Below are 57,452 nucleotides of genomic sequence, written 5' to 3' on the forward strand. Positions count from 1 at the left end.
GAAGATGCCGGCCTGCTTTGCGAGCGTCAGCGGCGCAAAGCCGGTCCATCCGCTGATGCCGATGGTGACCGATGTGGCAGCCTCGGCCGGCACGGATATTGCAGCCGCAAGCGCCAATACCGCGGCAGCGACGATGGTCTTGTTCATGTCGGTTCCCCTTGTTTTTTCGGATGCCGAATTGTGTCACAGACGCCCATGGGCTTGTCAATGAAACCGGCCCTTCACGGCAGCGTGATGATGCGCACGCTAACGCGCATCGAACATCCAGCTGCGGTCGCGCCACATCTTTTCGCCGACCTGGCAGTCGGTCGGCCGGTCCTGCGCCAGCACCACCGGCGGATGCCCGGCCTCCTCGCGCGCCCGTTGCGGCGAAGCGGCGCCGGCCAGCTCCAGCACCAGCTTGCGGCGGATGGCTTCGGGAAACTGCGTCCAGTCATTGACCGGGATCATGAAGGATCCGGGACCGCCGATGACGCAGTCGCTGTAGTAGCGGTCGAGATTGTTGACGTCATAGGCGCCGCCGAACCCGCCGCGCGTCATCAGCGGCAGGCCGTTGATGATGATGCCTTGCTTGACCACCGCGTCGCGGGTGATGTCGACGGGCGCGCCCTGGTTGTTGGGCCCGTCGCCGGAAATATCGATGACGCGCTTTGTCCCCTGAAAACCGCTTTCGGCGAACAGATCGCTGCCGAATTCCAGCGCGCCGGAAATCGAGGTGCGCCGGGCGCTGGCCGGCGGATGGGCGGAAAGCTGCGCGGCCACCCGCTCGGCATCGGCCCGGCTGGCGATCACCGTCCACGGCACGACGACCTGCTGCGTGGTCGCTCCGGCCCATTCGACATAGGTGACGGCGACCTTGCCATAGGCGCCGTCGGCGATGGCCTGCAGAACATTGTCGTGCGTCAGCGCAGCAGCATAGCCGTGACGCTGGATTTCAAGTTCGCCCGGCGACATCGACAGCGACACGTCGACGGCCAGCACCAGCTCGACGTCGACCGGCTCGGCGGCTTGAACCGGCGGCACAAGCCAGAGCCCCAGCGCCAGCGCGGCGCTGCCTGAAAGGAAATGTCGTGCGCAAGAAAAAGCAGACATACCCGAAGGTAAGCGAAAACCGGCTGCTGACAAAGCAAAAAGCCCGGCGAGGTGCCGGGCTTTTCGATGTGTTGGTTGGAACCTATGACGCTCAACTCCGCGGTTTCAAATTCTCCGGATCGTAGAGCGGCTTGTAGCCGACGGCAGCCACCTCGACCGGGTAGGTCTCGCCGAAATATTCGATGGCGAACTTGCGGCCTTCCTGGGCATGGGCCCAGGGCAGATAGGCGAGGCCGATGTTCTTGCCGATGGTCGGGCCATAGGCCATCGACGTGGTGAAAGACCGGCGGCCGAGTTCGTCGACCAGCGTCTCGCCGGTCTTCGGATCCATCACCGGCATGGTGCCGACGGGATAGCGGGCAACGCCTTTCGCATCGACGTTCTCGGTCATCACCAGCGTGCACAGGATCGCCGGCTGGTGCTCGCGGGCGCGGTATTCGACATGTTTGGCCTTGCCGCAGAAATCGTTCTCCTTGACCTTCGGTCGGGCAAGGTCGGCCTCAAGCAGATTGTACTCGGTCAGAAGGTCGGCGTTCTGCAGGCGCAGGCTCTTTTCCATGCGCCGCGTGTTGGCATAGGTCTCGACGCCGAACGGCATGACGCCGGTCGAGCGCAGCGCGTCCCAAACGGCCAGGCCGTCCTCGTAGCGCATGTGCAGTTCCCAGCCCTGCTCGCCGACATAAGAGATGCGGAAGGCGGTGACGTCCTTGCCGCCGATCCTGACCGGCTTGATCGCCGCGAACGGGAAGTTCTCGAGCGAGAGACCATCCGGATTTTCGACCACTTTCTGCAGCGTCGCCCGCGCGTTCGGTCCCCAGATGCCGATGGTGACGTATTTTTCCGTCACGTCGGTGATGGTGACGTCAAAGCCTTTGTCCTGCGCGGTGCGCTGCATGTAGCGGAAGTCGCGCGGACCGGCGTCGGCGCCGTCGATCAGACGGCAGCGGTCGGCCATGCGGATGACGGTGAAGTCGGCGCGCACCATGCCTTCCTCGTCGAGGAAGTGGGTGTAGATACCCTTGCCGATATTGTTGTCGCCACCAATCTTGGCCGCGCACAGCCACTCCAGCAGCGCGACATGGTCCGGCCCTTCGATGTCGTACATCGAGAAATGCGAGAGGTTGACGATGCCGCAATCCTCGCTCATCGCCAGGTGCTCGGCATTGGACACCCGCCAGAAATGGCGATTGTCCCACTCGTTCTCACGTATGGGAACCCGGTTGCCATACTTCTCCAGCAGATGCTCGTTGGCGGCATAGCCATGCGCGCGCTCCCAACCGCCCAGCTCCATGAAGTAACCGCCAAGCTCCTTCTCGCGCTCCCAGAATGGCGAGCGGCGGATGTTGCGGCCTTTGGAGAACGGCTCGCGCGGATGCACCGCCGGATTGTAGACCTTCATCGCCGTCTCGGTGCAGCGATCCCAGATGAACTGCTCTTTCGTCTGGTGCGGATAGAAGCGCGCATAGTCGATGGCGTGATGGTCGATTTCCGTGCGGCCGTCCGTCATCCAGTCGGCGATCAGCTTGCCCATGCCGGGGCCGTCCTTGACCCAGATGGCGACGGCGTACCAGAGGCCCCTCACCTTCTGGCTCTCGCCCATGGACGGGCCGCCATCGGCGGTCACCTGCAACAGGCCGTTGAAGGAATGGCTTTCGTTGTAGCCGAGTTCGCCCAGGATCGGCGTCAGTTCCATGGCGCGCTCCAGCGGCGCCAGGATCTGCTCCATGTCGAGATCGCGCTGCGACGGCGACAGCCGCGCCTGATCCTTTTCCAGCAAATCGCGCGGATGGCAAAGACGCGGATTGGTCTCTTCGTAGTAACCCCATTCGATCTGGCCGCCTTCGGCGGTCCTGGGGTCGCCGGTGTCGCGCATATAGGCCGAATTACCCTGGTCGCGCAGCAGCGGCCAGCCGATCTCATTGCCCGTGCCGGCAAACTCATTGTAGGGACCGAAGAACGTCAGCGGATGATCGATCGGCATGACCGGCAGGTCTTCGCCGACCATCTCGGCGATCAGCCGGCCCCAGATGCCGGCGCAGACGATGACATAATCGGCCATGATCGTGCCGCGGTCGGTGACGACGCCCTTGATGCGGCCCTCCTCGACGATGAGAGATTTGGCCGGCGTGTTGGCGAAGGACTTCAACTTGCCCGACGCTTCCGCCTGGTCGACCAGCTTGCCGGCGACAGTCTGCGAGCGCGGGATGACCAGGCCGGCGTCCGGATCCCACAGGCCGCCCTGCACCATGGACTCTTCGATCAGCGGGAATTTTTCCTTGATCTCGGCCGGTTCGATCAGCCGGGCGCGGGTGCCGAAGGATTTGGCCGAGGCGATCTTGCGCTTGATCTCGTCCATGCGGCTGTCGTCGCCGACGCGCGCCACTTCGAGACCGCCGATGCGGGCGTAATGGCCCATCTTTTCGTAGAAATCGATCGAGTAGAGCGTCGTCCAGCACGACAGGAAATCATGGCTCGTGGTGTAGCAGAAGTCCGAGGCATGCGCGGTCGAGCCGATATCGGTCGGGATGCCCGACTTGTCGATGCCGACAATGTCGGTCCAGCCGCGCTCGATCAGATGATGCGCGATCGACGCGCCGACAATGCCACCCAGGCCGACGATGACGACCTTCGCCTGTTTCGGAAACTCTGCCATTGCCCGCGACTCCAAGGGGATAAAGCGGGCGCGTCCGCGCCCGTTCGAATGGCGCACAATATGCAGAGGACGTGGATGCAGCTACCGCCTGTTTGCGACACGTCGCGGATGCGACGCGACCCGGCGCGCCGGCGTGCCGCCAGTGGCGATCTATCTCAGGCGAAGGCCCAGATGTCCTCGGCCTGGAAGCCGACCTGATAGCCTGATGTCTTCAGCTTGACCACGACCTGGCCGATTTCGGCGGCCGGCAGCGCGCCGACCTCGACCTTGATCATGCCCGGACGATAGCGCTTGAGATCGAGCTGTTCGAAGACGATCCAGTCGGCGCCTTCGCAATCGACCAGGAAGGCGTCGATATGCGTGATGCCGTTGCGGTCGAGCAGCGTCTGCAGCGTGTCCGACGGCACCTCGATATCCCTCAGGTGCGGCGCGAACTTGTTGAAATTTACGTCGGCCTCGCCCCAGGCATTCTTGCCCGACATCAGATTGGTGTCGGTGACCGACGAGCAGCCGATGAACTCGATCGGCAGCGTGCCGGCCTCGAGTGCCGCGGCATCGAAAGTGTGGACGGTGATCGTGCCTTTGATTTTTGTCACCGCGACCGGCTCGATGACGAAGCGTTCCGTGTCGGGATAGTTGGCGCGCAACCGCTTCTGATTGTGCGGGATCGGCTCGACCAGCACGGCCCGCGCCCGCGGAATGCGGTGCAGCCACGGCGTGACGTCGTCGAACAGCGCGCCGTCGCAAGCGCCGACATTGACCATCTGGAAGGGTTGCCCGCTGCTGAACCGCGCCTTCAGTGCAGCCTTGGCCAGGAATTTCGTGCCGCGCAACGCCGGCCCGCGATCCAGCAGACCAGCGGGCAGGCCGAGCGAAAGGGCGATGCGCGCCAGGCCGGAAATGGAACTCATGGCTTATCTCCAGGTATGGCCTGCAAGGCGATGGGCCGCCTTCCATTCAGGCTTGCCGACGCCCACAGCGCCATGATCGGGCCGACGAGCAAAAGGTAGGGCGGCAGAAGGTTCGGGAAGTAGATGCGGGTGTCGTGGATCGGAAAGACGGTGAATTTCGCCAGCACGCCGAGCACCAGTGCTGCAAGCAGGATGCCGGCGCGGCGATCGAGCCGGAAGCCGGCGCGGCCGAGCGCAAACCACGCGGCCAGCGCCAGAACCGAGACCCCGACCCAGCTGTTGATGCTGATAGCGCGAATGAAGGATGCGGCAAACGCCTTGAGATAGGCGCCAACCGAGAACGGCGGCTCGAAGCCATCCATATTGTAGTGCTGCTCGATGCTGGAGAACCACAGATGCGGCCACCAGCCGGGATGCTGGGCCCAGTGCGAAATCGCGAAATAGGCGACGAAGGACGCGGCAAAGCCGGCCAGCGCGCCCCACGCCCGCTGCCGGAAGACCAGCAGCAGCACGGCGAAAATGGCCAGGAACACGATGTTGTCCGGCCGCGCCATGAAGGCCAGGAAAAGCAGGACAGCGGTCGCTGCCTCGCGGCCGCGCACATAGGCAAGCAGCCCGCCGAGGAACAGCGCCGAGCACAACAGATCCGGGGTCGAGGCGCGTGCGGCATCGCCGAAATCGGCCATGATCAGCACCGCGCCGACCACAGGCGCCAGCGCCAACGCGCCTTCGGTTCGCAGCCACAGCAGCGTGATCATCCCGAACAGCAGCACCGAGACCACCTGCAGCACCCGCATCGCCTCGACAGGCGACATCACCGAACTCATCGTCGAAAGAATCTCGGCGTAGAGGAACTTGATCCGGTACATGCCAAGCAGCGAGTGAAAGTCGGCGGCATTTTGCGCCATATGGCTGCGGAAACCGCCACCATCGTCGGTCAGCGTCTTGTAGTCGCCGGCCGACACGCCGGCCTGGACCGTGCTGTAGGCATAGTCATGCAATGCCTGCGCATCGGGATAAGCGCCCTCCTCGGCGATGGCGAGATAGGGCAGCATGTCCCAATTGGCGTCGGGCATCGTCAAGGCCATGAACGCCGTCAGCAGGATATAGAGCGAAAACGCGATCGCGCCGACCGGAGCCGCCCATCGCGCATAAGTCCCCTCGCCCCACGCGAGAGCGGCCGCAGTCAGCCGGTCGAGTGTGTTTTGCGGGGCGGGAGACTTGCTCAGCATTGTCGGACTCAGGACTTCGCTCAACGGACTTCTTTTAACGGACTTGGCTTTTGACGAAATCCTTGACGATTCCCACGATGCCGCGCGACAGCAGGCTGTCGAAAGCATCGACGAAACGGTCGACATGCTCGCGCTGGCAGATCAGCGGTGGCTCGAGACGGATGACGTTGCGGTTGTATTCGGTGAAGGCGACGAGCACGTCATAGTCGCGCAACAACAGCGCGCCGACGAAGCCCGACAGCGAGCCCTTCAGCTTGTCGTCGAGGACGCTGACGATCGGACGTAGCACCATCGGCAAGGTCTGCGAGAAGTCGTGGAACTCGAGCCCGATCATAAAGCCTTTGCCGCGCACGTCCTTGATGATCTTAGGGTACTTCTCCTTCAGCGCCTGCAGGCGCTGCAGCAGATAGTCGCCGGCAGTGGCGGCGTTGTCGATCAGCCCCTCATCATAGAGCACGTTGATGCCCTCGATCGCGGTGACGCAGGCCTCGCCCATGCCGCCAAAGGTGGCCATGGCATGGATCATCGCCGTCTTCGGCGTGCCATAGGCCTTCATATAGACCTCGCGCCGGGCGACCATCGCGCCGACCGCCGCCTTGCCTGCGCCGAGCGACTTGGCCAGCGCCGTCACATCGGGCACGACGCCATAATGTTCGAAGGCGTAGAAGCGGCCGGACCGGCCATAGCCGCACTGCACTTCATCCGCCACCCACAGCACCCCATAGTGGTCGCAGAGCGCGCGCAATTTCTGCCAGTATTGCGCCTCTGCCTGGATGATGCCGCCGCCGCCCTGGATGGTCTCGAGTACGATGACGCCGACCTCCGGGTCGGAGCGGAACAGCCGCTCGACCGCTTCGATATCGGCGAACGGAATGCGCACGGTGTTCTCAGCCATCTTGAAGTCCGCGCGGTAGAGCTGGCCGTCGGTGATGCCGAGCACGCCCTTGGTCTTGCCGTGGAAGGAATTCTCGGCATAGACGACCTTCGGCCGCTTCGGCCCGGCGGCGCGCTCGGCGAGCTTGACCGCCGCTTCCATCGCTTCCGAACCCGACGAGCCCAGAAATACCATGTCGAGATCGCCGGGCGAGCATTTGGCGATGTTGTGCGCCAGCGCCGATGCATATTGCGACATGAAGGCGATGGCGATTTCCTGGCGCTTCTCCTCCTGGAATTTGCGCCTGGCCTCCAGGATGCGCGGATGGTTGTGGCCGAAGGCCAGCGAACCGAAGCCGCCGAAGAAGTCGAGAATCTTGCGGCCGTTCTGGTCGATGTAGAACATGCCTTCGGCACGCTCGATCTTGATCTTGTGGAAGCCGAGCAGCTTCATGAAATGCAGCTGGCCCGGATTGAGATGCGCCTTGAACAGGTCGGTCATGCGCGCGACATCCATCGCCTTCGCCTGCTCGACGCTGATCAGGTCGGGCTTGGCGATGGCGGTAGGCGACAACGCCGGCGCGCCGACCATGGTGCGCGCGTTCGTCTGCTCAGGCTTGGCCATGACGGTCATTTCGGAGTTCTCCTGGTCGTCCCACTTATTCGGCGGGGACATGATTGGCGGTGACGGCAAGCCCGTCTTTCTTGGCGCGGTATTCGCTGTAGGCGGCGATCAGCATGTCCTCGTCGCGATATTGCGGCACCCAGCCGAGCTGGCGCTCGGCCTTGGATACGTCGAGCACGCACTCCTCATCGGCGATCAGATATTGTTCGGGATCCATGATCGGCATGTTCATGAGATCGAGCAGGTCGAGGGTGCGCTTGACCGCCCAGCCCGGCGTCGGGATCAGCAGCGATTTCGAGCCGGCATGCTTGATCAGGTCGCCCAGCAATTTCTTCACCGGCGGCGGATTGAGGGAGCCCAGATTATAAGCCTGGTTGGGCACGCCTGCCTTCCAGGCCGAGCGGGCAGCTTCCGCGCAATCGAACACCGAGATGAACTGATAGGGGTTCTTGCCCGAGCCGATCATCGGCACAGGAAAATTCCAGTCGATCAGTTTGAACAGCTTTTCCAGGATCCCGAGCCGGCCGGGACCGATGATCAGACGCGGGCGAAACAGCGAGATCGACATGCCGCGCTTGCGCCATTGCGCGGCGAGTTCCTCGGTCTTCTGCTTCGACCATCCATATTCGCCGAGCGGCGCGACCGGATGTTCCTCGGTCATCGGCTGGGTGACCGTATGGCCGTAGATCATGTCGGTGGTGTAGTGGACGAGCTTGGACGCGCCGGCCTTGTCCATCGCCTGCATGATGTGTTCGGTGCCATGGAAATTCACCGGAAAGAAGAAGTCGTGACGCTTGGCCCGCACCTGGATCGGCGACAGCATTTTGGCCGACAGGTTGTAGATCATGTCGTCGGCCTTCAATCCGATGTTGGCCACCGAGGCCGTATCCGTGACATCGCAGGTGACGAAGCGAACGTTGCGATAGTGCGTCAGGTCGCTCTTGACGATGTCGGCAACGACAACCTCTTCACCATCGGCCACAAGCTTCGGGGCAAGATGACGGCCGACGAAGCCGTCGCCGCCGAAAATAACATGTCTCATCGAACGATCTCGTTTGTCTGGATCTTGTCGGGGATGATGGAAGCGGTTTGGTCGTCATGCCCGCGCCCGCCCAAGTCTCGACCGCTTTGCGCGATCAGCACGGTGCCGACGCAGATGAAGGCGATGCCGGCAATGCGCCAGGCATTGAGGTCCTCGCGGAAGATGAAATAGGCGAAGATCGCAACCGCGACATAGGCAAGGCTGAGGAACGGATACGCAAAGCTGAGCTCGACCTTGGACAGCACATAGAGATGCGAAGCCATCGAGATGACGAAGGTGCACAGGCCGAGAAACACCCATGGGCTGAAAACGACCTGCAACAGCCTCAACAGCGGATTGGTGCCTTCGAACGAAATCGGCCCGAGCGACATCATGCCTTGCTTCAGCATCAGCTGCGCGGCGGCATTGGTCATGGCCGTGAACAGAATGAAGACGATATATTTCATATTTTGCACCCGCCACTCGCAACGGTCCTATTACGAACCTGCAAACATTTCGTGAAGTCACGACAATGCTTTGAGTAAACCACGAAACTTACGATCTATTCACTATGACCTATTCGGATTGTACCTATTCAGCTGCCTCGACACGCCCTGGCCGGACGTTGAGCTTTTTCGCCGTCCGCAGCCAGAAACTGGACACGAACGCCGGGTCGCGCAGCGCTTCAAGCCGCTGCCAATTCGGGAAGGAGGCCGCGAAAGTATCAGCGCCCATGCGCGCATCCTTGTACGGGTTGACCGCGCCGCCGGCCGCGACCGTGATGCGGTCGAGTTCGCTGAGCAGGGCCAGCGTCCTGTCGCCGCGATTGGGGAAATCCAGCGTCAACGTGAAGCCTGGCCGCGGAAAGGACAGCAGCCCCGGCGAGCGGATCGAGCCGAAGCGCTTCAACACGGTGAGGAAAGAGCCCTGCCCGGCCCGTCGCGCCGCCTCGAGCAGCGCCGGCACGGTCTGACGCGCGACATTTTCCGGCACCACGCTCTGGTGCTGGTAGAGACCTTTCGGGCCATACAGCCGATTCCAGTCGCCGACACCATCAAGCGGAAAGAAAAAGCCCTGGTAGCCGGTTTGGCTCGGCCCCGGCGAGCGCCCCTTCTTCCACCGATAGGCGGCGTTGAAGGCGGTGAGGAACGGCCGGTTGAGCACATTGAACGGCGGCTGGAACGGCACTGAAAAACGGGAGCCGGCGCGAGACGCCGCATGCGAACCGTACTCGGCATGATTGCCGGTCAACAACAGGCCGCGCCCGCGGCCATGGCCACCGGCAAGCTGGTCGATCCAGGCGACGGCATATTCATTGGCCTGGTCGGCGGCCTCGGCCAGTTCGAAGAATTCGCCAAGATCGGCAAACCGCGTTACCTTCTCGGCGATGTCGAGCGAATGCACCCGCATCAGCCGGATCGAGGCCGACAGGATCAGGCCGGTCAGCCCCATGCCGCCGATCGTCGCCGCGAACAGCCTTGCATTGTCGGTTGCCGAGCAGGTGTAGGTCCGCCCGTCCGAGCGCAACAGGGTGAGAGACTCGACATGGCAGCCGAAAGTGCCGCGCCGGTGATGGTTCTTGCCATGGACGTCATTGGCGATCGCGCCGCCAAGGGTGACGAACTGGGTGCCTGGGACCACAGTCGGAAAGAAGCCGTAAGGTGCAGTGTGCGCAATGATATCGGAGAGGAACACGCCGGCCTCCGCCTCGAGCAGGCCGGTCTCGGCATTGAAGGCGCCGATGCGGTTCAGCGGCCGCATGTCCACGACCGCACCTGGCTCGTTCTGGCAGGAATCACCGTAGGAGCGGCCATTGCCATAGGCGAGCAGAGCGTTCTTTGTCGCCTTGCCGCTTCGCATCAGCGCGATGGCATCGTCGGCCGCGATGGCTCGCTTTGCGGCCGGCGTGGCGAGGCCAAAACTCCGGTACCGTTCGCCGGCCATGCCCTACCAGCCTCCCGCGACCAGAAGGGCGGCGCCGATCACCACGACGATCTGGCTTCGCCAGTCGCGAATGATGAAGATGACCGGATCATCATTCATCTCGTTGCGGCGCGCCAGGATCCAGACCCGCATGGTCAAATACAGCACGATCGGCGCCAGCGGCCAGACCAGCCAGGGATGCGGATAGAGTTCGCGCACGGAGACGCTGTCCATGTAGAGCGCCAGCACCAGCGCCGAGGAGAAGGCCGACGCCATGCCCGCCTGGGCGACGATCTCCTGATCTTCGATGCGGTAGCCGCGACCGGCAATGCGCTCGCCCACCGGAATGGCTGTGGTGCGCAGTTCGACATAGCGCTTCACCAGCGCCAGCGACAGGAAGAAGAAAATCGAGAAGGCGAGCAGCCAGAACGAGACTTCGACCCCGGTCGCCGCAGCACCTGCCAGCACACGCACTGTGTAGAGCCCGGCCAGCGTCAGTACGTCGGCCAGGAGCATGCGCTTGAACGACAGCGAATAGGCTGTGGTCACCACCAGATAGCCGGCGAGCACGCCCAGGAACTCGATCGGCAACAGAAGCCCGGCGGCAATGCCGATCGCCAGCAGCACCGCCATCGCGCCGAGACCGAACGGGATCGACAAAGCGCCGCTGGCGAAAGGCCGGTTGCGTTTGGTCGGATGCTTGCGGTCGAGCGCAAGGTCGAAGAAATCGTTGAGAATGTAGATGGCGGAAGCCACGGCGCTGAAGGAGACGAACGCCAGCAGGCATTGCCAGATCATGTTGATGTTGAAGTATTCATGCGACAGCACCATCGGCACCGCGATCAGCGAATTCTTCAGCCACTGATGCACCCGCAGCATCTTGACGAATGTCTTCAATGTCCTTTTCGGCGCCGGCATCCTTTCGGCGCTATGCGCGGCCTGCCAGCGCTTCGCATGGCGGTCGGGCGCCACGACGATGGCGTTGCGTGCGGCTCCGAAAACCTTGAGGTCGTGCCGGCTGTTGCCGGCATAGTCGAAACCGCCGTCGCCATAGGCGGCGATGAGCGCGTCGCGCTTGCGGCCCGAGGTCATGTTGTGGGGACCGTCGGTCGCCAGCACATAGTCGAAGACGCCCAGATGCGCGGCGATCGTCTCGGCGAACTTGCGTGGCGTACCGGTCGCCAGCACGATCTTGCGTCCGTCGCTATGGTCGGCGCGCAGCCGCTGCAGCAGCGCTTCGCGATAGGGCAGCGAGGCCGGATCGATGTCGATGCGGTCGGCAATCGCTTGTTTCAGCCGCGCCGGGCCGGCGGCCAGCCAGAACGGAACCAGGAAAACATAGAGCGGATTCTTCTTGAGCAGGATGAACAGGCCTTCCCAAAGAAGATCGGTCGCAATCAGCGTGCCGTCGAGGTCGACCGCAAGCGGGATTGCGTTCTTGTCCGACCGCGCATCCATATCTTTCCTGCCCAGCTCAAAAACCCGTCGCGCCACGTTTCGGCGGCTTGGTATCCGGCATAGCGAGCAACGGCGCAACGAACGTTAAAACGTCTGGTTGCAACGGATATGCGCCGGGGTATTTCCCTCGTCATCGTTAAGCAACCGTTGCCGTAGACGAGAAAAGGCCGGGCATTGCCCGGCCTCTGCAAGAGCTGCTTGCCGACTTTACTTGATGCGGGCAACGCCACCCGAGATTTCCACCGTTTCCGAGCCGGTCAGGGCCTCGAGGTCACCATTGGGCAAGGTGACGAAACAGCCGTTCGGGCAGAATTCCACGGTTTCGCCGGCGGCCAACGCCAGCTCCGTCTTGCCGCCGCCTTCCGTCACGATCAGCGTACGGGTCTCAGCATCCTTGTTGACCGCGCTGGCGGCAAAGGCCGAGCCACTCGCTGCGGTAAGAGCGATGGCGACGACGAGCGACTTCCACATTTTGCAATATCGGTGTTTCCACACCGCCTCTGTTGCATTTCGCAAGGCATTCTCGCCTTTGCATGTGAGCTTATAGGAGATGCAAGCTGAACCGCAACTGAATGCCGCATTCATGCCGCAATTGGTTTGGGAGGAGCTTGGGGCCCTAGCTAGGATCGGGTTTGCGCGCCTTGCGACCAGTTTTGGCCAGCCGCTTCGCGTCGGCGGCGGCTTGCGCCTCCGCCTGCTCCTTCTCGGCGAACTCGACTTCGATCTTGTCGTCGTCGATCGGCCATGCGTCGGGCTGCTTGACCTTGACCTCGGCGCGCGGCGTCGAGGGGATTTCTATGTGCTCGGCGTCAAAAGCATCGAGCACGGCAAAGCGGATATCGTTCTGAACGATGGCGCCGTTCAGCACATCGGCCAGGAACACGCGGATTTCGAACTCGAGTGCTGCCGGCCCGAAATTGGTGAACAGCACGAAGGGTTCCGGGTTCTTCAGCACCAGCGCATGGCCGCGCGCAATCTCAAGCAGAACCGCGTGTACCCGCTTGACGTCGCTGCCATAGGCGACCCCGACCTTGATCTCCACACGTCCGAGCTTGTTGCGGTGCGTCCAGTTGCCGACGGCGTTGTTGATGAGGTTCGAATTGGGCAGGATCACCGATTGCCGCTGGAAGGTCTCGATTTCGGTGGCGCGCACGCTGATCTTCTTGACCGTGCCTGATGTGTCGCCGGCGACGATCCAGTCGCCGACCTTGAACGGCCGCTCGGCGAGAAGGATCAGGCCGGACACGAAGTTGGACACGACATTCTGCAGGCCAAAGCCGATACCCAGCGAAAGTGCGCCGGCAACAAGCGCCAGGTTGGAGAGATCGATGCCCGCCGCCGAGATGCCGACGAGGCCGGCGAGCGCGACGCCGGCATAGCCGACCGCCAGCCGGATCGAGTTGCGCACGCCGGTATCGACCTTGCCGCGCGCCATTACCGAGCCGTCGAGCCAGCCCTGGAACCAGCGGGTCAGGAAATAGCCGATGATGAAGACGACGATGCCGGTGAGGATGCCGGTGACCGAAATCGTCACCGAACCGACGGTGACGCCTGTCGCCAATTTATAGCCCCAGGCCTGGATATCGCCGGGCTGGAAGCCCCACATCAACAGGATCAGCGGCAGGAACACCAGCACGATCATCAGGTTGATGGCGACGCTGACGACGAGGCCGAGCTGGTCGAGCGCGGTGTCCTCATAGCTGGAATTGGTCTTCAGCCAGCGCCCGATGGACGTGCCGGCGAAACCACCCTCCTCGCCGATCTCGCGCGCCGACAGGAAGCCGATATAGGCGGTGAGCAGGATGGTGCCGGTGACCACGACCTGCAACGAGACGAAGATGGCAAGACCGATATAGCCGAACAGCGCCGCCGCAATCGTGAACAGGCCGAGCGCGACACAGGTGTAGCGCAGCCAGGCCGGCCAGGGGCGCCAGCGCCCGTCGGCGTCCTTGTAAGGCTTCAGCAGCGCCATAAGGATCAGGATGACGCCCACGATGACCGTGGCGACAAAACTCCTGGCCACCGTCAGCGACAGAGGCGAGCCCATCTTGTCGTTGACGATCGACAGGAAATTGTTGATGCCGATGACGACTGCCATGGCCGTCGTCAGCCGCACCAGCCAACGCGCCGGGCCGGTCTCGACCTGGATCAGGCGCCAGTTCGGCATGCTAGGCGACAGCGCCGCATTGGTCAGGCGGTTGACACAGAACACTATGGCGATGACGGCTGCCAGAGCGTTGAGGAAAACGCCTATGTCGCCGCGCAGCACATTGTAATAATTGTACAGGAACACCGTCGAGGCGAGGAAGGCGCTGACCGCCAGCGTCGGCAGCAAAGTCGACCAGAACGCCACCGACAGGCGACTGAGATACGTCGGATCTTCAACCGACGCGTCGGCCTCGAAGATGCGCCCAAACAGGCGGCGCCCACCGACCAGAAGCACCACGGCCAACGCGAGCGCCATGAGGGTCGCCGCGAGCATCGCCTGGAACTTGAACTTGAAGGCAAAGCTCAGCCAGGACGACACCGCCCTGTAAAAATTGGCGTATTCGTCCCTGGCGTCGGAAAACACCTGCGGGCTCAGTGCATCGGACAGCACATAGCGCTTGGTCAGCCCGCTGCGAAACAGCTCGCTGCGCATATTGCCGATCTTCTCGATCAGCGCATTGATGCGGATCGACAGGTTCTGCGCGCCGGCGATGACGGCGTTGATCTCCGCCTTTTCCGACGCCAGCGCCTGGCGCTCGCCGGTAACGATATCCGGTTCAGGGGGCTGTCCGGCAGCCGGGGGCGCACCAAGCTGCTCGAGCCTCGAATTGATCTCCCCCAGCCGGGACCGGAACGCCAGCGCGCTGTTCAGCGCACCGCGCGACAGCTCTTCCAGCTGCAGGCGGATCTCGACGAGGGTGGTGTCGTCGACGCCGTCCTCCTGGACTTTCTTCTCCAGAGCGTCGGTTTTCGTCGTCAAACCCTGCAGGATTTTCTGCTGGTCGGCGACCAGCCCGGCAGGCGCCTGGCCCAGCCCCTGCGCCATCGCGCCGAACGAATGCGGCGCCAAGGCAACGAGCGCGAGGACCAGGATCAGGCGAAAGAAGCGAAAAAACATAATGGTGGCGACTCAAAGGGCGGCAAGGCCGCTTCTAAAGCGGTCCTTGATAGAGACGCTCATCCCGTGGGGCAAGTCGTGGCGAAGTCATGACAGTTGGGCGCCTTGCGGGAGTCGGCCAGTCGAAAAGCCATGGCGCAATCTTGGCTTTGCGCCCGCCGCCTGCTCTATAGTCTGCCGCATCGCAGCCGAGCCGGATGGTTTCAGGTCTGTTCGACCTGAAATCATCCGGCTCTAAAAATCAAAGATATAGAGCATGATGTCGTTCGAAAACCGCTTCACACTTTTCGGCATCATGCTCTAGGGATGACATGAAGAATGGCGGAATATTCAGCCCTTTCGCTTCTCACGAACGCGCTCAAGGGAAACAAGGACTGGAAGCCGGCCTGGCGCAAGCCCGACCCCAAGGCTTCCTATGACGTCATCATCATCGGTGGCGGCGGTCATGGCCTGTCGACGGCGTACTATCTGGCCAAGGAGCACGGCATCACCAATGTCGCGGTGCTGGAAAAGGGCTGGCTGGGTTCCGGCAATGTCGGCCGTAACACCACGGCGGTGCGCTCCAACTACCTTTTGCCGTCCAACACCCGCTTCTACGAACATTCGATGAAGATGTGGGAGAACCTTTCGCACGACCTCAACTACAACGTCATGTTCTCGCAGCGCGGCTGCCTGAATCTGGCTCACACGCCGGGCCAGTTCGACGACTTGGCAAGGCGCGGCAACGCCATGCGCCATCTCGGCGTCGATGCCGAGCTGATGAGCACCGCCGAGATCGCGCGCCTGGTCCCGGCGCTGGACATGTCGGCCTCCGCGCGCTTTCCCATCGTCGGCGGCCTGATGCAGCCGCGCGCCGGCACCGCCCGTCACGATGCGGTTGCCTGGGGCTATGCCCGCGGCGCCGACCGACGCGGCGTCGACATCGTCGAGAATTGCGAGGTCACCGGCTTCCTGCGCGACGGCGACCGCATCACCGGCGTGCAGACGACGCGCGGAGAGATCCGCGGCAAGAAAGTCGCCGTGGCCGTTGCCGGCAGCACCGGACGGGTGATGCAGCTTGCCGGCATCGACAGGATGCCGATCGAGAGCCATGTGCTGCAGGCCTTCGTCACCGAATCGCTGAAACCTTTCGTCGACACGGTGCTGACCTTCGGCATGGGTCATTTCTACATGTCGCAGTCCGACAAGGGCGGCCTCGTCTACGGCGGTGACATCGACGGCTACAACAGCTACGCCCAGCGCGGCAACCTGCCCATCGTCGATGAGGTGATGAGCGAGATGCTGGCGCTGTTTCCCGGCCTTGCGCGTGTACGCATGCTGCGCTCCTGGGGCGGCGTCTGCGACATGTCGATGGACGGTTCGCCGATCATCACCACCGGCCCGCTGCCCGGCATGTATCTCAATTGCGGCTGGTGCTATGGCGGCTTCAAGGCCACGCCGGCCTCGGGCTGGTGCTTCGCATACACCATCGCCAAGGACGAGCCGCACGCGCTCAACGCGCCGTTCACGCTCGACCGTTTTTATCGCGGCCTGGTGATTGACGACAAGGGCCAGGGCGCAACGCCCCGGCTGCATTAGGGTTCAAACAAATGCTTATCACTTGTCCCTATTGCGGCCCGCGCGACGTCATCGAGTTCACCTATCAAGGCGACGGCAACCGCGAGCGCCCGCAGCCCAACTCGCAGGACCTCGACGCCTGGAACGCCTATGTCTACGACCGGCTGAACCCGGCCGGCGACCACAATGAGATCTGGCAGCATTCGGGCGGCTGCCGCACCCATCTGAGGATGGTGCGCAACACGGTCACGCATGAGATTTCCAGCACCGGTTTCGCCCGCGGCGACCACAATGCCGCCGCCCGGCACAAAGCCGGAGGCAAGTCGTGAGCCCGCGCCGCACCGAGACCGGCGGCCGCGTCGACCGGCTGCGCACCATCCGCTTCACCTTCGACGGCACGCCCTACACCGGCCATGCCGGCGACACGCTGGCCTCGGCGCTGCTTGCTAACGGCGTCACGCTTTTCGGCCGCTCATTCAAATACCACCGCCCGCGCGGCCTGCTCTCGGCCGGCGTCGAGGAACCGAACGCGCTGGTGACGGTGCTGCGCGGCGAAGTGCGCGAGCCCAACATCGCCGCAACCATGGTCGAGATCTATGACGGGCTGGTGGCCGTCAGCCAGAACCGCTTTCCCTCGCTCGCCTGGGACATCAACGCCGTCAACCAGCTCGGCGGCAAGATCCTGGCCGCCGGCTTCTACTACAAGACCTTCATGGGCCCTGTCTTCGGCCCCCTGAAAGGCACCCGCTTCTGGATGTTCTGCGAGCATTTCATCCGCCGCGCCGCCGGCCTGGGCCGCGCCGGTATTGCCGCCGACACCTCGCGCTACGAGCGCATGAACGCGTTTTGCGACGTGCTGGTGGTCGGCTCCGGCCCGGCCGGCCTGTCAGCCGCCAAGGCCGCTGCCGACCAGGGCGCGCGCGTCATCCTGGCCGAACTCGAGCCGCGTTTCGGCGGCTCGGCCAACTGGTCCGGCGAGGCCATCGACGGCGCGCCGGCCGCCGACTGGGCGGCGCGCGCCGTCAGCCAGCTCGAAGGACATGACACGGTCCGCCTGCTGCCGCGCACCACGGTGTGGGGCTATTACGACGGCAACACGCTAGCCGCGCTCGAGCGCGTCACCGACCACAAGGAAACGCCCGGCAAGGGCGAGCCGCGCCATCGCTACTGGGCGATCCGCGCCAAGACGGTGGTGCTGGCCACCGGCTCTTTCGAGCGGCCGCTTGTGTTCCCCGGCAATGACCGGCCGGGCGTCATGCTGGCGCATGCCGCCGAGCGCTATGCTAACGATTATGGCGTGCTGCCCGGCGACAGGATCGCGCTGTTCACCAACAATGACAGCGCCTATCGCTCGGCGCTGGCGCTGAGGAAGGCCGGGGCGGCTATTGTCGCCATCGTCGATGTGCGCCCCGAGCTTTCGGCCGAAATGCGCAGCCTCGCCACCGAGGCCGAAGCCGAAATCCTCTCCGGCCATGCCGTGGTCGCCACCGAAGGCGGCAAGGCGCTCTCCGGCCTCAAGGTGCAGCGCTTCGACATGACCTCGGGCGCGCTCAGCGGTGACGCCCGCAGCATCCACGCCGATAGCCTGCTGATGTCGGGCGGCTGGTCGCCGACCATCCACCTCGCCAGCCAGGCTGGCGCGAGAGCCGAGTGGAATCCTGCGCGCCAGGCCTTCCTGCCGCCAAAGCAAACGCAACAGCGCTGGCCAAATCAGCAATGGATTGGTGCGGGTGCTTTCAACGGAAGCTTCTCGACCATCGAAGCAATCACTGAGGGCCGCGCAGCCGGCTTGTCCGCAGCGGGCGGAGCGGCTGCGCCGGCAGCCTTGCCGGATGTCGAAGCAGCCCCGGGAAACCCAGATCCGGCTCCGGTGTTCGAGATCAAGGTGAAAGGCAAAAGCTTCGTCGACTTCCAGCATGATGTCACCGCCGAAGACGTGCGGCTGGCGCATCGCGAAGGCTTCGTCTCGGTCGAGCACCTGAAGCGCTACACCACGCTCGGCATGGCGACCGACCAGGGCAAGAACTCCAACGTTCCGGGTCTCGCCATCATGGCCGAGGCGTTGGGCAAGCCGATCCCCGAAGTCGGCACGACCCGCTTCCGCCCGCCCTACTCCGCGGTGTCGATTGGCTCGCTCGCTGCCGAGCGTTTCGGCGATCTGAAGCCGGAGCGGCTGACGCCGATGCATGACTGGCACCTCGCCAATGGCGCGACGATGTATTCCGCTGGCCTCTGGTATCGACCAATGATCTACGGCCTTGCCGGGGAGACGGTCGAGCAGGCTTATGTCCGTGAAGCCAGGGCGACGCGCGAAAGCGCCGGCATCGTCGACGTCTCGACGCTGGGCAAGATCGCCGTTCAGGGGCCGGATGCGGGCGAATTCCTCGACCGCGTCTACACCAACATGTTTTCCACCCTCCCCGTCGGCAAGGCCCGCTACGGCCTGATGCTGCGTGAGGACGGGCTGGCCTTCGACGACGGCACCACCTGGCGGCTTGGCGAACAGGATTTCCTGATGACGACCACCACGGCCAACGCCAGCAAGGTGATGCAGCATCTGGAATATTTCCTCGACGTCATCTGGCCGGAACTCAAAGTGCATGTCACCTCGGTAACCGACGAATGGGCGGGCGCGGCCATCGGCGGGCCGAAGGCGCGGGCCATCCTCGCCGCCTGCGTCACCGGCACCGCCGTCGACAACACAGCCCTGCCCTTCATGGGCATCGTGCGCGGCGAGATATCAGGCGTGCCGGTGATGATTTGCCGGCTGTCCTTCTCCGGAGAAATGGCCTTCGAGGTCTATTGCGGCGCCGGCTACGGCACCCATGTCTGGGAAACGCTTGTCGAAGCCGGCAAGCCGTTCGGCCTGGTCACCTACGGGCTGGAGGCGTTGGGCACGATGCGCATCGAAAAGGGCCATGTCACCGGCGCGGAGATCGACGGGCGCACTACGGCGCGCGACCTGCATCTCGACTGGATGCTGTCGAAGAAGAAGCCGTTCATCGGCTCGGCGATGATGGACCGCGAAGGCCTGATCGCGCCCGAGCGGCTGCAGCTGGTCGGCCTAGTCTCGCTCGACAATCGGCCGTTCAATGGCGGAGCCCACCTCGTCGAGGAACTGGACGAAGCCAATCCGCACGACTCCATCGGCCATATCACCGCCTGCTGCTACTCGCCGGCGCTGGGCAAGCACATCGCGCTGGCTTTGGTCGAGGGCGGCAAGGCGCGCCATGGCACCCGGGCATTCGTCTCCGATCCGCTGCGCAAGCGGTTCGGGCCGGTCGAGATCGTCTCCAACCATTTCTACGACCCGGACGGGAGCCGCATGCATGGCTGAGCGCCAATCACCCGAACGCCAATCACCCGAGCGCCTCTCGCCGCTCGAGCCGGTGTCCCATCCGGGTTCGCACGGCAATTTCGAGCATGGCGTCGATGTCATCCTGACCGAGACCCGGCCGGGCTCGATCCTGCAGCTGGCCGCGTGGCCGGGCGCGGAAAAGCAACTGATCGACGTGATCGGCAAGGTCACCGGCCTCGATTTGCCCGATGGCGCCGGCGGCGGTCTCGCCAAGGACGGCAAGGCCGTGTTCGGTTTCGCGCCTGGAAAATTCACAGTCGTCGACGAGGCCGAGGGCCTGGCGGCGAGTTTTGCTGGGGACGTAACCCCGGCAATCGGCACGATCACCGACCTGTCGCATGGCCGCACCGCTATCCGCATCGCCGGCCCTAAGGCCGAATGGGTGCTGGCGAAATTCTTCGCCATCGACTTCGCCCTGCCCGCCTTCCCCACAGGCTCCGGCCGTTCGACCACCCATCACGACGTCTTTGCGCAGATCCAGCGCACCGGCGCCGACCAGTTCGACATCTATGTCTTCCGCTCCTTCGCCCGATCGTTCTGGAAGGCGCTCTGCCATGCCAGCGAGGAGGTCGGCTACGAGGTTCAGTAGGGCCAAAAGCCGTTCTGGCCTCAAGGCCAGCCGGTTCTGCCGCTAGAGAATGCTCCAATGGAAGCCCATGGTGGGGAACGTGGCCCAACCGGCCCAGGGGATTAAAAAGATCCCGTCTCAGAGTCGGCATCGTCGTTTGGTTCGAACATCCCCATGACCGCAGAACTATCCGCCGGCGCCACGGATTGCGCCGATGTGTCGGCCAGAGCCTTGCTCCTGCTGCCGCTCACGGTCGCCTGCGGCGTGTTCATGACCAGCCTCGACCAGAATGTCGTGGTCACCGCCCTGCCCGGCATCAGCGACAGCCTCGGCCGGCCGCCGAGCCAGCTCGGCCTGTTGATCACCGTCTATGTCGCCAGCCTGATCATCTCGATGCCGCTCGGCGGCTGGGCCGCCGACCGCTTCGGCCTGCGCAACGTTTACTGCTTCGCCTTGCTGGTGTTCGCCGCGTCATCGGCGCTGTGCGGATTGTCCAACGACATCTGGACGCTGGTCGGCGCCCGCGCGCTGCAAGGCTTCGGCGGCGCCTTGATGGGGACGCTCGGCCAGGTCGTCATCCTGTCGACCTTCCCGCGCAGCCGCACGCTGAAGATCAACATGTATATTTCGCTGGCCGGCCAGTCCGGACCGCTGGTCGGCCCGCTGGTCGGCGGCGCGCTGACAACTTATATCTCCTGGCGCTGGATCTTCTTCATCAACGTGCCGTTCGCGCTGGCGGCGGCCGTTCTTGCCGCCTCGCTGTTTCCGACTGTTACCAAACCGGTGCGCACGCCGTTCGATTTCCCGGGCTTCCTGCTGGTCGGCGGCGGCATGGTCCTGCTGGTCTTCGGCATGGATTCGCTTGCGGCGAAAGACGCCGCCGGCAGCATGATCGCGGCCGAGCTGGCGCTGGCGATCGTCATCCTGACGCTTGCTTCCTTCTACTGCCTGCGCGCCCGCAACCCCTTGCTGGACCTGAAACTCCTGCGCATCCGCACCTTTCGCATCTCCTTCCTCACCGGTGGTGGGCTGGACACGATCGGCCTGAGCTCGGTCGTTTTTCTTTTGCCGCTGATGTTCCAGCTCGGCTTCGGCATGAGCGCGGTGCAGGCGGGATCGCTGACTTTCGTTGCCGCAATCGGCTCGCTGATCATGCGTGTCTTCATGCCGCGCCTGCTCAACCGCTTCGGCTTTCGCCGCGTGCTGGTCGTCAACACGCCGATCGTTGCTGCCATGGTAGCGGGCTTCGCCTTGATAGAGGCAACCACGCCGGTCTGGATCGTGCTTGCCTATATCTTTGCCTTCGGTGTCCTGCGCTCGGCGCAGTGGGCGTCGACCGGCAATCTCGCCTATTCCGACATCGCGCCCGACCAGCTCGCCCGCTTCAGCGCGCTCTACTACATACTGTGGCAGCTAGGGGTGGCGATCAGCGTCGGCCTGGCGGCGGCGCTGCTGTCGTTCCTGGCCGGCGGCGGGCCGGCGGTGACCAACGATTTCCGCATCCTGTTCGTGGTCGAGGGCGTCATCACGCTCTGCGCGCTGATCGCCTATCTCAGACTGACACCGCAGGACGGCGCCCATGTCAGCGGCCATGGCGCGCAGATGAACGTGGAATAAGGCGCCGTTAGCCGAGCCCTATTCGCTGAACGTCACCCACTCTTCCAGCGGCACGCGGTCGGTGCGGAAGTCGTTTTCGGGCTTGGAGGTGTCCTCGAGGCCTAGCGCCATGCCGCAGACGACGATCTCCTCGTCGGGAATGTTGAGCACCGGCCGGATCTGCCGGTGATAGGGCGCGAAGGCGGCCTGCGGGCAGGTGTGCAGGCCCCTGCCTCGCGCCGCCACCATGATGTTCTGCAGGAACATTCCGTAGTCGATCCACGAGCCTTGGTTCAGCCGCCGGTCTATGGTGAAGATCATGCCGACCGGCGCGTCGAAGAAGACGAAGTTGCGGTCGTGCTGGGCGCGCATCTTGTCGACCTCGCGGCGACCGATGCCGAGTGCCCCGTAGAGCCCGAAACCGTTGGCGCGGCGGCGGGTGAGATACGGCTCGAAGAACTGGGTGGGGTAATAGCGATACTCGTCCCAATCGGCCTTTTCGGCGCGGATACCGGAATTCAGGATGGCATCGGTGATCTGCTGCTTGACCTCGCCCTTGACGACATAGACCCGCCAGGGCTGCATATTGGTGCCCGAAGGCGCGCGCGCGGCGACGCCAAGAATGGCTCGGATCGTCTCGTCATCGACCATGTCGGGCAGGAAGGCGCGCACTGAACGGCGCGAGATGATCGCCTCGTCGACAACAGCCGCGTTATGCGCTGCCAGGCCGTTTTTTTCCAGCATGGGCCGTCCCTTTGCGCACACTTCGAAAGCCGAACCGGCTATCGGAGAAGACCTTGCGCAGATTTCAATCCTTGGTCGCCGACCCGCATTCCCACACCCGCCGCTCGTGCCAGAGCCTTTGCATGAACCGCCAAAATGGCGCAAGCAAATCTTGTGTGCCCATGAAAATCCGCTTGATTTTTTCACGGACATGAGCTCTCATGAAATTCATTTCCAGATTTTCATCAAGTGAGCGTTTTGGCCCCAGCTATTCCCAAAACATTGCAGGGACCTGACGAGCGCCTGCTGGCGAGCGACATCCGTGCGCTGCGCAAGGCGCGCGGGCTGACGCTGGCTGAGATCGCGCTGAAGCTTGGCCGCTCTGTCGGCTGGGTCAGCCAGGTCGAGCGCGGCCTGTCTATCCCTTCACTTGGCGACCTCAGGGCTTTCGCAGACCTGTTCGGCGTGCCGCTCAGCCTGTTCTTCAGCCACGACGTGCCGATCGAAAAGGAGCGCGGCTTTGTCGTGCGCGCCGGCAGCCGGCGCACGCTTGGCACAAGCGAATCTGGCCTGGTGGAGGAGCTTCTGTCGCCCGATCTCGGCGGTAGTTTCGAGATGGTGCGTTCGATCTTCGCGCCGGGCGCCGAGATGAAGAGCGAGCAGCTGCGGCCGACCGAGGAAGCCGGCTACATCGCCTCTGGCATTTTCGAGATCGAGATCGCCGGCGTCTGGCACCGTCTTGTCGAAGGCGATTCCTTCCGCTTCGAGCGCAAGCCATACCGCTGGCGCAATCCCGGCAGCGAGCCGGCCGTGGTCATCTGGGTGGTTTCGCCGCCTGTTTATTGAATGCATCTCGCCCAAAGTGTGCAGCGGTTTTGGGACAACGACATGCATCAAGCAAAAAATAGAAGCGCAGCGCGCTTCAGGTTTGGGAGAAGAATATGGCCGGTTTGCCGACGACGGCACGCGTGGTGATCATCGGAGGCGGTGTCGTCGGCACCTCCTCGCTCTACCACCTTTGCAAGGCGGGCTGGACCGATTGCGTGCTGCTCGAAAAGAACGAGCTGACATCGGGCTCGACCTGGCATGCCGCCGGCAATGTGCCGACCTTCTCGTCGTCCTGGTCGCTGATGAACATGCAGCGCTATTCGACCGAGCTCTATCGCGGCTTGGCTGATGCCGTCGACTATCCCATGAACTACCACATTACCGGCTCGCTGCGGCTCGCCCACACCAAGGAGCGCATGCAGGAGTTCCAGCGCGCCAAGGGCATGGGCCGCTACCAGGGCATGGACATCGACATTGTCGGCCCTGATGAGATCAAGCGCCGCTATCCCTTCATCGAGACGCATGAATTGAAAGGCGCGCTCTACGATCCGAACGACGGCGACATCGACCCCGCGCAGCTGACGCAGGCACTTGCCAAGGGTGCGCGCGACATGGGGGCAAAGATCATCCGCTTCTGCCCAACCACGGGCGTGCGCCGCGAGAACGACGAATGGGTTGTCGAGACGCCGCAAGGCGAGATCCGTTGCGAGATCGTCGTCAACGCCGCCGGCTACCGAGCCGCGGAAGTCGGCAAAATGTTCGGCCGCGACGTCCCGATGATGGTGATGAGCCATCAGTACATCTTGTTCGAGGAAATCCCCGAACTGGTGGCCTGGTCGAAGGAGCAGGGCAAGAAACTGCCGCTGCTGCGCGACGTCGACACCTCCTACTATCTGCGCCAGGAAAAGAACGGCATGAATCTCGGCCCCTATGAGCGCAATTGCCGCGCGCATTGGGCGACCCACAACGACCCGATGCCGGAGGATTTTTCCTTCCAGCTATTCCCCGACGATCTCGACCGTCTCGAGCACTACCTTGCCGATGCCGTCGCCCGCGTGCCGATCCTGGGCACTGCCGGCCTGTCCAAGGTGATCAACGGGCCGATCCCTTACGCGCCGGACGGCAATCCGCTGATCGGTCCGATGCCCGGCGTTCCCAACGCGTTCGAGGCCTGTGTCTTCACCTTCGGCATCGCCCAGGGCGGCGGCGCCGGCAAGGTGCTGGCCGAATGGGTTACGCAGGGCCAGACCGAATGGGACATGTGGTCTTGCGATCCGCGCCGTTTCACCAGCTTTGCGGCCGCCCCCGACTATAGCGTCGCCAAGGGCATGGAGATCTACGGCAACGAATACGCCATCCAGTTCCCGCGCCATGCCTGGCCGGCCGGGCGCGACCGCAAGCTGTCGCCGATTCACGATCGCATCAAGGCGCTCGGCGCCCAGTTCGACGCCTATAATGGCTGGGAGCGTGCCACCTGGTATGCGCAACCCGGTGACGACACGTCGGAAGAAGCAACACTCACCTTCCGCCGCGACGGGCCGTGGCAGCACCGCGTGCGCGAAGAATGCCTGGCGGTGCGCGACGCCGCCGGCATTCTGGACCTGCCCGGCTTCTCGCGCTTCAACCTCGAAGGTCCTGGCGCAGCCGAATGGCTGGCGCTGCAGGTCACCGGCCTGGTGCCCAAGCCCGGCCGCATCGGCCTCGCCTATTTCGCCGACGACAAGGGCCGCATCGTCACCGAGATGTCGGTGGTGCGCCATGGCGAAGAGCAGATGACGCTGATCACCGCGGCGGTAGCGCAGTGGCACGATTTCGAATGGCTGAAGTCGCGCCTGCCGAAGGACGCGGCTTTCACCCTCACTGACAGAACCGAAGACTATTCGACGCAAATCCTCGCCGGCCCCAGTTCGCGCAAGATCCTGGCCGAGGTCTGTGGCGCGGATCTCTCGCTGCCCTGGCTGACGCATCAGGAAACCACCATCGCCGGCCGCTGGGCGAAGCTGGTGCGGGTATCCTTCGCCGGCGAACTCGGCTGGGAAATCCACACCAAGGTGGGAGACACCGCCGCCATCTTCGACGACGTCTGGACGGCGGGACAAAAACACGGTCTGAAACCGTTCGGCATGTACGCGCTGGATTCGCTGCGCCTCGAAAAGGGCTACCGGACCTGGAAGGGCGACCTGTCGACCGACTATACGGTCCTGCAGGGCGGGCTCGAGCGCTTCGTCAAATGGGACAAGCCCGACTTCCGCGGCAAGGCAGCCCTGCAGAACGAAAAGCAGCAAGGCGTGAAGAAGCGCTTCGTCACGCTGGTGGTCGAAAACCCAGGCGATTGCGACGCGCCGTCCGTGTCGACGCTCTGGCATGACGGCAAGATCGTCGGCGAGACGACGTCCGGCGGATGGGGGCATCGCATCGACAAATCGATCGCGCTCGGCATGCTGCGCGCCGACCTGGCTGAACCCGATACCGCGATCGAGATTGAAATTTTTGGCGATCGTTTCAGGGCGGTCGTGCAGAAAGACGAGCCGCTGTGGGATCCGAAAAACGAAAGACTGAGAGCATGAAGAAAGTCATTCTCACCGATGGCGGCATGGGCCAGGAACTGGTCCGCCGCAGCAGCTCCGAGCCGACGCCGCTCTGGTCGGCCAGGGTGCTGATCGACGAGCCGGATCTGGTGCGTGGCCTGCATGCCGAATTCATCCGGGCCGGCGCTCGCGTCATCACCATCAACACCTATTCGGCAACGCCGGAGCGGCTCGCGCGGGAAGGAGCAGAAGATCTCTTCAAGCCCTTGCAGAAGCGCGGCATCGAATTGGCAAGACAGGCACGCGACGAGGCAGGCGATGCAGCGATCGCCGGCTGCCTGTCACCGCTGTTCGGCAGCTATGCGCCGGCGCTGGCCATATCGTTCCAGGAGACGCTGGACATCTATCGCCGCATCGTCGCCGAGCAGGCCGATGGCGTCGACCTGTTCCTGTGCGAGACCATGGCCTCAGCCGAGGAAGGCCGTGCGGCCGTTACCGCTGCGTCGGAAAGCGGCAAACCTGTCTGGGTGTCTTGGACTCTCGCCGATCACGGCGCGCCGCGGCTGCGCAGCGGCGAAACAATAGCGGCAGCGGCGGACGCCCTCGACGGCCTGACGGTTGCAGCGCGCCTGGTGAATTGCTGCCGGCCAGAAGCTATCGCCGCGGCACTGCCCGAATTGATTGCTCTCGGCGGCCCGGTCGGCGCCTATGCCAATGGCTTCACCTCTGTCGAAGCGCTCAAGCATGGCGGAACGGTCGAAGTGCTGCACGCACGCCACGACCTTGATCCGGATGCCTATGCCGACCAGGCGCTCGGCTGGGTCGCCGCTGGCGCCACCATCGTCGGCGGCTGCTGCGAAGTCGGCCCTGCCCACATCGCCGCCTTGCGCGACTGGCTCGAACAGGCCGGCCACGAAATCTCGGGAGTATCCTGATGCCCAGACCGTCATCGCGCATTTCCGGCATCGTGCCTTCGGGCAAGGATGGCTGGGAGGTCCACACCGAGGCATGGGCCCGCAAGGAGGCGGGCCAGGACATCATCATGCTGTCGGTCGGCGACCATGATTTCGATACGCCGAGCCAGACCATCGAAGCCTGCGTGACGGCGGTTCGCGGCAGCAACCACCACTACACCCCGCTTCCCGGCGTTCCGCGCCTGCGCAGGGCGATGGCGGCGGCCTCGACCGCCTGCACCGGGGTCGAGACGAGCCCCGACCAGGTGATCGCCACGCCGGGCGGTCAGGCCGCCCTTTACGCGGCGGTCCAGGCCGTTCTCGACCAGGGCGACCACGCTATCGTGGTGGCGCCCTACTACGCGACTTATCCCAACACCTTCAGCGCCGCCGGCGCCAGCTTCACCGTCGTCGAGACGCCGGCCGGAGACGGTTTCCAGCCGCACGCCGAGATGATCCGCGCGGCGCTCAAGCCCAACACGCGCGCCATTTTGATCAACACGCCGAACAACCCGACCGGCGCCGTCTATTCGCGTGAGCGTCTGGAAGAGCTGGCCGAGATCTGCCGCGAGCACGATCTCTGGCTGCTGTCGGACGAGGTCTACTGGACGCTCGGCGGCGGCGAGCACATCTCGCCGCGCGGCCTGCCCGGCATGGCGGAGCGCACGCTGGTCATCAATTCGATGTCCAAGAGCCATGGCATGACCGGCTGGCGCATGGGCTGGCTGACCGGCCCAGCGCAGATGATCACGCTGTTGACCAATCTCAATCTGGTGACGACCTACGGCCTGCCGGCCTTCATCTCGATCGCCTGCGCCGAGGCGCTGGAGAACCGCTTTGGCGTCAGGGAGATCGCCGAACGCTATGCGGCGCGCCGCACCGTCCTGCTCGACGCCGTGCGCGGCATGAACAATATCAGCGTGCACGGCTCCGAGGGCGGCATGTATGTCATGCTCGACATCTCCGCAGTCGAGCCCGACGACGAGAAATTCGCCTGGGCCTTTCTCGACCAGGAGAGTGTCGGCGTCATGCCGGGTTCCAGCTTCGGCAAGGCCGCTGCCGGCCACATCCGCATCAGCCTCTGCCAACCGGAGCCGGTGCTTCAGGAAGCCGCAAAACGCCTGCGCCGCTTCGCATCCGGCTATCGCCGCGAGGCCGCATGACCAGAAGCATTCCCACCAAGGCCCGCGCGGTTATTATCGGCGGCGGTGTCTCCGGCTGTTCGGTCGCCTACCACCTGGCCAAGCTCGGCTGGACCGACATCGTGCTGCTCGAACGCAAGCAGCTGACCTCGGGTACGACCTGGCACGCCGCCGGCCTGATCGGCCAGCTGCGCGGCTCGCAGAACATGACGCGGCTGGCCAAATATTCGGCCGACCTCTACGTCAAGCTGGAAGCCGAAACGGAAGTCGGCACCGGCATGCGCCAGGTCGGCTCGATCACCGTGGCGCTGACTGAGGAGCGCAAGCACGAGATTTATCGGCAGGCCTCGCTCGCCCGCGCCTTCGATGTCGATGTGCGCGAGATTTCGCCTGGTGAAGTCAAGGAGATGTACCCGCATCTCAACGTGTCCGATGTGGTCGGCGCCGTGCATCTGCCGCTCGACGGCCAGTGCGATCCGGCCAACATCGCCATGGCGCTGGCCAAGGGCGCCCGCCAGCGTGGCGCCGCCATCGTCGAGAATGTGAAGGTCACCAAGGTCCATACCAAGGCCGGTCGCGTCACCGGTGTGTCGTGGGCGCAAGGCGACGACCAGGGCACGATCGAGGCCGACATCGTCGTCAACTGCGCCGGCATGTGGGCGCGCGAGCTCGGCGCCCAGAACGGCGTCACCATCCCGCTGCATGCCTGCGAACATTTTTATCTCGTCACCGAGCCGATCCCCGGGCTCGGTCGTCTACCGGTGCTGCGCGTTCCCGATGAATGCGCCTACTACAAGGAAGACGCCGGCAAGATGATGCTCGGCGCCTTCGAGCCGGTGGCCAAGCCCTGGGGCATGGACGGCATAAGCGAGGATTTCTGCTTCGACCAGTTGCCGGAGGACATGGAGCATTTCGAGCCGATCCTCGAAATGGGCGTCAATCGCATGCCGATGCTGGCAACCGCCGGCATTCACACCTTCTTCAACGGCCCCGAAAGCTTTACCCCCGACGACCGCTACTATCTCGGCGAAGCGCCGGAGCTGTCGGGCTACTGGATGGCGACCGGCTACAATTCCATCGGCATCGTCTCGTCCGGCGGCGCCGGCATGGCGCTGGCGCAGTGGATCAATGACGGCGAAGCGCCCTTCGACCTCTGGGAAGTCGACATCCGCCGCGCCCAGCCATTCCAGAAGAACCGTAGGTATCTCAAGGAGCGGGTCTCCGAGACGCTCGGCCTGCTCTATGCCGACCATTTCCCCTACCGGCAGATGGCAACGTCCAGGAATGTCAGGCGATCGCCCCTGCATGAACACCTGAGGGCGCGCGGCGCGGTCTTCGGCGAAGTCGCCGGCTGGGAGCGCGCCAACTGGTTCGCCCGCGAAGGGCAAGAGCGCGAATACCGCTATTCCTGGAAGCGGCAGAACTGGTTCGACAACCAGCGCGAGGAACACCTGGCGGTCCGCAACAAGGTCGGCCTGTTCGACATGACCTCGTTCGGCAAGATCCGTGTCGAGGGCCGCGATGCCTGCGCGTTCCTGCAAAGGCTCTGCGCCAACGACATGGACGTGGCGCCGGGCAAGATCGTCTACACTCAGATGCTCAACCAGCGCGGCGGCATCGAGAGCGATCTTACCGTGTCGCGGCTGTCGGACACGGCCTATTTCCTCGTCGTACCGGGCGCGACGTTGCAACGCGATCTCGCCTGGCTGCGGCGGCATGTCGGCGAGGAATTCGTTGTCATCACCGATGTGACGGCGGCAGAAAGCGTGCTCTGCCTGATGGGTCCGGATGCGCGAAAGCTGATCCAGAAAGTCAGCCCCAACGATTTCTCCAACGACAACAATCCATTCGGCACCTTCCAGGAGATCGAGATCGGCATGGGCCTCGCCCGCGCCCACCGCGTCACCTATGTCGGCGAACTCGGCTGGGAGCTTTATGTCTCTACCGACCAGGCTGCCCATGTTTTCGAGGCGATCGATGAGGCGGGGGCGGATGTCGGCCTGAAACTTTGCGGCCTGCATACGCTCGATTCCTGTCGCATCGAAAAGGCGTTTCGGCATTTCGGCCACGACATCACCGACGAGGACAATGTGCTGGAGGCCGGCCTCGGCTTTGCGGTCAAAACCGCCAAGGGCGAGTTCATCGGCCGCGATGCGGTGCTGAAGAAAAAAGAAGCCGGCCTGTCGCGCCGGCTGGTGCAGTTCCGGCTGAAGGACCCGCAGCCTCTGCTCTTCCACAACGAGGCGATCCTGCGCGACGGCAAGATCGTCGGCCCGATCACATCGGGGAATTACGGCCACCATCTCGGCGGCGCGATCGGACTGGGCTATGTGCCCTGCCAGGGCGAGAGCGAGGCGGATGTGCTGGCCTCGTCCTACGAGATAGAGATCGCCGGCGAGCGTTTTGCGGCGGAAGCATCGCTGAAGCCGATGTACGATCCCAAGGCGGAACGGACGAGGATGTAGCACCTTTTTACCCTCCCCCTTGTGGGGAGGGTCGGCTCGCAGTCGGAGCGAAGCGGCGATTGCGAGACGGGGTGGGGGTGCGCCCTACGAGACCCCCCACCCCGCTTCGCAAAAGCCGCCTTGCGGCATTTGCTGCGCGACCCTCCCCACAAGGGGGAGGGTGAAGAAGCTCAAAACCGCTCCAGCTTCGCCCGCACCTTCACCAGAAACGCCGCCCTCGTCCTTGGCGTCGAGGCGTCCATCAGGTAGTGCGCCAGGAAAAACGTCCGGCAGCGGCGGGCGCACAGCGCGCGCATACCGCGCAGCAAGGTCTTGCGGCCGGGCTGGCCGACGACGACGCTCCACCAGGTCGGCGCGCCGCAGGGGGTGATGACGCCGACCCTGGTGACATGTGTCATCAGCGACATGATGCGCCCCTTGCCCAGCTTGAAGGCGACATCGGTCGCCCAGACCCGGTCGAGCCAGCCCTTCAGCATGGCCGGCAGCCCGTACCACCAGGTCGGATAGATGAACAGGATCGCCTCAGCCCAGGCGAGATGCTCGAAATGCGGTTTTAGGGCCGGATCCTCCGGCGCCCGCTCATTGTAGGCGCGCCGCTCCTCGCTACCCATCACCGGGTCGAATTTTTCGGCATAGAGGTCGAGCAGCCGTACCTCCCAACCCCGCGCCTTCAGCACGTCGACGGCGGTATCTCTGATCGCGGCGCAAAAACTTTCGGGCACCGGATGGCAATAGACCACCAGCACGCGCATCAGAAGGTATCCATCCCGGCCGCGACCTTGGCCATGAAGGCTGCCCGCGTCTCGTCGGTCGACAGGTTCATCGAATAATGAGCGAGGTAGGACACCGAGGCGCCGGGCCTGATCGTCGCGCGCAGCATCCGCTTGACCAGCCGGCGCGGCGGATCGCCCATCAGCATGGCGCGGAACCGGCTGCCGCCATAGGTGGTGACGGCGGTCAGCTTGCGGATGTTGTGGAGCGAAGGCTGCGCCTTGCCGTCGACCAATTTGAACGACACGCCGGGCAGAAACACGCGGTCGAAAAAGCCTTTCAGGATAGCCGGAAAGCCGTAGTTCCAGACGGGATATGACAGCACCAGCGCCTCGGCCTTGAGCAGCCGCTCGACATAGGGCGCGGCCGGGTCCGCAGGGCTGCGTTGGTTGTGATAATCCAGCCTCTCCCCGCGCGTCAGCCTGGGGTCGAAATCCTCGGCATAGAGATCGCAATCGTCGACCTCATGGCCGGCCGCCGTCAGCCGCTCGACGATCGTGCGGTGCAGGCTGGCATTGAAGCTGGTCTCCACCGGGTGTGCGTAAAGGACGAGGACTTTCATGGGAAATTGCTGGGGTCGGCGCGAGGCACCCCCCTCTGCCCTGCCGGGCATCTCCCCCTCAAGGGGGGAGATCGGACTGCCGCATCGCTTTCACTAATTGTCAGCGTGTCAGATTGGCTGCGGCGTTCAGGCTGCCAATCTCCCCCCTTGCGGGGGGTGAGAAGTGGTCGGCGAAGCCGATGGGAAGCCAATTGCTTGGCTTTCCAAACAACGAACGCCCGAAGCGGCAGCGTAGGGCCTGTGCCGGCAGGACAGAGGGGGGTGCTCAAGCTCAAACCTCTGCTCATTCTGCTTTCTGCAAACCCTTGAACAAAAAAGTCCGGTCGGAGCGATAGTCGTAATCCGGATTTTCCCAGGCGATCATCTTGCCGGGATTGAGCAGGCCTTGCGGATCGGTCTCGCGCTTGAAGGCGAGCTGGATTTCATCCGTCTGCTTCATGCCGCCCTCTTCCAGCGTGTAGCGGTGCGGGTTGAAGATCGGGCAGCCATTCTCCTCATGCAGCCGGATGATTTCGTTGAGCCGCGCCTCGGTGGTGAATTTCACCAGCGGCAGGCCGAAGCAGGTGATGTTGCCGTCGAGGCGCACGAATTCGAGATGCGAAAAGACCTCGTTCGGAAACATCGCGTCCATCTTCTCCACCAGCGCCAGCTGGTTGGGAAACGGATAGAGCGATTGCAGATAGGTGATCGCGGGATCGACCCGCAGTGCCCTGAGCGTGGTGTGGTTCCACGCCAGCTCGAAGCCCGGCGGCAGGCCCTTCTTCTCTTCGTCCGTTGCCGTCGCGGCATTGAAGATGACCTCGCCGCCGGCGCGGCGGGTGAAGGCGAGGAATGCGTCTAGCCCATGCCGGGCAACCATGACGACGCAGATGCTTTGCCCGTCCCGGAAGAACTTCTGGTGTCGCTTGAAATAGAGCTGCGGCACCGGCGCGGCGATCGGCGTGATCAGCTTGGTCAGGATGCCGTCCTGGCGTGCCAGCGCGTTGCCGTAGCGGGCTGCCGGCATGAAAGCGTCGAAGCCGACGATCACGTCGATCCATTCATAGGCTGCAGTCAGCGGCATCTCGACCTCGGTGATGATGCCGTTGGTGCCATAGGCGTGCGTGACTTTGTGCAAATCCTCGCCGGTGAGTTCGAGCGCCTTCGGTTCGGTTTCCATGGTGACGACGCGCAGCCGCAGCACATTGCCGAAATCACGCAGACCGCCGAAATTGATCGAGCCGACGCCGCCCGAGCCGCCAGCGATGAAGCCGCCGATCGAGGCGGTGTTGTAGGTCGACGGCGACAGCCGCAGTTCCTGCCCGGAATGCGCGCGCGTCGCTCTGTCGATGTCGGCGAGGATCGCGCCCGGCCCGGTGACGACGCGGCCCGGCGCTATGGCCTTGATCTCGTTCATCTCGGCAAGGTTCAAAACCACGCCGCCCGATAGCGGCATCGCCTGACCGTAATTGCCGGTGCCGCTGCCGCGCGGCGTCACCGGAACGCCATGACGGTGGCAAGCGGCAAGCACGCGGATCAGTTCGGCCTCGTTCCTGGGCGTCACGATCAGGTCGCCGGTGACGTGGTCGAGCTGCTGCTTCAGCACCGGGCTGTACCAGTAGAAGTCGCGGCTCTTCTGCTGGATGATGGCCGGATTGTCGTCGAGCTTTATCCCGTCGAGATCGCGTTTGAGCGCCGAAACATCCATCATTCCACCATCAGTCCGTCGAGCTCGGCGTAATCGGGCAATTGTCTGTCGATCGCTCGTCCCGCGCGCACGACGATGCGATCCGATTCGGGCCGCGAGAGCAATTCCGTCCAGCTCCGCCCTTTGAAGACGATGAAATCGGCGCTGCCACCGGCTGCCAGTGTCCCGACACCGTCGAGCCGCATCACCTTGGCCGGCGTCGCCGCCACCGTCTGCGGCCAGTCGCCGACCGGATGGTCGAAATGCAGGATGCGCGTCGCCATGCGGTAGACCTCCAGCATGTCGAGATCGCCATAGGCATAGAACGGATCGCGGGTGTTGTCGGAGGCGACCGCGACCGGGATGCCCCTCGCCTTCATCTCGTGCAGCAGCGTCACGCCGCGCCAGCGAGGCGTGGTCTGGTCGGCGCGCCGGTCCTGCAGATAGAGATTGCACATCGGCAGCGACACCACGGCAAGCTTGGCCTTGGCGACCTTGTCCAGCGTGTCGAGCACGTCGAGATCCGGCTGGCGCGCCAGCGAGCAGCAATGTCCCACCAGCATGTTGCCCTCAAAACCGTTCCACAGTGCCGCCTCGGCGATCTTCTTCAGCGATATCGCCGCGATGTCGTCGGTCTCGTCGGCGTGGAAATCGAGATCGAGCCCGTGCCTGTTCGCCTCGGCGAACACCTTGTCGAGAAGCTCTTCGAGATCCGGCACCATATAGGTGACGACGCCGAGCACGCCCTTGGCCGCAGCCACGCGCTTGGCCAGCCTCTCGAACCACTTTCTGTCGCGCACGCCTTCGATGCCGAGCAGGCAGGCTGCCTGCAATTCGATGCGGCCGCGCCATTTCTCCCGCATCGCCTCGAACACCGGCCAGGAGATTTCCTCCTGTGGCGGCACGCTGTCGAGATGCGTGCGCAGCGCCTTGGTGCCGTGCGCGTAGGCCGAGCGCAGCGAGAAATCCATGCGCCGCGCCACGTCCTCGGCGCTCCAGCGCGCTGCACGGTCGGCGCCGGTGGCATTGAGCGCGCCCATGAAACTGCCGTCGGGATTGGGTTTGCGCGGCCAGATATGGCCCTTGTCGATGTGGGTGTGGCAGTCGACGAAGCACGGCAGCACGATGCGGCCGGCAAGGTCGATGGCGGTGGCTGGCGCTTTTGATTTCTTGTGCGCGGCGATGGCTGAGGTCTTGCCATCGGCGACCGTTATGTCGGCCAGGGCGAAGCCGTCGCTGTCGTAAGTGGCGGCAAGGCCTGATGTCAGCGACCGGTGAAGGCGGACGTTTGTGAGATGGTACGAGCCAGAGGTCGGTATCAAGGACCGCCCCCCTCTGCCCTGCCGGGCATCTCCCCCTCAAGGGGGGAGATTGGCAGCTTTTCCGACAGCACCCGTCTTCCAACGTCGATAATTGGCGAAATCCCGGATGACGTCCAATCTCCCCCCTTGAGGGGGAGATGGCCGGCAGGCCAGAGGGGGGTGTTTCGCGCCAGCATCTCAATCACGTCACCCAACCCCCTACCGCTCCTGCTTCAGCGCGCTCTCGTGCCAGCGGCGCAGGATGAGATGCGATATCAGCGACAGCACCAGGAAGATCAATATGCCGGTGAGCGAGATCAGGATCAGCGCCGCGAACAGCCTTGGCGCGTTGAGGCGGTAGCCGGCCTCGATGATGCGCGACGCCAGCCCCGACGACTGCCCCTGCGCGCCCGCGACGAACTCGGCCACCACGGCGCCGATCAGCGACAGGCCGCCGGCTATCTTCAAGCCTCCTAGAAAATACGGCATGGCCGCCGGCAGTCTGAGATAGCGCAATTGCTGCCAGCGCGTCGCGCCGTTGAGCTTGAACATGTCGCGCAGATTGCGGTCGACCGAATTGAGGCCGAGCGTGGTGTTGGACAGGATCGGGAAGAACGCGACGATCCAGGCGCAAAGCAAAAGCTTCACCGTCTGGTTGTCCACATAGATGTTGATGAGCGGGAAGACCGCCACGATCGGTGTTACCTGCAGCACGATGGCGAAGGGAAAGAACGACATCTCCACCCATTTCGATTGCGCAAACAGCACCGCCAGTCCGACGCCGCCGACGACCGCGAGCAGCAGGCTGAGAAAGGTTATGCGCAACGTGACCAGCAGCGCGGAGAACAGGAGCCCCGCATCGCTATAGAGCGTCCACAGCACCACGCCGGGGCGCGGCAGGATATATTGCGGGATCGCGTTCCACACGCAAATGCGGTCCCACAGCCAGATCGCCAGGATCATGATCGCCAAAGGCAAGACCCACCGGCCGATCCGCTCCAGCCGCTCCTGGCGTACGCGGCCCGCCTCTTCCGCGTCGAGCGTTGCGGCATTCTGGTCAATGGCCGTCATGGTGCGGTCCGGCTGATGTGTTGATGGCGTCGACCAGGATGTCCGAGGCCTGGCGGCAGAGCGCGGCATAGTCGGGCGAAGTGCGGAAAACCTCGTCTCGCGGATAGGAGGCGTCGATGGCAAGCTCGGCATGGACGCGGCCCGGCCGCGCCGCCATGACGACGACGCGGTTGGACAGGAACACGCTTTCGAAGACGCTGTGCGTGACGAAGACGACGGTGAAGCGCTCGTCCTGCCACAGCTCCAGAAGGTCGTTGTTGAGCTTGAAGCGGGTGATCTCGTCGAGTGCGGCGAACGGCTCGTCCATCAGCAGAATGCGCGGCTTCGTCACCATCGCGCGTGCGATCGAGACGCGCATCTTCATCCCGCCGGAAAGCTCGCGCGGCACGGCGTTCTCGAAGCCGGTCAGGTGCACCCGCTCCAGCATCTCCGTCACCGCCGGCGCCGCCTTGGCGCGCGACACGCCTTTCAGCCTGAGCGGCAGCCAGACATTGTCGAATACATTGGCCCAGGGCAGCAGCGTCGGTTCTTGGAAGACGAAGCCGATATTGGCGCGGTCGATCGAACCGCCCCAGTCGAGCTGACCGGATGTCGGCGTCGACAGGCCCGCGATCAGCCTCAACGCCGTTGACTTGCCGCAGCCGGACGGCCCGAGAAGGCTGACAAAATCGCCCTCGCGGATGGCGAGATCGACGTCGCTCAATGCAGTCACGCCATTGGAAAACACCTTGCCGACATGGCGCAGCGTCAGCAGCATCGGGCCTTCACCCGATGCCGTCATGGGCGCCTGCGCCATCTTTTCCAGCTTCACGACTACTTCTTCAGCTCGATCCCGACACCTTTGTTGATGAAGGCCAGCGTGTAGGCCTTCTTGATATCGATGCCCTCGGGCGTGACCTTGGCCTTGACCATCTTGTCATAGAAGCTCTTGATCCGGTCTTCGTTCATGGCGCCGATGCCGAGCTTTTCGGTGTCGCCGGAATCGGCCAGGCCGAACTTCTTCATCTGCTCGATCGAGAAGGCAATCTGCTCGTCGCTCATGTCGGGGTTGTCTTTCTTGATCATCTCGTTGGCGGCCTTGTTGTCGCCGTAGAGGTAGTTGTACCAGCCCTTGGCCGAGCCATCGACGAAGCACTGGACCACCTCCGGCCGCTTGTCGATCGTGTCCTGCATCACCTCGATCGTCGTCGAATAGGTGTCCCAGCCATAGTCGGCGAGCAGGAACTGGTTGGGCACGAAGCCGCCTTCCTTCTTGACCGCAAAAGGCTCCGAGGTGACGTAACCCTGCTGGATCGACTTCTTGTTGGCCAGGAATGGAGCGGTGTTGTAGGTGTAGGGCACGCGCTTGGCGGCATCGAAACCGAGTTCGATGACCATCCACTGGAAGAAGGTCTGGACGCCCTCGTCGCCGAGAATGTACTGGTCGGCGTTCTTCAAATCCTCCCACTTGTCCAGCCCCTGCCCCGGGTGGGACATGATGACTTGAGGGTCCTTCTGGAAATCGGCGGCGACGACGCGCATCGGGATGCCCTGCTGGACGGCGTCGAAGGCCGACAGCAGATTGCCGCCCATGTAGAAATCGAGCTTGCCGGCCAGCAGCAGCGGCCGCCCGCTGACCTGCGGACCTCCCTGCGAAATCGTCACGTCGAGGCCACATGCAGCGTAGGTGCCGTCGGCGACGGCCTGGTAGTAGCCGCCATGCTCGGGCTCGGCCAGCCAGTTGGTGCCGAAGGTGACCTTCTCGTTTGCTGCCGCGCCGAACGTGCCGGCTCCAAGCAGCGCGACCGCAAGCGCTGAAATCTTCTGTTTTCCGTACATCGACACCACCCTTTGTTGGCTCCGGAGCGTCACGCGCCGGGCTCGACACCATTGATCCAAGAAGCAAGACACATGCCACCGCCCGGGCCGCCTGCTTGCGCGGCAGTCACTGCCAACACCGGACGGGTCATGCTGTGCGGGAGGCATCGTGCCTATTTTTTGGACGCCTGTCCACAATCGCCCTTGTGCCATGCACCACATCTTGAACGTACTATCGGTCACGTCTTAGGCTGGTCTCGCAGACAGGAGATTGCCATGTTCAGATACCTCGCGCCGAAGTCGATCAAGCCGCCTTTCGCCCGCTATAGCCACGGCGTCGAGGTGCCGCCAGGCAAGCGGCTGGTTCTGTGCTCCGGTCAGGTCGCCATCACGGCGGACGACCAGATCCCCGAGGATGCCGGCGCGCAGGCCGAGCTCTGCTTTCAAAACATAGCGGCGATTCTGGCTGAAGCCGGGCTGGGGCTAGGCGACATCGTTCGCATAAACGCCTACGTCACCGACCGCGCCTTTCTGCGGCCCTATATGGACGTCCGCGACCGCTTGTTTGCCAGCCCCGCGCCCGCCTCGACGCTGATGATCGTGTCAGGCTTTGCGCGGCCGGAGTTCAAGGTCGAGGTCGAGGCGATTGCGGCTGGGTGATCGACAGGCGACGTTTGGCGCGCTAGGTCTCCCTCACAGTCAAGAGGCATGACATGACCGTTGCAAACAGACGCGTGTGGTGGGGCGACTACCGGACCACCGAATACGCCGCGATCGATCCGGAGGCGACGATTGCCGTGCTGCCGGTGGCGGCGATCGAGCAGCACGGCCCGCATCTGCCTGTATCAACCGATACCTCGATCATGAACGGCATGCTGGAGACGGTCATCGCCCGCCTGCCCGGCGATCTCGACATCCGCATCCTGCCGGTCCAAACGGTCGGCAAGTCGAACGAGCATCTGCAGGCGCCGGGCACGCTCACCCTGCCGGCGGCCACCCTGGTCGATGCCTGGACCGAGCTTGGCCTGTCCGTTGCCCGCGCAGGCGTAAGGAAACTGATCGTCGTCAACTCGCATGGCGGCAATGAAGAGATCATGGGCATCGTCACGCGCGAGCTGCGCGTGCGTGAGAGGATGCTGGCGGTGAAGACCAGCTGGCAGCGCTTCGGCCGCCCCGCCGGCATGTACACCGAGCTGGAAGACCGCCATGGCATCCATGGCGGCGACGTCGAGACCTCGTTGATGCTGCATTTTCGCCCGGAGTTAGTCGACATGGCCAAGGCCGACAATTTCGCCTCCAAGGTCGCCCGCGCCGAAACCGAATTTGCGCTGCTGCGCCACACCGGAACGCACGCTTTCGCCTGGATCGCTGGGGATCTCAACCCCAACGGCGTGGTCGGCGATGCCAGCATTGCCACGGCCGAGAAAGGCCGACTGACGGCGGAGCATCAGGCCCGCGGCTTCATCACCCTGTTGAAGGATGTGCGCAAGGCGAAGTTGGCCGAGTGGCTGGCGTAGCGGGCCGCCTTAGCCGTCGATCTTCAACACGAAAGGCGTACCCTCAAAAGCATCGGCGCCGCGTCCGATCGCCTCGATCGCTTCGATCATGCGGCCTTGTCGTGAGAGAAGAGCATCCGCGACGGCGATCAACCGTGGATTGGGTGTCGCCGAGGGCGAAAGCTTCCGCAATGTCTGCGCAAGTTCGACTTCGTCGCGCTTCGGGGCGAGCGCCGCCGCAATGATATAGGCCGAGGCGGTCGAGCGGCTGATGCCGGCATAGCAATGGACGACCATGGGTTTGGCGCGGTCCCATTTCCGGGCGAAATCGAGCAGATTGCGCACATGGCCTTCGCCGGGCATGGTCATGCCGTCCTGCGCCACCGCGATGTCGTGCATGACCAGATGCAGGTGGTTTTCCCTCGCGATTGAGGCCGGCCGCGTCACCTCGGTGCCGGCAGCGAGCAGCGACAGCACGCGCTCGGCGCCGCTTTTGGCCACCGTCTCCTCAAGCTTTGCCAGCGAACAGATATGGATCATGGCGCGATCTCCTTCGACCCATCGTCGCGCCGTGCGTGCCAGTCGGCAAGCGCCGATTCGAGCCGCTGCCATTCCTCCTGACTTCCAGGCAGCCCCGCGCGGAGCACCTGGGGACGCTCGGAAAAATGCCTGAGCAATATGCCGCGCTCACCGAGCGTCGAAAACAGCCCCGGTGCATCGGCAAGCCGGAGATAGCGAAACAGCGTCGTGCCGCCGGCGACAGCAACGCCAAAGCGCGAAAGCAGCGCATCGAGCCGCGCCGCATCCTGCGCCAGCCGCCGCCGCATGTCGGCCTGCCAGCCGCTGTCGGCAAGCGCGCGGATGCCGTATTCGAGCGCTGGGCCGGCGACCGCCCAAGGGCCGAATTGCGTTTCAAGCCTTTCGACCGTCACCGCATCGGAAAGTGCGAAGCCGAGCCGCAGGCCGGCGAGACCGAAGAACTTGCCAAACGAGCGCAGCACGACGATGCCGCCCCGCCCGACATCGCCGGCCAGGCTTTCCGCGTGCGGGCCGACATCCATGAAGGCTTCGTCGACGACCAGCAGACCGCCTATGGCGCGCAATGTCTCGGCAAGCCGAAGCAGCCTCTCCCGCGACACGACGCGCCCGTCGGGATTGTTGGGATTGACGACGATGGCAATTTCGGCTCCCGCAAGCGCCTCGAAATCGTCGACCTCCGCCACCGCATGGCCGGCAATCGCGGCGGCCCTGGCATGCTCGGCATAGGTCGGCCCGAGCACCAGCGCCTTGCCGGGGCTGACCAGCGAGGCGACGCGCGGCAGCAGGATCTGCGTGCCCGGGGCGACCGCCACATTCTCGGCCGAAGGCGCGCCATAGGCGCCGGCCGCGACCCTGGCCAGCTCACGCAGGCGCGCGGCCTCCGGCAATCGTGACAGGGCGGTGGCGGGCAGCTCGAAAAGCGGGTAGGAGTGCGGATTGATACCTGTCGAGAGATCGACGAAAGGTTGTGGCGCGTGAGGGAAGAGCGCCTTCGCCCGGCCAAGGGATCCACCGTGATCCACCACAGTAATCGCTCCATCAGAAAGCTTCATGTCGATCCTGATCGCTTTCCTGTCGCTGGCCATCGAACGCATCCTGGGTTACCCGGACTGGCTGTTCCGTGCCGTCGGCCATCCCGTCACCTGGTTCGGCAGGCTGATAGCCTTTCTCGACCACAGGCTCAACCGCGACACTGATTCCGACGCGCTGCGTCGCCGCCGCGGCGTGCAGGCGCTGCTGGTGATCGTGCTGGTGCCGGCGGCAATCGCCTTCATCGTGCAAATCCTGCTCTGGCAGCTCTTTCCTGCCGGCATGATCATCACGGCAATCCTGGCCTCGTCGCTGCTGTCGCAAAAGAGCCTTACCGAACATGTCGAGGCGGTGGCCGATTCGCTGGATACCGGCGGGCTGGCGCTCGGCCGCATTGCGGTTGCGCGCATCGTCGGTCGCGATCCAGAGAAGCTCGACCATGCCGGCGTCAGCCGCGCCGCCATCGAAAGCCTGGCCGAGAATTTCTCCGACGGCATCGTTGCGCCCGCCTTCTGGACAGGTGTCTGCGGTCTGGCCGGCGGCGTGGCCTACAAGGCCGCCAACACCGCCGATTCGATGATCGGCCACCGCACCCCGCACCACGAGGCCTTCGGCCGCGCGGCAGCACTCTTCGACGACTGGATCAACCTGCCGGCGTCCCGGCTGACCGCGTTGCTGATCGTTGCCGCCGCCTTTCTCGTTGACGGCGCCGATCCCCGCAACGCCTGGCAAGCAGTGCGGCGCGACGCCAAAAAGCACCGCTCGCCCAATGCCGGCTGGCCGGAAGCGGCAATGGCCGGCGCACTCGGCCTGGCGCTCGCCGGCCCGCGCAGCTATGGCGGCGTCATCATCGAGGACGCCTATATGGGCGAAGGCGGTAGGCGCGCGGCGGAAAGCCAGGACATCAGGCAGGCGCTGAAATTGTACCAGGTGGCGGACTATCTGCTGATTGGGCTGTTCGGGTTGCTGTCGGCGGTGCTTATCGCGGTGACGTTCTGAGAGCTTACCGTCGCCCTTCCTTTACCCTCCCCCTTGTGGGGAGGGTCGGCGCGAAGCGCCCGGGTGGGGGACTGCGACCTACGAGGACCCCCACCCCCATCCGCTTTGCGGATCGACCCTCCCCACAAGGGGGAGGGTACGAAACCCCTCAAAACTCGATCCCCTGCTGCGCTTTCACGCCGGCCGAAAAATGATGCTTCGTCACGCCCATCTCCGTCACCAGATCCGCCGCCTCGACCAGCGCCGGCTTGGCGTTGCGGCCGGTGACGACGACATGCAGACCTTCGCGCCGCGCTTTCAGCGCCGCCACCACTCTGTAGAGATCGAGATAGTCGTAACGCAGCGCGATGTTCAGTTCGTCCAGCACCACGAGGCTGATCGAGGGATCGGCGATCAGCTCCAGCGCCTTGGCCCAGGCGGCTTCGGCCGCCTTAATGTCGCGCTTCAGATCCTGCGTCTCCCAGGTGAAACCCTCGCCCATCGTGTGCCAGACGACGCGGTCGCCAAACGCCGCGAAGGCATCCTTCTCGCCGGTGTGCCATTTGCCCTTGATGAACTGGACGATTCCGACGCGCTTGCCATAGCCGAGCATGCGTAGCGCCAGCCCGAAGGCAGCCGTGGTCTTGCCCTTGCCGGGTCCGGTGTTGACGATCAGCAGCCCCTTCTCGACCGTCTTTTCCGCGACCTCGGCGTCCTGCACCGCCTTGCGCTTGGCCATCTTGGCGCGATGGCGCTCTTCATCTTTTGCGTCGATAACGGTCATCTCATTTCACCTTGAGCGGCAGCCCCGCCACCATCAGAAGCACCATATCAGCTACCACCGCGATCTGCTGGTTGAGCCTGCCGGCGGCATCGCGGAACCGGCGTGCCAGCGCATTGTCGGGCACAATGCCTTGTCCGACTTCGTTGGAGACCACGAACCACGGCCCGCGCGGCCGCGAAAGCACATCGGCCAGCCGCCGGCACTCCCCCTCTAGATCATGATCGGCCAGCATATGATTGGTCAGCCACAGCGTCAGGCAATCGACGAGCACCGGCTGGTTGTCGGGCAAGGCTTCGAGCGCTCCGACAAGATCGAGCGGCGCGTCGATGGTCGCCCAGCCTTCGCCGCGCCGCGAGCGATGCAGCGCGATGCGCTCGCGCATCTCATCGTCATAGGCTTCGGCGGTGGCGATATAGGCCCATGGCGGCGGCAACGCCGTCGCCAGGGTTTCGGCATGCGCGCGCCTGCCGGCGCGCCCACCGCCGATGATAAAGGTCAAACTGCGATCAGGCAAAGCTGTCGCGCAGGCTGGTCGCCGAGCCGGTGAAGCGTTCGCGCACCACGCCAATGACGGCGCCGAGCACCAACCAGAACACCAGATTGGTCACCGTCACCGCCACCACGAACTGGTGATGCAGGCCTTCGGGGATCGGCGTCTCGAAACTGTCGGGCTGCGGCGCGCCGACAATATGCGGGGCGACGATCAGAACGACGGCAAGGACGGTCAGCGGCGCCGAGGTGCGGAAGGCGATCAAGGCAAGGCCAATGGCAGTCGCCACAACCGTCGCCACCCACCAGATCTGGCGCTGCATGAGATCGGCCGCCGGCATTGCCGGCAGTTCCGGCGGCAGGCCGAGGCCCGGAGCCAGCGTGAATACGGCAAAGCCGGCCAGACCCCAGAACACCCCCTGGCGCCAGTTGCCGATGCCGCCGGCGAATTCGGAAACCGCCACCAGGACCAGCGCGAAACCGATACCGGTGACGATATTGGCCAGCACGCTGAAGGCGAATCGCTCGAAGCCGTCGGCCGGCGCCCAGCCTTCGTCCTCCGCTGGCGCGGCAGCTTCAGCCGGTGCGGGTGCTGCGCTGCTCACGGCATTTTCCGCCGGCGCGGCGGTGCTCATGGCATTGGTGTCCGCAGCGTTGGCGGCGGGCGCCGCGGCATGCTCATGCTCATGGCCGCCACCAGCCTTTTCGTAGACCTCGGCCTTGAGGATCAGCGGCACGGTGGCGTAGGCCTGCATGCAGGCGAGAGCGACACCCGCCACGAGCCCTGCGATCGCCGCGATGAACACGACGTTGCGAAACAGGTTCATGATGTCAGATCCTCGTCAGTGGCAGGGAAACGCCATCGAATGGCGATAGTCGTGCGCCGCATTGTGGACCGCATCGATATGCGAGAAACCGACAACGCCGACGACGAAAATGCCCAGAAACGCGCTAAGCACGAGCTGCATGAAGCGCGACTGCGAGGAGACGGAAGCGCCGAGGGAGACGGAAGCGGTATTCATATCTTGTCCTTTCGCCCTCCACCCGAGGGCATCGAAGTCAGTTCCCTGTCGCCGGCAGGTCTCCTGGCTCGCGGATCAGCGCCCTTCCCCACCTTCCCGAGGAAAAAATCCTCAGTGGCTTGGAGAGGACTACCGCACACAGTTGCGGGGGCAGCCACGGCATTGGGCAACAAGTCAGCCCTCACCGCATTCCCTCTTGGTCCCTAACGGAACCGACGACATGCATGACTATAGGCTGAAACGGCCGCATCCGGCAAACCAAATTCCGCCGGCCAACAGCGCGAATGCGCCATGCGGCGTTACGGGTTCAACGCGGTGATCCGCTCGGCAACCAGCCGCTGCAGCCGCCACAGATGGCGATCGTGAATGCCGCGCTCTTCAAGGTTTTTCACCGTGTTGTAGAGATAGTCGGCGCCCGACCCCCAGTGCCCGCAGGACGTTGCCAGCCTTTCGACGACCTTGCCCTCGTCGAGCGGCCCTGAATAGGTCAGGCCGTTGCGGTTGATGACGAAGGCCAATGCCCTGAGCGGTCCGGCCTCGCTTGCAAGCTTCAGCATGCGCGGCCGGTAGCTTGTCGGCTTCAGCGTGACTTCGCGCCGGAAAAGCCGGCCCAACTGCCCGCGCCGGTTACTTTCGGTCAGCCGGAAGGCGACGCCCTTGCATTGTCCGCCACGGTCCAGCGCCATCATCAGGCCGGGGCTGTCCTTGGTGCCGCGCCAGCGCGTCATGTTCATGCAAAAGGACCGATGCCAGCCGCGCGCCAGCGCAACGCGGTCCTCGACATAATCTATTTCCGGTTTCCAGATCAGCGATCCATAGCCGAACAGCCATAGCGGTTCGCTATCCGGGAGTTCGACCTGCAATTCATCCAGCAGCGCGTCATAGTCGGCGTCATCGAGATGCATCGCGTCCGGATCCGGCCCGGGGTCCCTGATCTCGCGCCAGCAGCGCGCGACCAGCTCCGGCGTAAGCGACATCTGTCGTGCGGCCAATTTCCGAATCCCCCCAATTTCCGAATGTCCCATGTCCACGACATGATTATGCGCCGCGCCTGCAACCGGCAATGCGGCACTCTGATTGACAAACTATCTGCCGGGGTGTCGGCTGACGCTTCATAGGAAGCCAGCCATGCATCCCAACCCGAGCGAGCGCGACCCCTATAACGGCCTGAGCCGGGCCGAACCGACGCTACCGTCATCGGCCTATTGGGATAGCGAGGCTTACCAGCGCGATCTCGACGCCATCTGGTACAAAAGCTGGCTGCTCGTCTGCCGCGAGGCCGATCTTGCCCAGCCTTTGGCATTCAGGACATTCCGCGTTGGCACACAGGAAATCGTCGTGCTCCGCGACGACACCGGCGAGTTGCGCGCCTTCCACAACACCTGCCGGCATCGCGGCTCGCAGCTTTGCCAGGAAAGCGAGGGCCGGCTGAAAGCGCGGCTCATCACTTGCCCCTACCATGCCTGGTCCTACTCGCTGCGCGGCGATCTCGTGCGCGTTCCCTCGAAATCGCTGCCAGATGGTTTCGACAAGGCAGATCATCCGCTCTACCGGGTGGCGCTGTCGGTATGGCGCGGCTTTGTCTTTGTGAACCTTCAGCAGGCTGCGGCCGGCTCCGCCGGGACCTCCTTCGATCCCGCATCCGGCGACCTCGCCAACTGGCCGCTGGAAACTCTGGTATCAGGCCATGTCCTGCGCAAGGTGATGAACTGCAACTGGAAGATCTTCTGGGAGAACTTCAACGAGTGCCTGCATTGCCCAGGCGTCCACAAGGACCTGTCTCGGCTGGTGCCGATATACGGCCGCGGCCTGATGAGCCGGCACGACGACCCCGACTGGGTCCGCCATGCCGACAATGACGCACCGGAGTTTTCGGGTGGCCTGCGCGCCGGCGCCGAGACCTGGTCGCGCGACGGACATGCCCATGGCCCGGTCTTCCCGGGCCTGACGCCGGCCGAGCGTGCGGCCGGACAGACCTATGCCACCAGCCTGCCCTCGATGTTCATCGTTGGCCATGTCGATTATGTCAGGACGGTGCGACTGATGCCGCTCGGTCCCGAACAGACCGAACTCACCGCCGAGTGGCTGTTCGCGCCCGAGGCGCTGGCTGAGACGGACATCGACAATGTCGTCGCCTTCGGCACCCAGGTGCTGGAGGAGGATGCCGCGATCTGCGAGATCAATCAGAAAGGCCTGCGCTCGATGCGCCACCAGGCCGGCGTGCTAATGCCGGAGGAGTACGATCTGCACCGCTTCCACAACTGGGTGCGCGAGCGGCATGCAGCGCTTGAGGCAACCGCCTGATCGGCGACTAAAGCGACTTCGGCAGATAGCGCCAGGAGATAAAGCCGCAAACCGCGGCCAGAATGCCCAGCGTCACGAACACCGAGCCGAGGCCGAAAAACGCCAGCACCACCGAATAGACCAGCGGCGGCGTCAGCTCGGAAAAGTCGAGATAGGTGCGGTAGACCGCGGCCATCTGCGCCCGCTCATAGGACCGCACCGAGCGCATGAAGGCGGTCGAGCCCAGTGCATCGAGCGCGATGGTGAAAAAGGCGCCGCAGAGCAGGAAAAAGCCCGTAAGCAGCGGCGCGGTAGTGCCGACCGCGCCCGCCGCAAGCAGCGTCGCCGACATCGCGAAATAGGCGAAGGTCATGGTGCGCCGGCCGCCGAAGCGTTTTCCCGCTTTGCCCCAGAAGATCGCCATGAACAACAGCGCATTGCCGGCCGAAACCAGCAGGCCGCCGGCAAGCTTGCCCTCGCCGGTAATCACCATGAACAGCGGCCCGTAGACGAAGAACGTCGTCCAGAAGCAGGAGCGGCCGAAGGCGATCAGCCAGGCCAGCCTGAGCCTGGGTTGTGCTACGAAGCGGCCGATATTGGCCAGCGGATTGGCCGGCCGTGTCTTGCCCGGCCGGATCGACCGGTTGTCGCCCAGCCTGTAGGTCCAGAACAGCGCCAGCAAGGCCAACGCAAACACCGCGACCGCGCCATGCGCGGCATAGATGCCGTACCGTGTGTAGAGGAAGATGCCGAGTGTCGGCCCGCCGGTCCAGGCCAGCATCGACCACGCCATGCGCAGCGATTCGGCCTGCATGAAATCGGTCTTGCGGATGTGGTCCATGATGTAGAGGTTGAGCGTGATCGACAGGGCGCTCGCCCCCATCACGCGGCACAGCATGCCTGCCAGTTGCCCGGCAAGCGTGTGGGTGACGAAGAACAGCGAGCCCATCGCCAGCAGGCAGGCGCCGGCGGTATAGACCCAGCGCCGGTCAAACCTGCGGATCAGCATCGGCATGAACAAGGTCACCGACAGGCCGAGCAGCGCCACGATGGTGTAGAGGATCGAGACGATCTGCTCGTTGTGCAGAATCTCATAAGCCTGGATCGGGATGACGCTCGACACCGTGGCACGGGCGAAGGATTCGACCGCATAGAGCGAGGCAAAGGTGCGCGCATCCGCCGGACGCAGGGCTGGCAGCCAGATCGGATGGCGCACATGGGTGGACATTTGATCCCCAAATCAGACTCGCAGCCCAAATCTGCGCTGGCGCTTCCTCCGCCGGTAACAGGAAACCGACCCCTTCCCGGCAAAAAGCGAATTCGGCCAAAGGCTTTCCGGCTCTGGCCTAAAGCGCCGCCCGATGCAGCCGCACGGCGCGACCCGGAGCGTAGAGGGCGGCCTTCTTTTGTCCGGTGCAACCGTGATAGTCGTCTTTGGGGCTGAATCAGATCGCGAGACCATGAGCATCCATACCGCACCCCCTGGAGATCAACTGAAGCGAGATCAACCGAAGCGTATCGTCGCCATCGATGTCGTACGCGGTATCGCGCTGATCGCCATGGCGAGCTACCACTTCACCTGGGATCTCGAAAATTTCCACTACACCGACCCCGGCCTCACCGCCGTCGGCTGGTGGAAGATCTATGCGCGCTGCATCGCCTCGACCTTCCTGTTCCTGGTCGGCGTCAGCCTGTTTCTCGCTCATGGCAGGCAGATCCGCTGGACCGGCTTCTGGAAACGTTTTGCCATGGTCGCCGTCGCGGCCGCCGCCATATCGGCGGTCACGTACTTCATCACGCCGGACAGCTTCATCTTCTTCGGCATCCTGCATCAGATCGCGCTGGCGAGCCTGCTCGGCCTTTTGTTCTTGCGGCTGCCGTCCTTGCTGACGCTTGTCGTGGCGGCGGTGGTGATCGCCGGGCCGATCTATTTCCGATCCGAAGCCTTCGATCATCCGGCGCTGTGGTGGGTCGGCCTGTCGGCGATCAACCCGCGCTCCAACGATTACGTGCCGCTGTTTCCCTGGTTCGGCGCCGTGCTTCTCGGCATCGCCGCGGCAAAGTTTGCGTCCACCACCGGCCTGCTGGCGCGGCTGGCCACGCTGGCATCGGGAAGCTGGACCAGGCCGCTCACCTTCATCGGCCGCCACAGCCTGGCTTTCTACCTGATCCACCAGCCGCTGCTGTTCGGGTGCGTCTGGCTGTTCTCGCAGATCGCGCCGGCGCCGGTCGAGACACGGGGAGTGGTCTTCCTCAAGGAATGCCAGGTATCCTGCGAACAGCAGCGCGACACGGAGTTCTGCACCAGCTATTGTGTGTGCATGCTGGACACGCTGCAAAGCGAAGCGGCATTCGACCGGCTTTACAATGGTGACCAGACCCCGGAGTTCAAAGCGCATCTCGGTGAACTCGCCGGCATCTGCACCGCCAGGACGGAGGAGAGTCCGATGACGCAGGGAGGGCAACAATGACTGACAAGCTGGCAAAACCCCGGCTGGCAAAACCCGATCTACCGAGACCACGGCTGATCCCGTGGCCGCCGGTGATCTACATCGCCGCCATCGCCATCAGCATCGTGCTCGGCCTGTTCTATCCGCTGCCCTGGATCGGCGACCTCTTGGGCGACCTTTTGGTTGCCGCCGGCTTTGTGGTGCTGTTTGCCGTTGCAGCCCTCTGGTTCACCGCTATCCGCACCATGATCCGGGCCAAAACGACGATGAACCCCAATGGCGTGCCGGAGCATCTGGTGACGTCTGGCCCGTTCGGCGTCACGCGCAACCCGATGTATCTGGCCAACACGCTGCTTTTGATCGGCGTTGCCTTCGTCTCGGGGATCGTATGGTTCCTGCCGCTGGCTTTGATCGCGGCATTTGCAACGCAGAAGGTCGCCATCGAGAGCGAGGAGAAGGTGCTGTTCGCCAAATTCGGCAAGAAGTACCGCGACTATGCGAAGCGGGTCAGGCGCTGGATTTGAGGCGGGTGTGATCGCTGGCAGGGTTCGCATGCCTTGGCGACTAGCCGAAACGCCCATCTCTTCGTCATCCACGGGCGAAGCAAGAAGCGTAGCGGCGCAGCGCAGACCCGAGGATCCATGCCGCGACGTACAGCAGTTGCCACGGTCCAGAATTCGCTACCGCTGCACTCCACGACCGATGTCACGGAATGGATTCTAGGGTCTCCGCGACGGAGCTTCGCTCCTGCTTCGCCCTAGAATGACGAAGTGTGGAAGGGCTCCGGCTAATCACGAACGTTTGCGACGGGCGCGCAAACGCTCGACGATCCGCTCAGGTATTAACCCCCAGCTCCACCAGCCGCTCGACGCAAGACTCCTCCGCCTGGTCGAGCTCCGCCAGCGTCTCCTCGAGATCGCGGCGCTTCTGGCGCAAATCCTCGCGCTTCTCCTCGATGCGCTTGATCATCAGGTTGAGTTGACCGACCTCGCCGGGCGGTTCCTTGTACATCTGGATGATTTCGCGGATCTCGTTGATCGAGAAGCCGAGCCTTTTCCCGCGCATGATCTGGCGGATCAGATGCCGGTCAGATGGGCGAAACAGCCTTGTGCGGCCCCGCCGCACCGGTTGCACCAGCCCCTCGTCCTCATAGAAGCGCAGCGTCCGCGTCGACACGTCGAATTCGCGGGTCAGTTCGGTGATCGAATAATATTCCCGCATCTTTGCTCCAAATGTCGGAACATCGGAAAACGCCCGGTCGCCCGGGGATTTCCAACGCGTTCCGATCAACCCCGTTCCAAGCCGGACTCGGCATGAAACCCCTCGCAAGCCTCGCACCACATTTACGTAAAAGTCAATTGAACCCGCAACGCCTCTTTCTCAAGGGATAGCGAACCACCAGGTGGCCAGCCCTAGAAAGGCAAAGAAGCCAACGACGTCGGTGACGGTGGTGACGAAAACCGCCGACGCCACCGCCGGATCGATCTTGAACCGGTCGAGCAATAGCGGGATCAGGATACCGGCAAGGGCTGCCACGAACATGTTGATGATCATCGCCGCCGCTATGATGCCGCCCAGATTGGGATCGCGGAACCAGACGGACGCGACGATGCCGATCAGCACGGCGAAGATGATGCCGTTGATGGAACCCACGCCCATTTCGCGGCGGATGATGCGGCCGGCATTGTAGATGTCGAGGTCCCTGGTCGCCAGCGCGCGCACGGTGACGGTCATGGTCTGCGAACCGGCATTGCCGCCCATGCCGGCCACGATCGGCATCAGCACGGCCAGTGCCACGATGTGCTCGATGGTGCGGTCGAACAGGCCGATCACCGACGCCGCCAGGAACGCCGTCAACAGGTTGACCAGCAGCCAGGGAACGCGCGAGCGCGAGGTCGAAAGAATGCTGTCGGACAACTCTTCGTCGCCGACGCCGCCCATGCGCAGCAGATCTTCCTCGGCCTCCTGCTGGATGACGTCGACGACGTCGTCGATGGTCAGCACGCCGACCAGCCGCTCGTTCTCGTCGACGACGGCGGCGGACAGAAGATCGTATTGCTCGAAGTCCCGCGCCGCCTCTTCCTGGTCCATGGTGGCCGGAATGGCGTGCCTCGTCTCGTGCATCACGTCTCCGACCTTGGTCGTGCGCTTGGTGCGCAGGATCTGGTCGAGGTCGATGGCGCCGAGCAACTTGAAGCTTGGATCGATGACGAAGATCTGGCTGAAGCGCTCGGGCAGGTTCTTGTCTTCGCGCATGTAGTCGATGGTCTGACCTATGGTCCAGAACGGCGGCACGGCGACAAACTCGGTCTGCATGCGGCGACCGGCCGTCTCTTCCGGGTAGTCGAGCGAGCGGCGCAGCCTGATCCGCTCGGTGAACGGCAGCTGCGACAGGATCTCGTCCTGGTCTTCCTTTTCAAGGTCTTCGAGAATGTAGACCGCGTCGTCGGAATCGAGGTCCTGCATGCCCTGGGCAATTTGCTCATTGGGCATATTGTCGACGATATCGCGGCGGATCGCCTCGTCGACCTCGGTCAGCGACGAGAAGTCGAAATCGGCGCCGAGCAGTTCGACAAGGGCGCGACGCTGTTCGGGGTGCAGGGCCTCCAGCAGATCGCCAAGTTCCGACTGGTGCAGGTCGTCGACTTCGCGCTTCAGCGTCAGCGTATCGCGATCGGCGATCGCCGCCCCGATCTGGGCCAGGAATGATGACAGGACGGCGCCGTCCTCGCCATAGATGTCGGCGTGGGCATCCTCAGCGGCTTTGGCGCCGGTCTTCTGGTCGTCCTGGCGTTCCACCAGCGGCTCCCGCCATGGGAATTTCGGAAAAGGTGCCTGTCAGGTCTAGCGCGCAACGCACGGGAATATCAAACGAAATGCGCCCCGCCCTGCATATGGGGAGAGAGCGATTTCATCAGGATATGACGCCGCCCAGGATTCAGGCGGCGCGACAGCACATGTCGCTGGGGAAAGAGCACCCCAGCACGGTTGGGGCAGAATTGTCATGATGCAGGTCCAGGCAAAGGCCGGACCCGCCCAGGCGACAACCAGAACAGCCGGAAGCCCTTGAAGATCAGGTCGCAGACGCAGAAGGCAATCGAGGAACGGCGCGTGCGCGTGGTCGTGGCCGAACGCAATCCGCTCGTCATATCGGCGCTGCGCGACATGCTGGACTGCGACGGGCGCTTCGATCTCAGGGCCTGCGTGCAAAGCGGCAGGCATTTTCTGGAATTGGCAGCCGAAGCGGAATTCGACGTCGCCGTTATCGGCTGGAAGCTCTCCGACATGGACGGCGCCGATGTGCTGGCCGAGGTTCACAGCCGCAAGCTCGGCGTGCGCATCGCGGTGTTTTCCAACGACCACGACATCGGCATCCTGAAGCAGTGCGTGCGGCTCGGCGCCCAGGGCTACTGCTTCCAGTTCGACGATCCGGCGATCATCTTCGAGACCATCCTGGCCGTCGCGCATGGCCGCATCTGCATCCCCTACATCGACATCAACAAGGTCAACGACACACCCTTGTCGCTGCTCACAGTGCGCGAGCGCGAGCTGCTGGCGGTGCTGTCCGACGGCTGGACCAATCTGCAGATCGCGACGCGCACCGGGATTTCGGAGAACACGGTGAAATACCACCTCAAGAACCTCTACGACAAGCTCGACGTCCGCAACCGGGCGATGGCCGTCGCGCTCTATGCGCGCGAGCGGCGTACCCAAAAGCAGCCGTTCGGGTAGGCAAGCGATGAGCCGCGGGTAGGATGGCCGGGTAGGCAAGCCCCACCCGCGCGCGGCAAGATGTTACCCCTTGAGGTGTTGTCGCCTTTAGCCGTCGAAACGAAACTCCCCATCACCGCTTTGCTGGATCAGGAGGAGTTCGCGACATGGCCGGTTTCACCCATCTTTTCATTCCCGGACCGACCAACATTCCCGAACAGGTCCGCCAGGCAATGAACCTGCCGATGGAGGACATGCGTGCAGCATCCTTCCCCGATCTCACGCTACCGCTGTTCGAAGACATCAAGACGGTGTTCAAGAACGAGACCGGCCGCGTCTTCATCTATCCCTCCTCCGGCACCGGCGCCTGGGAAGCGGCGATGGCCAATGTGCTCAGCCCCGGTGACCGCGTGCTGATGTCGCGCTTCGGCCAGTTCTCGCATCTGTGGGTCGACATGGCCGAACGGCTCGGCTTCGAGGTCGATGTCATCGACTGCGAATGGGGAACCGGCGTGCCGCTCGAGCTCTATGCCGAGCGGCTCAGGGCCGACAAGGCGCACCGCATCAAGGCAGTCTTCTGCACCCAGAACGAGACCGCGACCGGCGTGACCAGCGACGTCGCCGGTTGCCGCGCCGCGCTCGACGACGCCAATCACCCTGCCCTTCTCTTTGTCGACGGCGTGTCGTCGATCGGCTCGATCGACTTCCGCCAGGAGGAATGGGGCGTCGACTGCGCGGTCAGCGGCTCGCAGAAGGGTTTCATGCTGCCCGCCGGCCTCGGTTTCCTCTCCGTCAGCAAGAAGGCGCTGGTGGCGTCGCGGAGCGCGACCCACCGCCGCTGCTTCTTCTCCTTCGAAGACATGATCCGCGCCAACGACGCCGGCTATTTCCCTTATACGCCGGCTACTCAGCTGCTGCGCGGCCTGCGCGCCTCGCTCGACCTGATCGCCGAGGAAGGGCTGGAAAACATCTTCGCCCGTCACCATCGCCTCGCCGAAGGCGTGCGCAAGGCGGTCGACGCCTGGGGCCTGAAGCTCTGCGCCAAGGCGCCGAAATGGCACTCCGACACCGTCAGCGCCATCCTGGTGCCGGACGGCGTCGACAGCGGCGATGTGGTCAAGCGCGCCTACCAGAAATACCAGACCTCGCTCGGCGGCGGCCTCAACAAGGTGATCGGCAAGGTCTTCCGCATCGGCCATCTCGGCTGGCTGAACGAGGTGATGGTGCTGGCCTCGCTCTCGGCCGCCGAAATGGCGCTGCTCGACTGCGGCGTACGGCTGGCGCCGGGCTCGGGCGTCGGCGCCGCCATCCAGCACTTCCGCGCCTCGGCCGCCGTGCCGGTCGCCGAAGCCGCCTGAGGAGCCGACAATGAGCCACACCATCAACCACCTGAAGAAACTCCGCCTGCAGCGGAGCGAGCTGGCGGTTCCCGGCTCCAGCCCGGAAATGATCGACAAGGCGGCGAACAGCGCCGCCGACTTCATCTTCCTCGACATCGAGGACGCCGTTGCCCCACCCGACAAGGAGCGCGCCCGCAAGAACATCATCCAGGCGCTCAACGACATCGACTGGCGCGCCAAGGGCAAGACCGTCTCGGTGCGCATCAACGGCCTCGACACCCATTACATGTATCGCGACGTGGTCGACGTCATGGAACAGGCCGGTGACCGGCTGGACACCATTTTGCTGCCGAAGGTCGGCGTGCCGGCTGACCTCTACATGGTCGAGGCCATGGTCAACCAGATCGAGATGGCAAAGGGTTTCAGGACCCGCGTCGGCCTCGAAGCGCTGATCGAGACCGCGCTCGGCATGGCCAATGTCGAGGCGATTGCCGCGACACCCGGCCGGCTGGAAGCCATGCATTTCGGCGTCGCCGACTATGCGGCAAGCTGCAAGGCGCGCACGGTCAAAATCGGCGGCCTCAACCCCGACTATCCCGGCGATCAGTGGCATTTCGCTCTGTCGCGGATGACCGTCGCCTGCCGCGCCTATGGCTTGCGCGCCATTGACGGACCGTTCGGCGACTTCTCCGATCCGGAGGGCTACGTCGCCGGGGCCAGGCGCGCGGCGGCCCTCGGTATCGAAGGCAAATGGGCAATCCATCCCTCGCAGATCGCGCTCGCCAACGGCGTATTCTCTCCACCGGAAAAAGAGGTGACCCGTGCCAGGCGAATCCTCGAAGTGCTGAAGGAGGCGGAGGCGCAGGGCAAGGGAGCGGCCGCACTCGACGGCAAGATGATCGACGCAGCGTCGGAACGCATGGCGCGCAATGTTCTGGTGGTCAACGAGGCAATCGAACGGGCCAGCCAATTCTCTAGCGAGCCGCGCGTCGCCACGCATTGACCGTTCAGGGAGGACAAAATGGACATCCACGAATATCAGGCCAAGGAACTGCTGGCACGCCACGGCGTGCATGTGCCGCGCGGCGGGCTGGCCTACAGCCCCGAGCAGGCGACCTACAGGGCCCGCGAGATCGGCGGCGCCAAATGGGTGCTGAAGGCGCAGGTGCATTCCGGCGCCCGCGGCAAGGCCGGCGGCATCAAGCTGTGCGCCAATGACGAGGAGATTTCCAGCGCGGCCGAGGGCATGCTCGGCCGCAAGCTGGTGACACAGCAGACCGGCCCGCGCGGCAAGCTGATTTCGCGCCTCTATCTCGAGGAAGCCGTCGACATAGCGCAGGAGCTCTATGTCGGCTTCGTCCTCGACCGCAAGGAAGAGCGCGTCATGATCGTGGCTTCGGCTGCCGGCGGCATGGAGATCGAGGACATCGTCGAAAAGGCGCCGAACTCCATCCTGCGCACATCGGTCGATCCTGGCGTCGGCATGCAACGGTTTCAGGCACGCGAGATCGCCTTCGGGCTCGGCCTCGACCACAATCTGATCGGCAAGGCGACCGAAACCATTTTCGCCTGCTACCGGGTGTTCCGCGACTACGACGCCTCGATGCTGGAGATCAATCCGCTGGTGGTGACCCGCGACGGCAATTTGATCGCGCTCGACGCCAAGATGTCGTTCGACGAGAACGCGTTGTTCCGACGGCCGGAAATCTCCGAGCTGCGCGACAAAAGCCAGGAAGATCCGCGCGAAACCTTCGCCAGCGATCGCGGCCTCTCCTATGTCGGCCTCGACGGCAACATCGGCTGCATCATCAACGGCGCCGGTCTCGCCATGGCGACCATGGACATGATCAAGATCGCCGGCGGCGAACCGGCCAACTTCCTCGACATCGGTGGCGGCGCCTCGCCCGAGCGGGTGGCGAAATCCTTCCGCGCCGTGCTCGGCGACAAGAATGTCGAGACCATCCTGGTCAACATCTTTGCCGGCATCAACCGCTGCGACTGGGTCGCCGAAGGCGTCATCAAGGCGATCCGCGAAGTCGGCGTCAACGTGCCGCTGGTGGTCCGTCTCTCCGGCACCAGGGCCGAGGAAGGACGCCGCATCCTGGCCGATTCCGGCGAGGCGGTAATCGTTGCCGGCACGCTTGCAGAAGCCGCCGAAAAAGCCGTCGCCGCATGGCGCGCGGCCACCAAGAAAAAAGCAGCCTAGAGCCGGATGATTTCAGGTCGAATCGACCTGAAATCTGAATCCGTCTCTAAAATCAAACAAATGGAGCATGATGTCGTCCGAAAACCGCTTCACACTTTTCGGCATCATGCTCTAGGGAGGTCGAGAAAATGGCAATCCTGCTCAACCGCAGCACCCGCGTCATCGTCCAGGGGTTCACCGGCAAGATCGGCAGCTTCCATGCCGAAGACATGAAGCGCTACGGCACCAAGCTGGTCGGCGGCGTCACGCCCGGCAAGGGCGGCCAGAAGCATCTCGGCCTGCCCGTCTTCAACACGGTCAAGGGCGCGGTGCGCGAGACCCGCGCCGAGGCCAGCATCGTCTTCGTGCCGCCGCCCTTTGCCGCCGATTCGATCATGGAAGCGGCGGACGCCGGCATTAAACTCTGCGTCTGCATCACCGACGGCATCCCGTCGCAGGACATGATGCAGGTCAAGCGCTACATGCTGCGCTACCGCTACGAGGACCGCATGCGGCTGATCGGCCCGAACTGCGCCGGCGTCATCACACCCGGACAGGCGCTGATGGGCATCATGCCCGGCAGCATCTACCTGCCTGGCCGCGTCGGCATTGTCGGCCGCTCGGGAACCCTGGGCTACGAGGCGGCGTCGCAGATGAAGTCGCTCGGCATCGGCGTCTCGACCAGCGTCGGCATCGGCGGCGACCCGATCAACGGCTCGTCCTTCAAGGACATGCTGAAACTGTTCGAACAGGATGACGACACCGACGCCGTGGTGATGATCGGCGAGATCGGCGGGCCGCAGGAAGCCGAAGCGGCCATCTGGGCGCGCGACAATATGAGAAAGCCGCTGATCGCCTACATCGCCGGCCTCTCCGCCCCCAAAGGCCGCCGCATGGGCCACGCCGGCGCCATCATCTCGGCCTTCGGCGAGTCGGCGCAGGAAAAGGTGGAAATCTTGAAAGAAGCCGGCGTGATCATCGTGCCGACGCCGTCCTCGTTCGGCGAGGTGGTGGCGGACACGCTGGCGGGGATGAAGAAGGCGGCTTGAACAGCGGCCTCCGGTTCGCCTGCGCCTCAGGCGGCCCGAAGCTCAGGCAGCCCAACCTTAGGCGGCCTTGTCGGTCACGGGCTTCGCGACCTTGGTGCGGGTGGCGCTGCGGCGGCCGTCGACGCTGACCGGAATGTCGCCGTCGACCGTGGCGCGACGCACCACCCGGTGCTGGTCGCCGTAATCGTTGACGGCGTAGTGCTGCGTCGCGCGGTTATCCCAGATCGCCACATCGCCGGCCTTCCAGCGCCAGCGCACGGTGTTCTCCGGCGCCGTGACATAGGACTGGAACACCTCGTAGAGCTTCGCCGAATCG

52 protein-coding genes and 1 riboswitch (2 of these 53 running past the window's edge) are annotated in these 57,452 nt (G+C 63.9%); of the genes, 21 read left to right on the top strand and 31 right to left on the bottom strand.

Annotated features, from left to right (window positions below):
• The 12 genes from NKJ18_RS06460 to NKJ18_RS06515 form a co-directional block, all read right to left on the bottom strand.
• Nucleotides 1–147: the start of an ABC transporter substrate-binding protein gene (locus NKJ18_RS06460; protein ID WP_023670382.1), read on the bottom strand. It extends 804 nt beyond the left edge of the window; only the first 147 of its 951 coding nucleotides appear in the window; its start codon is at nt 145–147; its stop codon lies off the left edge, out of view.
• Between the two features lie 99 nt (nt 148–246).
• Nucleotides 247–1,092: a DUF1194 domain-containing protein gene (locus NKJ18_RS06465; protein WP_023691008.1), complete on the bottom strand. Its 846-nt coding sequence runs from the start codon at nt 1,090–1,092 to the stop codon at nt 247–249.
• Nucleotides 1,093–1,183: 91 nt separating this feature from the next.
• Nucleotides 1,184–3,745, bottom strand: a complete 2,562-nt coding sequence (locus tag NKJ18_RS06470; RefSeq protein WP_023746831.1) for a GcvT family protein — start codon at nt 3,743–3,745, stop codon at nt 1,184–1,186.
• 155 nt (nt 3,746–3,900) lie between these two features.
• Nucleotides 3,901–4,656 (bottom strand): FkbM family methyltransferase, encoded by a 756-nt coding sequence (locus tag NKJ18_RS06475; protein ID WP_023741594.1) that lies wholly within the window; start codon nt 4,654–4,656, stop codon nt 3,901–3,903.
• Nucleotides 4,653–5,888, bottom strand: coding sequence for a hypothetical protein (locus NKJ18_RS06480; protein ID WP_352757986.1), 1,236 nt, complete (start codon nt 5,886–5,888; stop codon nt 4,653–4,655). Before NKJ18_RS06480 ends, NKJ18_RS06475 begins: the two co-directional genes overlap by 4 nt.
• Nucleotides 5,889–5,922: 34 nt before the next feature.
• Nucleotides 5,923–7,353, bottom strand: a complete 1,431-nt coding sequence (locus NKJ18_RS06485; RefSeq protein WP_245261312.1) for an aspartate aminotransferase family protein — start codon at nt 7,351–7,353, stop codon at nt 5,923–5,925.
• 67 nt (nt 7,354–7,420) lie between these two features.
• Complete coding sequence (locus tag NKJ18_RS06490) at nt 7,421–8,428, bottom strand: NAD-dependent epimerase/dehydratase family protein (protein WP_023670374.1); 1,008 nt, start codon at nt 8,426–8,428, stop codon at nt 7,421–7,423.
• Nucleotides 8,425–8,874 carry an EamA family transporter gene (locus NKJ18_RS06495; RefSeq protein ID WP_352757987.1) on the bottom strand — a complete coding sequence of 150 codons (450 nt, stop codon included), beginning with the start codon at nt 8,872–8,874 and terminating at the stop codon, nt 8,425–8,427. Before NKJ18_RS06495 ends, NKJ18_RS06490 begins: the two co-directional genes overlap by 4 nt.
• 124 nt (nt 8,875–8,998) lie before the next feature.
• Nucleotides 8,999–10,351, bottom strand: coding sequence for an FAD-binding oxidoreductase (locus NKJ18_RS06500; RefSeq protein WP_023739102.1), 1,353 nt, complete (start codon nt 10,349–10,351; stop codon nt 8,999–9,001).
• Nucleotides 10,352–10,354: 3 nt separating this feature from the next.
• A complete protein-coding gene (locus tag NKJ18_RS06505) occupies nt 10,355–11,788 on the bottom strand; it encodes a UbiA family prenyltransferase (RefSeq protein WP_352757988.1) in 1,434 nt (477 codons plus the stop codon).
• A gap of 207 nt (nt 11,789–11,995) precedes the next feature.
• Nucleotides 11,996–12,259 carry a hypothetical protein gene (locus NKJ18_RS06510; RefSeq protein WP_023670370.1) on the bottom strand — a complete coding sequence of 88 codons (264 nt, stop codon included), beginning with the start codon at nt 12,257–12,259 and terminating at the stop codon, nt 11,996–11,998.
• A 145-nt stretch (nt 12,260–12,404) separates the two neighbouring features.
• On the bottom strand, nt 12,405–14,894 hold the full coding sequence (locus NKJ18_RS06515) for a mechanosensitive ion channel family protein (protein WP_352757989.1): 2,490 nt from the start codon (nt 14,892–14,894) through the stop codon (nt 12,405–12,407).
• A gap of 318 nt (nt 14,895–15,212) precedes the next feature.
• Here NKJ18_RS06515 and NKJ18_RS06520 point away from each other — a divergent pair, with 318 nt between their 5' ends.
• The 5 genes from NKJ18_RS06520 (at nt 15,213) to NKJ18_RS06540 (ending at nt 21,994) form a co-directional block, all read left to right on the top strand.
• Entirely contained in the window at nt 15,213–16,472 is a 1,260-nt protein-coding gene (locus NKJ18_RS06520) for a sarcosine oxidase subunit beta family protein (RefSeq protein ID WP_352757990.1), read from the top strand.
• Between the two features lie 11 nt (nt 16,473–16,483).
• Nucleotides 16,484–16,780 (top strand): sarcosine oxidase subunit delta, encoded by a 297-nt coding sequence (locus NKJ18_RS06525; RefSeq protein WP_023670367.1) that lies wholly within the window; start codon nt 16,484–16,486, stop codon nt 16,778–16,780.
• The gene (locus NKJ18_RS06530) at nt 16,777–19,788 is read left to right on the top strand and encodes a sarcosine oxidase subunit alpha (protein ID WP_352757991.1); all 3,012 of its coding nucleotides are present in this window, start codon (nt 16,777–16,779) and stop codon (nt 19,786–19,788) included. Before NKJ18_RS06525 ends, NKJ18_RS06530 begins: the two co-directional genes overlap by 4 nt.
• Complete coding sequence (locus NKJ18_RS06535; protein ID WP_050588551.1) at nt 19,781–20,398, top strand: sarcosine oxidase subunit gamma; 618 nt, start codon at nt 19,781–19,783, stop codon at nt 20,396–20,398. Before NKJ18_RS06530 ends, NKJ18_RS06535 begins: the two co-directional genes overlap by 8 nt.
• 153 nt (nt 20,399–20,551) lie before the next feature.
• On the top strand, nt 20,552–21,994 hold the full coding sequence (locus NKJ18_RS06540) for an MFS transporter (protein WP_352460727.1): 1,443 nt from the start codon (nt 20,552–20,554) through the stop codon (nt 21,992–21,994).
• 18 nt (nt 21,995–22,012) lie between these two features.
• On the opposite strand, the gene NKJ18_RS06545 is transcribed toward NKJ18_RS06540, so the two are convergent.
• Nucleotides 22,013–22,717 carry a nitroreductase gene (locus NKJ18_RS06545; RefSeq protein WP_023700347.1) on the bottom strand — a complete coding sequence of 235 codons (705 nt, stop codon included), beginning with the start codon at nt 22,715–22,717 and terminating at the stop codon, nt 22,013–22,015.
• 282 nt (nt 22,718–22,999) lie between these two features.
• On the opposite strand from NKJ18_RS06545, the gene NKJ18_RS06550 reads away from it, so the two are divergent.
• From NKJ18_RS06550 to NKJ18_RS06570, 5 genes are all read left to right on the top strand, one after another.
• Entirely contained in the window at nt 23,000–23,542 is a 543-nt protein-coding gene (locus NKJ18_RS06550) for a helix-turn-helix domain-containing protein (RefSeq protein WP_352545386.1), read from the top strand.
• A gap of 95 nt (nt 23,543–23,637) precedes the next feature.
• Nucleotides 23,638–26,091, top strand: a complete 2,454-nt coding sequence (locus tag NKJ18_RS06555) for a GcvT family protein (RefSeq protein ID WP_352545379.1) — start codon at nt 23,638–23,640, stop codon at nt 26,089–26,091.
• On the top strand, nt 26,088–26,987 hold the full coding sequence (locus tag NKJ18_RS06560; RefSeq protein WP_023685239.1) for a homocysteine S-methyltransferase family protein: 900 nt from the start codon (nt 26,088–26,090) through the stop codon (nt 26,985–26,987). The genes NKJ18_RS06555 and NKJ18_RS06560 overlap by 4 nt, the downstream gene beginning before the upstream one ends.
• Entirely contained in the window at nt 26,987–28,168 is a 1,182-nt protein-coding gene (locus NKJ18_RS06565; protein ID WP_023670766.1) for a pyridoxal phosphate-dependent aminotransferase, read from the top strand. The genes NKJ18_RS06560 and NKJ18_RS06565 overlap by 1 nt, the downstream gene beginning before the upstream one ends.
• On the top strand, nt 28,165–30,612 hold the full coding sequence (locus NKJ18_RS06570) for a GcvT family protein (protein ID WP_023685238.1): 2,448 nt from the start codon (nt 28,165–28,167) through the stop codon (nt 30,610–30,612). The genes NKJ18_RS06565 and NKJ18_RS06570 overlap by 4 nt, the downstream gene beginning before the upstream one ends.
• 170 nt (nt 30,613–30,782) lie before the next feature.
• Here the strand turns inward: NKJ18_RS06570 and NKJ18_RS06575 are convergent, their stop codons facing one another.
• The 7 genes from NKJ18_RS06575 to NKJ18_RS06605 all read right to left on the bottom strand — a co-directional run bounded on the left by NKJ18_RS06575 (nt 30,783) and on the right by NKJ18_RS06605 (nt 37,801).
• Entirely contained in the window at nt 30,783–31,364 is a 582-nt protein-coding gene (locus NKJ18_RS06575) for an NAD(P)H-dependent oxidoreductase (RefSeq protein ID WP_023685237.1), read from the bottom strand.
• Nucleotides 31,364–31,945 (bottom strand): NAD(P)H-dependent oxidoreductase, encoded by a 582-nt coding sequence (locus NKJ18_RS06580; protein ID WP_023685236.1) that lies wholly within the window; start codon nt 31,943–31,945, stop codon nt 31,364–31,366. The genes NKJ18_RS06575 and NKJ18_RS06580 overlap by 1 nt, the downstream gene beginning before the upstream one ends.
• A 283-nt stretch (nt 31,946–32,228) precedes the next feature.
• The gene (locus NKJ18_RS06585) at nt 32,229–33,632 is read right to left on the bottom strand and encodes an FAD-binding oxidoreductase (protein WP_352758021.1); all 1,404 of its coding nucleotides are present in this window, start codon (nt 33,630–33,632) and stop codon (nt 32,229–32,231) included.
• Nucleotides 33,632–34,933, bottom strand: coding sequence for a cytosine deaminase (locus NKJ18_RS06590; protein WP_352757992.1), 1,302 nt, complete (start codon nt 34,931–34,933; stop codon nt 33,632–33,634). The genes NKJ18_RS06585 and NKJ18_RS06590 overlap by 1 nt, the downstream gene beginning before the upstream one ends.
• A gap of 198 nt (nt 34,934–35,131) precedes the next feature.
• On the bottom strand, nt 35,132–35,983 hold the full coding sequence (locus NKJ18_RS06595) for an ABC transporter permease (protein WP_023753453.1): 852 nt from the start codon (nt 35,981–35,983) through the stop codon (nt 35,132–35,134).
• Nucleotides 35,970–36,794 (bottom strand): ABC transporter ATP-binding protein, encoded by an 825-nt coding sequence (locus tag NKJ18_RS06600; protein WP_352757993.1) that lies wholly within the window; start codon nt 36,792–36,794, stop codon nt 35,970–35,972. The genes NKJ18_RS06595 and NKJ18_RS06600 overlap by 14 nt, the downstream gene beginning before the upstream one ends.
• A gap of 2 nt (nt 36,795–36,796) precedes the next feature.
• Nucleotides 36,797–37,801 carry an ABC transporter substrate-binding protein gene (locus NKJ18_RS06605; protein ID WP_023670774.1) on the bottom strand — a complete coding sequence of 335 codons (1,005 nt, stop codon included), beginning with the start codon at nt 37,799–37,801 and terminating at the stop codon, nt 36,797–36,799.
• Nucleotides 37,802–38,056: 255 nt separating this feature from the next.
• Between NKJ18_RS06605 and NKJ18_RS06610 the strand changes: the two genes are divergently transcribed.
• Complete coding sequence (locus tag NKJ18_RS06610; RefSeq protein ID WP_023670775.1) at nt 38,057–38,440, top strand: RidA family protein; 384 nt, start codon at nt 38,057–38,059, stop codon at nt 38,438–38,440.
• Between the two features lie 53 nt (nt 38,441–38,493).
• Complete coding sequence (locus tag NKJ18_RS06615) at nt 38,494–39,297, top strand: creatininase family protein (protein WP_352757994.1); 804 nt, start codon at nt 38,494–38,496, stop codon at nt 39,295–39,297.
• A 9-nt stretch (nt 39,298–39,306) separates the two neighbouring features.
• On the opposite strand, the gene NKJ18_RS06620 is transcribed toward NKJ18_RS06615, so the two are convergent.
• Both NKJ18_RS06620 and cobD read right to left on the bottom strand, forming a co-directional pair.
• Nucleotides 39,307–39,816: a tyrosine phosphatase family protein gene (locus NKJ18_RS06620; protein ID WP_023690280.1), complete on the bottom strand. Its 510-nt coding sequence runs from the start codon at nt 39,814–39,816 to the stop codon at nt 39,307–39,309.
• On the bottom strand, nt 39,813–40,868 hold the full coding sequence (gene cobD, locus NKJ18_RS06625) for a threonine-phosphate decarboxylase CobD (RefSeq protein ID WP_023805480.1): 1,056 nt from the start codon (nt 40,866–40,868) through the stop codon (nt 39,813–39,815). The genes NKJ18_RS06620 and cobD overlap by 4 nt, the downstream gene beginning before the upstream one ends.
• On the opposite strand from cobD, the gene cbiB reads away from it, so the two are divergent.
• On the top strand, nt 40,867–41,844 hold the full coding sequence (cbiB, locus tag NKJ18_RS06630) for an adenosylcobinamide-phosphate synthase CbiB (protein WP_023805481.1): 978 nt from the start codon (nt 40,867–40,869) through the stop codon (nt 41,842–41,844). The genes cobD and cbiB overlap by 2 nt on opposite strands.
• Nucleotides 41,845–41,992: 148 nt before the next feature.
• Here the strand turns inward: cbiB and cobO are convergent, their stop codons facing one another.
• From cobO to NKJ18_RS06655, 5 genes are all read right to left on the bottom strand, one after another.
• Nucleotides 41,993–42,607 (bottom strand): cob(I)yrinic acid a,c-diamide adenosyltransferase, encoded by a 615-nt coding sequence (gene cobO, locus NKJ18_RS06635; RefSeq protein WP_352498745.1) that lies wholly within the window; start codon nt 42,605–42,607, stop codon nt 41,993–41,995.
• Nucleotide 42,608: 1 nt separating this feature from the next.
• Entirely contained in the window at nt 42,609–43,121 is a 513-nt protein-coding gene (cobU, locus tag NKJ18_RS06640; protein WP_352757995.1) for a bifunctional adenosylcobinamide kinase/adenosylcobinamide-phosphate guanylyltransferase, read from the bottom strand.
• A complete protein-coding gene (locus NKJ18_RS06645; protein ID WP_023690285.1) occupies nt 43,114–43,923 on the bottom strand; it encodes a CbtA family protein in 810 nt (269 codons plus the stop codon). Before NKJ18_RS06645 ends, cobU begins: the two co-directional genes overlap by 8 nt.
• 15 nt (nt 43,924–43,938) lie before the next feature.
• Entirely contained in the window at nt 43,939–44,118 is a 180-nt protein-coding gene (locus NKJ18_RS06650) for a CbtB domain-containing protein (RefSeq protein WP_023670784.1), read from the bottom strand.
• Between the two features lie 36 nt (nt 44,119–44,154).
• Nucleotides 44,155–44,350: riboswitch (cobalamin riboswitch) on the bottom strand.
• A 67-nt stretch (nt 44,351–44,417) separates the two neighbouring features.
• Nucleotides 44,418–45,110 (bottom strand): gamma-glutamylcyclotransferase, encoded by a 693-nt coding sequence (locus NKJ18_RS06655; RefSeq protein WP_031203234.1) that lies wholly within the window; start codon nt 45,108–45,110, stop codon nt 44,418–44,420.
• Between the two features lie 136 nt (nt 45,111–45,246).
• On the opposite strand from NKJ18_RS06655, the gene NKJ18_RS06660 reads away from it, so the two are divergent.
• Nucleotides 45,247–46,422, top strand: coding sequence for an aromatic ring-hydroxylating oxygenase subunit alpha (locus NKJ18_RS06660; RefSeq protein ID WP_023733794.1), 1,176 nt, complete (start codon nt 45,247–45,249; stop codon nt 46,420–46,422).
• A 7-nt stretch (nt 46,423–46,429) separates the two neighbouring features.
• Here the strand turns inward: NKJ18_RS06660 and NKJ18_RS06665 are convergent, their stop codons facing one another.
• Entirely contained in the window at nt 46,430–47,629 is a 1,200-nt protein-coding gene (locus NKJ18_RS06665) for an MFS transporter (protein WP_023733795.1), read from the bottom strand.
• Nucleotides 47,630–47,861: 232 nt separating this feature from the next.
• On the opposite strand from NKJ18_RS06665, the gene NKJ18_RS06670 reads away from it, so the two are divergent.
• Both NKJ18_RS06670 and NKJ18_RS06675 read left to right on the top strand, forming a co-directional pair.
• Complete coding sequence (locus NKJ18_RS06670) at nt 47,862–48,872, top strand: acetyltransferase domain-containing protein (protein ID WP_352757996.1); 1,011 nt, start codon at nt 47,862–47,864, stop codon at nt 48,870–48,872.
• Complete coding sequence (locus NKJ18_RS06675; RefSeq protein WP_352757997.1) at nt 48,869–49,375, top strand: methyltransferase family protein; 507 nt, start codon at nt 48,869–48,871, stop codon at nt 49,373–49,375. Before NKJ18_RS06670 ends, NKJ18_RS06675 begins: the two co-directional genes overlap by 4 nt.
• 310 nt (nt 49,376–49,685) lie before the next feature.
• Here the strand turns inward: NKJ18_RS06675 and NKJ18_RS06680 are convergent, their stop codons facing one another.
• On the bottom strand, nt 49,686–50,072 hold the full coding sequence (locus NKJ18_RS06680) for a MerR family transcriptional regulator (RefSeq protein WP_023685221.1): 387 nt from the start codon (nt 50,070–50,072) through the stop codon (nt 49,686–49,688).
• Between the two features lie 159 nt (nt 50,073–50,231).
• Nucleotides 50,232–51,650, bottom strand: coding sequence for a magnesium transporter (mgtE, locus tag NKJ18_RS06685; RefSeq protein ID WP_352757998.1), 1,419 nt, complete (start codon nt 51,648–51,650; stop codon nt 50,232–50,234).
• 267 nt (nt 51,651–51,917) lie between these two features.
• Here mgtE and NKJ18_RS06690 point away from each other — a divergent pair, with 267 nt between their 5' ends.
• The 5 genes from NKJ18_RS06690 to sucD all read left to right on the top strand — a co-directional run bounded on the left by NKJ18_RS06690 (nt 51,918) and on the right by sucD (nt 57,136).
• Nucleotides 51,918–52,583, top strand: a complete 666-nt coding sequence (locus NKJ18_RS06690) for a response regulator transcription factor (protein ID WP_023698324.1) — start codon at nt 51,918–51,920, stop codon at nt 52,581–52,583.
• Nucleotides 52,584–52,729: 146 nt separating this feature from the next.
• Nucleotides 52,730–53,920, top strand: a complete 1,191-nt coding sequence (locus NKJ18_RS06695) for an aminotransferase class V-fold PLP-dependent enzyme (RefSeq protein ID WP_352757999.1) — start codon at nt 52,730–52,732, stop codon at nt 53,918–53,920.
• Nucleotides 53,921–53,930: 10 nt separating this feature from the next.
• Nucleotides 53,931–54,905 (top strand): HpcH/HpaI aldolase/citrate lyase family protein, encoded by a 975-nt coding sequence (locus NKJ18_RS06700; RefSeq protein ID WP_352758000.1) that lies wholly within the window; start codon nt 53,931–53,933, stop codon nt 54,903–54,905.
• An 18-nt stretch (nt 54,906–54,923) separates the two neighbouring features.
• Nucleotides 54,924–56,108, top strand: coding sequence for a malate--CoA ligase subunit beta (locus NKJ18_RS06705; protein WP_352758001.1), 1,185 nt, complete (start codon nt 54,924–54,926; stop codon nt 56,106–56,108).
• Nucleotides 56,109–56,236: 128 nt separating this feature from the next.
• Entirely contained in the window at nt 56,237–57,136 is a 900-nt protein-coding gene (gene sucD, locus NKJ18_RS06710; RefSeq protein WP_352758002.1) for a succinate--CoA ligase subunit alpha, read from the top strand.
• Nucleotides 57,137–57,193: 57 nt separating this feature from the next.
• Here sucD and NKJ18_RS06715 read toward each other — a convergent pair whose 3' ends face one another.
• Nucleotides 57,194–57,452, bottom strand: partial view of a TauD/TfdA dioxygenase family protein gene (locus NKJ18_RS06715; RefSeq protein WP_352758003.1) — the 3' portion only. It continues 674 nt past the right edge of the window; only the last 259 of its 933 coding nucleotides appear in the window; the start codon falls outside the window, past its right edge — the gene reads right to left on this strand; its stop codon occupies nt 57,194–57,196.

This window comes from Mesorhizobium sp. M0217 (assembly GCF_040321955.1).
Taxonomy (GTDB): Bacteria; Pseudomonadota; Alphaproteobacteria; order Rhizobiales; family Rhizobiaceae; genus Mesorhizobium.

Coding starts and splice junctions, on each gene's coding strand:
- NKJ18_RS06465 (WP_023691008.1), bottom strand. CDS start 1,092: ATGTCTGCTTTTTCTTGCGCACGACATTTCCTTTCAGGCAGCGCCGCG.
- NKJ18_RS06470 (WP_023746831.1), bottom strand. CDS start 3,745: ATGGCAGAGTTTCCGAAACAGGCGAAGGTCGTCATCGTCGGCCTGGGT.
- NKJ18_RS06475 (WP_023741594.1), bottom strand. CDS start 4,656: ATGAGTTCCATTTCCGGCCTGGCGCGCATCGCCCTTTCGCTCGGCCTG.
- NKJ18_RS06480 (WP_352757986.1), bottom strand. CDS start 5,888: ATGCTGAGCAAGTCTCCCGCCCCGCAAAACACACTCGACCGGCTGACT.
- NKJ18_RS06485 (WP_245261312.1), bottom strand. CDS start 7,353: ATGGTCGGCGCGCCGGCGTTGTCGCCTACCGCCATCGCCAAGCCCGAC.
- NKJ18_RS06490 (WP_023670374.1), bottom strand. CDS start 8,428: ATGAGACATGTTATTTTCGGCGGCGACGGCTTCGTCGGCCGTCATCTT.
- NKJ18_RS06495 (WP_352757987.1), bottom strand. CDS start 8,874: ATGAAATATATCGTCTTCATTCTGTTCACGGCCATGACCAATGCCGCC.
- NKJ18_RS06500 (WP_023739102.1), bottom strand. CDS start 10,351: ATGGCCGGCGAACGGTACCGGAGTTTTGGCCTCGCCACGCCGGCCGCA.
- NKJ18_RS06505 (WP_352757988.1), bottom strand. CDS start 11,788: ATGGATGCGCGGTCGGACAAGAACGCAATCCCGCTTGCGGTCGACCTC.
- NKJ18_RS06510 (WP_023670370.1), bottom strand. CDS start 12,259: ATGTGGAAGTCGCTCGTCGTCGCCATCGCTCTTACCGCAGCGAGTGGC.
- NKJ18_RS06515 (WP_352757989.1), bottom strand. CDS start 14,894: ATGTTTTTTCGCTTCTTTCGCCTGATCCTGGTCCTCGCGCTCGTTGCC.
- NKJ18_RS06520 (WP_352757990.1), top strand. CDS start 15,213: ATGGCGGAATATTCAGCCCTTTCGCTTCTCACGAACGCGCTCAAGGGA.
- NKJ18_RS06525 (WP_023670367.1), top strand. CDS start 16,484: ATGCTTATCACTTGTCCCTATTGCGGCCCGCGCGACGTCATCGAGTTC.
- NKJ18_RS06535 (WP_050588551.1), top strand. CDS start 19,781: ATGGCTGAGCGCCAATCACCCGAACGCCAATCACCCGAGCGCCTCTCG.
- NKJ18_RS06540 (WP_352460727.1), top strand. CDS start 20,552: ATGACCGCAGAACTATCCGCCGGCGCCACGGATTGCGCCGATGTGTCG.
- NKJ18_RS06545 (WP_023700347.1), bottom strand. CDS start 22,717: ATGCTGGAAAAAAACGGCCTGGCAGCGCATAACGCGGCTGTTGTCGAC.
- NKJ18_RS06555 (WP_352545379.1), top strand. CDS start 23,638: ATGGCCGGTTTGCCGACGACGGCACGCGTGGTGATCATCGGAGGCGGT.
- NKJ18_RS06560 (WP_023685239.1), top strand. CDS start 26,088: ATGAAGAAAGTCATTCTCACCGATGGCGGCATGGGCCAGGAACTGGTC.
- NKJ18_RS06565 (WP_023670766.1), top strand. CDS start 26,987: ATGCCCAGACCGTCATCGCGCATTTCCGGCATCGTGCCTTCGGGCAAG.
- NKJ18_RS06570 (WP_023685238.1), top strand. CDS start 28,165: ATGACCAGAAGCATTCCCACCAAGGCCCGCGCGGTTATTATCGGCGGC.
- NKJ18_RS06575 (WP_023685237.1), bottom strand. CDS start 31,364: ATGCGCGTGCTGGTGGTCTATTGCCATCCGGTGCCCGAAAGTTTTTGC.
- NKJ18_RS06580 (WP_023685236.1), bottom strand. CDS start 31,945: ATGAAAGTCCTCGTCCTTTACGCACACCCGGTGGAGACCAGCTTCAAT.
- NKJ18_RS06585 (WP_352758021.1), bottom strand. CDS start 33,632: ATGGATGTTTCGGCGCTCAAACGCGATCTCGACGGGATAAAGCTCGAC.
- NKJ18_RS06595 (WP_023753453.1), bottom strand. CDS start 35,983: ATGACGGCCATTGACCAGAATGCCGCAACGCTCGACGCGGAAGAGGCG.
- NKJ18_RS06605 (WP_023670774.1), bottom strand. CDS start 37,801: ATGTACGGAAAACAGAAGATTTCAGCGCTTGCGGTCGCGCTGCTTGGA.
- NKJ18_RS06610 (WP_023670775.1), top strand. CDS start 38,057: ATGTTCAGATACCTCGCGCCGAAGTCGATCAAGCCGCCTTTCGCCCGC.
- NKJ18_RS06615 (WP_352757994.1), top strand. CDS start 38,494: ATGACCGTTGCAAACAGACGCGTGTGGTGGGGCGACTACCGGACCACC.
- NKJ18_RS06620 (WP_023690280.1), bottom strand. CDS start 39,816: ATGATCCATATCTGTTCGCTGGCAAAGCTTGAGGAGACGGTGGCCAAA.
- cbiB (WP_023805481.1), top strand. CDS start 40,867: ATGTCGATCCTGATCGCTTTCCTGTCGCTGGCCATCGAACGCATCCTG.
- cobD (WP_023805480.1), bottom strand. CDS start 40,868: ATGAAGCTTTCTGATGGAGCGATTACTGTGGTGGATCACGGTGGATCC.
- cobO (WP_352498745.1), bottom strand. CDS start 42,607: ATGACCGTTATCGACGCAAAAGATGAAGAGCGCCATCGCGCCAAGATG.
- NKJ18_RS06645 (WP_023690285.1), bottom strand. CDS start 43,923: ATGAACCTGTTTCGCAACGTCGTGTTCATCGCGGCGATCGCAGGGCTC.
- NKJ18_RS06650 (WP_023670784.1), bottom strand. CDS start 44,118: ATGAATACCGCTTCCGTCTCCCTCGGCGCTTCCGTCTCCTCGCAGTCG.
- NKJ18_RS06660 (WP_023733794.1), top strand. CDS start 45,247: ATGCATCCCAACCCGAGCGAGCGCGACCCCTATAACGGCCTGAGCCGG.
- NKJ18_RS06665 (WP_023733795.1), bottom strand. CDS start 47,629: ATGTCCACCCATGTGCGCCATCCGATCTGGCTGCCAGCCCTGCGTCCG.
- NKJ18_RS06670 (WP_352757996.1), top strand. CDS start 47,862: ATGAGCATCCATACCGCACCCCCTGGAGATCAACTGAAGCGAGATCAA.
- NKJ18_RS06675 (WP_352757997.1), top strand. CDS start 48,869: ATGACTGACAAGCTGGCAAAACCCCGGCTGGCAAAACCCGATCTACCG.
- NKJ18_RS06680 (WP_023685221.1), bottom strand. CDS start 50,072: ATGCGGGAATATTATTCGATCACCGAACTGACCCGCGAATTCGACGTG.
- NKJ18_RS06695 (WP_352757999.1), top strand. CDS start 52,730: ATGGCCGGTTTCACCCATCTTTTCATTCCCGGACCGACCAACATTCCC.
- NKJ18_RS06700 (WP_352758000.1), top strand. CDS start 53,931: ATGAGCCACACCATCAACCACCTGAAGAAACTCCGCCTGCAGCGGAGC.
- NKJ18_RS06705 (WP_352758001.1), top strand. CDS start 54,924: ATGGACATCCACGAATATCAGGCCAAGGAACTGCTGGCACGCCACGGC.
- sucD (WP_352758002.1), top strand. CDS start 56,237: ATGGCAATCCTGCTCAACCGCAGCACCCGCGTCATCGTCCAGGGGTTC.